52 protein-coding genes and 1 tRNA gene (1 of these 53 running past the window's edge) are annotated in these 57,671 nt (G+C 55.4%); 15 read left to right on the top strand and 38 right to left on the bottom strand.

What is annotated here, in order from left to right:
- Positions 1-370, top strand: the end of a protein-coding gene (locus tag GOX45_RS20555) for an SDR family oxidoreductase (RefSeq protein WP_171103614.1). The gene continues 458 nt to the left of window position 1, outside the view; the window shows 370 of its 828 coding nt (coding positions 459-828); the start codon falls outside the window, past its left edge; it ends in the stop codon at positions 368-370.
- Between the two features lie 28 nt (positions 371-398).
- Positions 399-827 (top strand): DUF4345 domain-containing protein, encoded by a 429-nt coding sequence (locus GOX45_RS20550; protein WP_171103612.1) that lies wholly within the window; start codon positions 399-401, stop codon positions 825-827.
- Between the two features lie 352 nt (positions 828-1,179).
- Here the strand turns inward: GOX45_RS20550 and GOX45_RS20545 are convergent, their stop codons facing one another.
- From GOX45_RS20545 to GOX45_RS20525, 5 genes are all read right to left on the bottom strand, one after another.
- Positions 1,180-2,031 carry an ABC transporter permease gene (locus GOX45_RS20545; RefSeq protein ID WP_171103639.1) on the bottom strand — a complete coding sequence of 284 codons (852 nt, stop codon included), beginning with the start codon at positions 2,029-2,031 and terminating at the stop codon, positions 1,180-1,182.
- Positions 2,032-2,035: 4 nt separating this feature from the next.
- Positions 2,036-3,289 carry an ABC transporter permease gene (locus GOX45_RS20540; protein ID WP_245223351.1) on the bottom strand — a complete coding sequence of 418 codons (1,254 nt, stop codon included), beginning with the start codon at positions 3,287-3,289 and terminating at the stop codon, positions 2,036-2,038.
- 60 nt (positions 3,290-3,349) lie between these two features.
- Positions 3,350-4,339 (bottom strand): ABC transporter substrate-binding protein, encoded by a 990-nt coding sequence (locus tag GOX45_RS20535; protein ID WP_245223352.1) that lies wholly within the window; start codon positions 4,337-4,339, stop codon positions 3,350-3,352.
- Between the two features lie 127 nt (positions 4,340-4,466).
- Positions 4,467-5,600, bottom strand: coding sequence for an ABC transporter ATP-binding protein (locus GOX45_RS20530; RefSeq protein WP_371809003.1), 1,134 nt, complete (start codon positions 5,598-5,600; stop codon positions 4,467-4,469).
- Between the two features lie 304 nt (positions 5,601-5,904).
- Positions 5,905-6,861, bottom strand: a complete 957-nt coding sequence (locus GOX45_RS20525; protein WP_171103610.1) for a LysR substrate-binding domain-containing protein — start codon at positions 6,859-6,861, stop codon at positions 5,905-5,907.
- A 131-nt stretch (positions 6,862-6,992) separates the two neighbouring features.
- Here GOX45_RS20525 and GOX45_RS20520 point away from each other — a divergent pair, with 131 nt between their 5' ends.
- Positions 6,993-7,664, top strand: a complete 672-nt coding sequence (locus tag GOX45_RS20520) for a glutathione S-transferase family protein (RefSeq protein ID WP_171103607.1) — start codon at positions 6,993-6,995, stop codon at positions 7,662-7,664.
- Between the two features lie 580 nt (positions 7,665-8,244).
- On the opposite strand, the gene GOX45_RS22375 is transcribed toward GOX45_RS20520, so the two are convergent.
- The gene (locus GOX45_RS22375; RefSeq protein WP_371809004.1) at positions 8,245-8,712 is read right to left on the bottom strand and encodes an SH3 domain-containing protein; all 468 of its coding nucleotides are present in this window, start codon (positions 8,710-8,712) and stop codon (positions 8,245-8,247) included.
- Positions 8,713-9,581: 869 nt separating this feature from the next.
- Complete coding sequence (locus GOX45_RS20510; RefSeq protein ID WP_171103603.1) at positions 9,582-9,977, bottom strand: hypothetical protein; 396 nt, start codon at positions 9,975-9,977, stop codon at positions 9,582-9,584.
- Positions 9,978-10,421: 444 nt separating this feature from the next.
- Here GOX45_RS20510 and GOX45_RS20505 point away from each other — a divergent pair, with 444 nt between their 5' ends.
- On the top strand, positions 10,422-11,333 hold the full coding sequence (locus GOX45_RS20505; protein ID WP_171103601.1) for a hypothetical protein: 912 nt from the start codon (positions 10,422-10,424) through the stop codon (positions 11,331-11,333).
- A gap of 89 nt (positions 11,334-11,422) precedes the next feature.
- On the opposite strand, the gene GOX45_RS20500 is transcribed toward GOX45_RS20505, so the two are convergent.
- Both GOX45_RS20500 and GOX45_RS20495 read right to left on the bottom strand, forming a co-directional pair.
- On the bottom strand, positions 11,423-12,655 hold the full coding sequence (locus tag GOX45_RS20500; RefSeq protein WP_171103599.1) for an HlyD family secretion protein: 1,233 nt from the start codon (positions 12,653-12,655) through the stop codon (positions 11,423-11,425).
- A gap of 3 nt (positions 12,656-12,658) precedes the next feature.
- Positions 12,659-13,078 carry a hypothetical protein gene (locus GOX45_RS20495; RefSeq protein WP_371809002.1) on the bottom strand — a complete coding sequence of 140 codons (420 nt, stop codon included), beginning with the start codon at positions 13,076-13,078 and terminating at the stop codon, positions 12,659-12,661.
- A 134-nt stretch (positions 13,079-13,212) separates the two neighbouring features.
- Between GOX45_RS20495 and GOX45_RS20490 the strand changes: the two genes are divergently transcribed.
- Together GOX45_RS20490 and GOX45_RS20485 are read left to right on the top strand one after the other, a co-directional pair.
- Positions 13,213-14,286: an FAD-binding oxidoreductase gene (locus GOX45_RS20490; protein ID WP_171103597.1), complete on the top strand. Its 1,074-nt coding sequence runs from the start codon at positions 13,213-13,215 to the stop codon at positions 14,284-14,286.
- Complete coding sequence (locus tag GOX45_RS20485) at positions 14,283-14,948, top strand: DUF938 domain-containing protein (protein ID WP_171103595.1); 666 nt, start codon at positions 14,283-14,285, stop codon at positions 14,946-14,948. The genes GOX45_RS20490 and GOX45_RS20485 overlap by 4 nt, the downstream gene beginning before the upstream one ends.
- Positions 14,949-15,208: 260 nt before the next feature.
- Here the strand turns inward: GOX45_RS20485 and GOX45_RS20480 are convergent, their stop codons facing one another.
- From GOX45_RS20480 to GOX45_RS20460, 5 genes are all read right to left on the bottom strand, one after another.
- Positions 15,209-17,716 (bottom strand): FAD-dependent oxidoreductase, encoded by a 2,508-nt coding sequence (locus tag GOX45_RS20480; protein ID WP_171103593.1) that lies wholly within the window; start codon positions 17,714-17,716, stop codon positions 15,209-15,211.
- 137 nt (positions 17,717-17,853) lie between these two features.
- Positions 17,854-19,164, bottom strand: a complete 1,311-nt coding sequence (locus GOX45_RS20475) for a hypothetical protein (RefSeq protein WP_171103591.1) — start codon at positions 19,162-19,164, stop codon at positions 17,854-17,856.
- 126 nt (positions 19,165-19,290) lie between these two features.
- Positions 19,291-20,691 (bottom strand): FAD-binding oxidoreductase, encoded by a 1,401-nt coding sequence (locus GOX45_RS20470; protein ID WP_171103589.1) that lies wholly within the window; start codon positions 20,689-20,691, stop codon positions 19,291-19,293.
- Positions 20,692-20,785: 94 nt separating this feature from the next.
- Positions 20,786-22,579, bottom strand: coding sequence for a gamma-glutamyltransferase (ggt, locus tag GOX45_RS20465; protein WP_171103587.1), 1,794 nt, complete (start codon positions 22,577-22,579; stop codon positions 20,786-20,788).
- 108 nt (positions 22,580-22,687) lie between these two features.
- Positions 22,688-23,674: a D-glycerate dehydrogenase gene (locus GOX45_RS20460; protein ID WP_171103585.1), complete on the bottom strand. Its 987-nt coding sequence runs from the start codon at positions 23,672-23,674 to the stop codon at positions 22,688-22,690.
- 196 nt (positions 23,675-23,870) lie between these two features.
- Between GOX45_RS20460 and GOX45_RS20455 the strand changes: the two genes are divergently transcribed.
- A complete protein-coding gene (locus tag GOX45_RS20455; protein ID WP_171103631.1) occupies positions 23,871-24,329 on the top strand; it encodes an SH3 domain-containing protein in 459 nt (152 codons plus the stop codon).
- A gap of 147 nt (positions 24,330-24,476) precedes the next feature.
- Positions 24,477-24,551: transfer RNA gene (locus tag GOX45_RS20450), tRNA-Gln, on the top strand.
- 183 nt (positions 24,552-24,734) lie between these two features.
- On the opposite strand, the gene GOX45_RS20445 is transcribed toward GOX45_RS20450, so the two are convergent.
- The 19 genes from GOX45_RS20445 to GOX45_RS20355 all read right to left on the bottom strand — a co-directional run bounded on the left by GOX45_RS20445 (position 24,735) and on the right by GOX45_RS20355 (position 42,312).
- Complete coding sequence (locus tag GOX45_RS20445; RefSeq protein WP_171103583.1) at positions 24,735-26,363, bottom strand: recombinase family protein; 1,629 nt, start codon at positions 26,361-26,363, stop codon at positions 24,735-24,737.
- Positions 26,363-26,779 (bottom strand): DUF2924 domain-containing protein, encoded by a 417-nt coding sequence (locus tag GOX45_RS20440; protein ID WP_171103582.1) that lies wholly within the window; start codon positions 26,777-26,779, stop codon positions 26,363-26,365. Before GOX45_RS20440 ends, GOX45_RS20445 begins: the two co-directional genes overlap by 1 nt.
- A gap of 5 nt (positions 26,780-26,784) precedes the next feature.
- Positions 26,785-27,039, bottom strand: a complete 255-nt coding sequence (locus GOX45_RS21980) for a DUF3489 domain-containing protein (protein ID WP_217350600.1) — start codon at positions 27,037-27,039, stop codon at positions 26,785-26,787.
- 361 nt (positions 27,040-27,400) lie between these two features.
- Positions 27,401-27,679, bottom strand: a complete 279-nt coding sequence (locus tag GOX45_RS20430) for a GFA family protein (RefSeq protein ID WP_174825542.1) — start codon at positions 27,677-27,679, stop codon at positions 27,401-27,403.
- A gap of 357 nt (positions 27,680-28,036) precedes the next feature.
- Entirely contained in the window at positions 28,037-28,207 is a 171-nt protein-coding gene (locus tag GOX45_RS20425) for a glycine betaine ABC transporter substrate-binding protein (protein ID WP_256415734.1), read from the bottom strand.
- A gap of 73 nt (positions 28,208-28,280) precedes the next feature.
- Entirely contained in the window at positions 28,281-28,976 is a 696-nt protein-coding gene (locus tag GOX45_RS20420) for an RraA family protein (protein WP_171103574.1), read from the bottom strand.
- On the bottom strand, positions 28,973-29,668 hold the full coding sequence (locus GOX45_RS20415) for an alpha/beta fold hydrolase (RefSeq protein ID WP_171103572.1): 696 nt from the start codon (positions 29,666-29,668) through the stop codon (positions 28,973-28,975). The genes GOX45_RS20420 and GOX45_RS20415 overlap by 4 nt, the downstream gene beginning before the upstream one ends.
- Positions 29,665-30,789: a cobalamin-independent methionine synthase II family protein gene (locus GOX45_RS20410; protein ID WP_171103570.1), complete on the bottom strand. Its 1,125-nt coding sequence runs from the start codon at positions 30,787-30,789 to the stop codon at positions 29,665-29,667. The genes GOX45_RS20415 and GOX45_RS20410 overlap by 4 nt, the downstream gene beginning before the upstream one ends.
- A gap of 102 nt (positions 30,790-30,891) precedes the next feature.
- Positions 30,892-31,854: a cupin gene (locus GOX45_RS20405; RefSeq protein WP_171103568.1), complete on the bottom strand. Its 963-nt coding sequence runs from the start codon at positions 31,852-31,854 to the stop codon at positions 30,892-30,894.
- Between the two features lie 153 nt (positions 31,855-32,007).
- Positions 32,008-32,982 carry an ester cyclase gene (locus GOX45_RS20400; protein WP_171103567.1) on the bottom strand — a complete coding sequence of 325 codons (975 nt, stop codon included), beginning with the start codon at positions 32,980-32,982 and terminating at the stop codon, positions 32,008-32,010.
- Positions 32,979-33,998, bottom strand: coding sequence for a LacI family DNA-binding transcriptional regulator (locus tag GOX45_RS20395; RefSeq protein ID WP_171103629.1), 1,020 nt, complete (start codon positions 33,996-33,998; stop codon positions 32,979-32,981). The genes GOX45_RS20400 and GOX45_RS20395 overlap by 4 nt, the downstream gene beginning before the upstream one ends.
- Complete coding sequence (locus tag GOX45_RS20390; protein WP_171103565.1) at positions 33,998-34,765, bottom strand: SDR family NAD(P)-dependent oxidoreductase; 768 nt, start codon at positions 34,763-34,765, stop codon at positions 33,998-34,000. Before GOX45_RS20390 ends, GOX45_RS20395 begins: the two co-directional genes overlap by 1 nt.
- A 1-nt stretch (position 34,766) precedes the next feature.
- Positions 34,767-35,816 carry an ester cyclase gene (locus GOX45_RS20385; RefSeq protein WP_171103563.1) on the bottom strand — a complete coding sequence of 350 codons (1,050 nt, stop codon included), beginning with the start codon at positions 35,814-35,816 and terminating at the stop codon, positions 34,767-34,769.
- A gap of 93 nt (positions 35,817-35,909) precedes the next feature.
- Positions 35,910-37,250: a histidinol dehydrogenase gene (gene hisD, locus GOX45_RS20380; protein ID WP_171103562.1), complete on the bottom strand. Its 1,341-nt coding sequence runs from the start codon at positions 37,248-37,250 to the stop codon at positions 35,910-35,912.
- An 11-nt stretch (positions 37,251-37,261) separates the two neighbouring features.
- On the bottom strand, positions 37,262-37,792 hold the full coding sequence (locus GOX45_RS20375; protein ID WP_170815426.1) for an ester cyclase: 531 nt from the start codon (positions 37,790-37,792) through the stop codon (positions 37,262-37,264).
- A gap of 135 nt (positions 37,793-37,927) precedes the next feature.
- Positions 37,928-38,809, bottom strand: coding sequence for a carbohydrate ABC transporter permease (locus GOX45_RS20370; RefSeq protein WP_170525366.1), 882 nt, complete (start codon positions 38,807-38,809; stop codon positions 37,928-37,930).
- Positions 38,810-38,818: 9 nt separating this feature from the next.
- Positions 38,819-39,850, bottom strand: coding sequence for a carbohydrate ABC transporter permease (locus tag GOX45_RS20365; protein ID WP_170815427.1), 1,032 nt, complete (start codon positions 39,848-39,850; stop codon positions 38,819-38,821).
- A 70-nt stretch (positions 39,851-39,920) separates the two neighbouring features.
- Complete coding sequence (locus GOX45_RS20360; RefSeq protein ID WP_171103560.1) at positions 39,921-41,165, bottom strand: ABC transporter substrate-binding protein; 1,245 nt, start codon at positions 41,163-41,165, stop codon at positions 39,921-39,923.
- Positions 41,166-41,265: 100 nt separating this feature from the next.
- The gene (locus GOX45_RS20355) at positions 41,266-42,312 is read right to left on the bottom strand and encodes an ABC transporter ATP-binding protein (RefSeq protein ID WP_170525360.1); all 1,047 of its coding nucleotides are present in this window, start codon (positions 42,310-42,312) and stop codon (positions 41,266-41,268) included.
- A gap of 84 nt (positions 42,313-42,396) precedes the next feature.
- Here GOX45_RS20355 and GOX45_RS20350 point away from each other — a divergent pair, with 84 nt between their 5' ends.
- The 3 genes from GOX45_RS20350 to GOX45_RS20340 all read left to right on the top strand — a co-directional run bounded on the left by GOX45_RS20350 (position 42,397) and on the right by GOX45_RS20340 (position 45,298).
- A complete protein-coding gene (locus GOX45_RS20350) occupies positions 42,397-43,326 on the top strand; it encodes a LysR family transcriptional regulator (RefSeq protein ID WP_171103553.1) in 930 nt (309 codons plus the stop codon).
- 266 nt (positions 43,327-43,592) lie between these two features.
- The gene (locus GOX45_RS20345; protein WP_371809001.1) at positions 43,593-44,498 is read left to right on the top strand and encodes an ester cyclase; all 906 of its coding nucleotides are present in this window, start codon (positions 43,593-43,595) and stop codon (positions 44,496-44,498) included.
- On the top strand, positions 44,495-45,298 hold the full coding sequence (locus GOX45_RS20340; RefSeq protein WP_171103549.1) for an amidohydrolase: 804 nt from the start codon (positions 44,495-44,497) through the stop codon (positions 45,296-45,298). The genes GOX45_RS20345 and GOX45_RS20340 overlap by 4 nt, the downstream gene beginning before the upstream one ends.
- 535 nt (positions 45,299-45,833) lie before the next feature.
- Here the strand turns inward: GOX45_RS20340 and GOX45_RS20335 are convergent.
- Complete coding sequence (locus tag GOX45_RS20335) at positions 45,834-46,952, bottom strand: pyridoxal phosphate-dependent aminotransferase (RefSeq protein WP_171103546.1); 1,119 nt, start codon at positions 46,950-46,952, stop codon at positions 45,834-45,836.
- A gap of 89 nt (positions 46,953-47,041) precedes the next feature.
- Here GOX45_RS20335 and GOX45_RS20330 point away from each other — a divergent pair, with 89 nt between their 5' ends.
- Entirely contained in the window at positions 47,042-47,749 is a 708-nt protein-coding gene (locus GOX45_RS20330) for an N-acyl homoserine lactonase family protein (RefSeq protein ID WP_174838952.1), read from the top strand.
- 48 nt (positions 47,750-47,797) lie between these two features.
- Here the strand turns inward: GOX45_RS20330 and GOX45_RS20325 are convergent, their stop codons facing one another.
- The 3 genes from GOX45_RS20325 to GOX45_RS20315 form a co-directional block, all read right to left on the bottom strand.
- Positions 47,798-48,526: an SDR family NAD(P)-dependent oxidoreductase gene (locus GOX45_RS20325; protein WP_171103542.1), complete on the bottom strand. Its 729-nt coding sequence runs from the start codon at positions 48,524-48,526 to the stop codon at positions 47,798-47,800.
- 299 nt (positions 48,527-48,825) lie between these two features.
- Positions 48,826-50,478 carry an adenylate/guanylate cyclase domain-containing protein gene (locus GOX45_RS20320; RefSeq protein ID WP_171103540.1) on the bottom strand — a complete coding sequence of 551 codons (1,653 nt, stop codon included), beginning with the start codon at positions 50,476-50,478 and terminating at the stop codon, positions 48,826-48,828.
- Between the two features lie 264 nt (positions 50,479-50,742).
- Positions 50,743-51,813 (bottom strand): GlxA family transcriptional regulator, encoded by a 1,071-nt coding sequence (locus GOX45_RS20315; RefSeq protein WP_171103537.1) that lies wholly within the window; start codon positions 51,811-51,813, stop codon positions 50,743-50,745.
- A 121-nt stretch (positions 51,814-51,934) separates the two neighbouring features.
- Between GOX45_RS20315 and GOX45_RS20310 the strand changes: the two genes are divergently transcribed.
- The 3 genes from GOX45_RS20310 to GOX45_RS20300 all read left to right on the top strand — a co-directional run bounded on the left by GOX45_RS20310 (position 51,935) and on the right by GOX45_RS20300 (position 55,568).
- Positions 51,935-53,332 carry an FAD-binding oxidoreductase gene (locus tag GOX45_RS20310; RefSeq protein ID WP_171103535.1) on the top strand — a complete coding sequence of 466 codons (1,398 nt, stop codon included), beginning with the start codon at positions 51,935-51,937 and terminating at the stop codon, positions 53,330-53,332.
- Positions 53,333-53,777: 445 nt separating this feature from the next.
- Entirely contained in the window at positions 53,778-54,644 is an 867-nt protein-coding gene (locus GOX45_RS20305; protein ID WP_171103533.1) for an FkbM family methyltransferase, read from the top strand.
- Positions 54,645-54,671: 27 nt separating this feature from the next.
- Positions 54,672-55,568, top strand: coding sequence for a glycosyltransferase family 2 protein (locus tag GOX45_RS20300; protein ID WP_171103531.1), 897 nt, complete (start codon positions 54,672-54,674; stop codon positions 55,566-55,568).
- Positions 55,569-56,066: 498 nt separating this feature from the next.
- Here GOX45_RS20300 and GOX45_RS20295 read toward each other — a convergent pair whose 3' ends face one another.
- Complete coding sequence (locus GOX45_RS20295) at positions 56,067-57,404, bottom strand: adenylate/guanylate cyclase domain-containing protein (protein ID WP_171103528.1); 1,338 nt, start codon at positions 57,402-57,404, stop codon at positions 56,067-56,069.
- Positions 57,405-57,671 lie beyond the last annotated feature (267 nt).

The raw sequence follows: 57,671 nt of genomic DNA, 5'->3' as shown, positions 1-57,671 counted from the left end.
TATTGATATCGATGATCTTGCTGATGTCATTGTCGAGGCACTAACGGGCGCTGGCCACTCCGGCCAGACTTATGAATGCACGGGTCCAAGGTTGCTGAGCTTCGCTGAGGTCGCCGACATACTGTCCGGTGCGATGGGGCGGCGTGTCGATTATCTGCCGATCTCTTTCGAGGATTTCCATGCCGAGCTTGAGGCGACGAGCGGAACCGTCTTCGCCGATATCGTCACAAGCATCGCGCGCGAAACCTTCGACGGTCGGAATGCCAAGATCGGCGACGGCGTGATGCGCGCCATCGGTCGGGCACCCCGCGACTTCACCGAATTCGCACAAGCCGCTGCAGCAGCGGGCAAATGGGCCAAGGCGGCCTAACGAAGTCAAACCAAAAGGAACAAGAAACATGCAACTTACACGTTTTCAGAAGATCACTCTCGGGATCAGCGGCCTCACGGCACTGGCTATCGGCACCTTGATCACTCTGGCGCCTCATGCCTTCTATGCCGGCTACGGCATTTCGCTTGGACAGGACCCCAACCTACTGAACGAGCTTCGCGCACCCGGCGCAGGACTGGCGGTATTTGGGGCACTTATGCTGGCAGGCGTCGTCAGCGTGGCCATGGCTCCAATCGCGCTTGCTGTCGCGCTCACGGTCTTCCTCGCCTTCCCCCTCGGGCGCATCGTGGGCATTGTCATGGATGGCATGCCGTCCGGCAGCGTGATCAGCGCTCTGGCGTTTGAGATCATCATCGCAGCCATTCTGCTCGCCGCGTTTAAGCCGATGCGCACAGCGGGCTCCAGCCGGGAGCGGCTTGTCGACCTGCCTGGCTAAACGGTCTGTCAACTCGTGGGCGGTTCCGGGATGCCGGGACCGCCAAATCCATGTTTTGCCGAAGAGGCAGCGAAGAAAGCCGCCATTGGCGCCCTGCGCGGCTAAGGCTGCTTCGGGCTCGAAGCGGTTGCTCATAGAGTTTTGGCGAATGCCTGCTGTGCGGACAAACGCGCCATTTGTGTCTGCTAACCGCACATCAGTGTTCAATCGCCCTTCGAGCGCCGGCTCGGAGGACAAATCACCAAGTTTTAGTGCATCAATTTTGGGTTAAAGAAAGCTCACTTTTTTGATGATGATGAATCGTCAACATTCTTCATGGCTGAAGTAATCCAGTTTCTTAAATCCGGTGCAGTTAGTCAGAAGTGCCTCTAAGACGCTCGGATCTACGTCGCAGCAATTCAAGTGTTGCTAAGAGAGCTATGGATAGAAGCACCAAAAGCGTTGCTACCGCGAGGATCGTTGGATTTATCTGCTCGCGTAGCCCTGAAAACATCTGGCGAGGGATTGTTCTTTGTTCTGGACCCGCCAAAAACAACACCAAGACTACTTCATCAAATGAAGTTACGAAAGCAAACAGTCCTCCAGAGATGACACCGGGCCGGATAATCGGAATAACCACATCGAAAAACACTTTAGTTGGCGAAGCTCCTAGACTAAGGCCAGCGCTGAATAGTGAACGATCAAAGCCAGTCAATGTTGCGGTGACAGTGATGATAACGAACGGTACGCCAAGGGCTGCATGAGCAATTATTAGGCCAGGGTAGGTGCTGACCAAATTAAAGCTTGTATAGAAAAAGAACATGCCAGCAGCGATGATGATTAATGGCACGATCATGGGCGAGAGAAGAAGCGCAGTGATCAAGCGCTTAAATGGCATCCAAGGCGACGCGAGACCAACCGCCGCAAGAGTTCCCAATCCTGTTGCTAAGATCGCAGCGGCGATGCCCACGACAAAACTATTCCAGATGGCAAGCGTCCATTTCTGATCCTGTGCGATGGCCTGGTACCAGCGCAGGGAAAAGGCATCCGGGTCTAGCGAAAGCATACCTTCAGTGAACGTAAAGAATGGTTCTGCATTGAAAGACAGGGGCACAATAACTAAAATTGGCAACATCAGAAAAACGAGTACCAGGTAGGCTGAGAAACGCAGACTATAATGTCCAGCTATGTGCCAAAAGGTAAAATACTCTGGGAACTTCCGCATCGCTCTAACCCAGTTTGATGTTGCCCGCGCCCACGAACCGGTCATAGAGCCAGTAGAGCGCAAGGATTAAGAACAACAGAAGCGAGCCAAGGGCGGCTGCAAGCTCCCAGTTGTTGGATTGCTGCATGTGAAAGGCGATGATGTTCGAGATCATCTGGCCATCGGTGCCCCCAACCAATGCCGGAGTGATGTAGTAGCCAACTGAAATTATGAAAACCAACAACGCGCCCGCTGACAGGCCCGGCAAGCTCATCGGAAGGTAAATGCGAAGGAAGGCCGGGATCGGTGGGCTGCCCATCGACATTGCCGCGCGCATGTAACTGGGATCAATGCCACGCATGACCGAATAAAGCGGCAGGATCATGAAGGGCAACAGGATATGCGTCATCGCAATGATGGTCGAGAATTGCGTATACAACATCTCAAGCGGCGCATCGGTCAGACCCAGGGCAAGCAGGGTGGAATTAACCACTCCGTTTGTTTGTAACAGTGCGATCCATGCGGTGGTTCGCACAAGAAGCGAGGTCCAGAAAGGCAACAGGACAAACACCATCAGGAGGTTCGCCGTTCCGCTGGAGCTGTTGGCCATGAAATAGGCTAGCGGGTAACCAAGAATAACAGTCAAAATCGTTATGATCAGCGCCATTCGAAGCGTCTTGCCATAGAGTTTGACGTAAATCTGCGTCTCGCGGCGTTGGATGCCGCCGTCTGGGTCGTTCTCGAGGTCGAGCGCAGTCAGGTAGTATCCGGCGGTATAGACCTGACCGGTCTTTTTTAGTGCTTGCCAGATCTCTGGTTCTGCCCATTTCGCGTTAGCATCGATCAGGATCGCGGCGCCATTATTGGCTAGCTCGCTGTCATCAACACGACGCAGCTTGCGCGCGGAGGATTTGATGACGCTGGAGGACCCGGGAAGGGCACGATTCACTTCTTCCGCCAGTTGACCCGAAGTGCGATCGTTGGCGAGCCTCTTTAGATCAAGGGCGAAGATGCTAAGAATCTCGTCGCTTGGACGTTCCTCGCCTTGCCAGCTTGGCAGTTTTTCGAGCGTCTCGGGTACGAGGCTGGCAACAGTCGGATTATAGACACCGCGGTACAGCATCGAGGCTATAGGTGCGACAAATGAGAACCCAATAAAAGCCAGAAGGGGCACAACGAACAGAAAAGCTCTCCAACGCCGTGACCGGTATTCACGCGCGGCGTTACGGGCGTCTTCGCGGCTCAACCCATCTGGGGTGACGCTGGTGGCTTCGGGCAATTGTTCGTCTCCGGTCGATGAACCTGCGCCGATTGAACGGCGCAGGTTGGTGCTCTTAGATTATTGAAGCAGCCACTCGTTGAACTTTTCCCCTAGTGACTCACCGTAGTCGGCCCAGAAGATGCCGTCTGCTTTGACACCTTCGTCAAGATGTGCTGTCGGCAGATCCTGCTTGACGTCATCCGGCAAAAGCGCCTGAGCAGACTTGCGCGTTGGGCCGTAAGCCACGTCTTGCATACCTGACAGAGGCACGGTTTGAGTTGCGAATTTGACGAACTCAAGCGCAGTATCGAGCTTATCAGTGCCTTTCATGACCGACCAAACATCAAGGTCATAGACATGGCTATCCCAAACCATTGTGAAGGGGGCGTTTTCTTCCTTGATGGCGGCGAAGATACGACCATTGGCGGACTGCACCATCTGGGCACCACCGTCGTTCAGAAGAACAGGTGCTTGTGACCAGCTATCATACCAAACGATATCGTCTTTGATTGTGTCGAGCTTCGCGAAGGCTCGTGCCTGACCTTCATCGGTGGATAGAACGTCATAGACCTCGTCTGGCGCCACGCCATCGGCCAGAAGGGCCCATTCCATGTTTACCTGCGGACGTTTGCGCAGGCCGCGCTTGCCGGGGAACGCTTCCGTATTGAAGAAGTCTTCGATCGTTGTAGGGCCGTCGGAATACGCATCGTTGTTGTATGCGAAAATAATGGTCCAAACGATGTTCCCGACGCCACATTCGTGCAATGCCTCGGGAATAAAGTCCTCGGCAGCGGGTGTGCCGTCGTCGCCCGGTGGCAAAATCGAATGATCGATGACTTCCAAATACCCTTCCGAGCAAGCACGCTCGAGGTCGATCACCTCGATATCAACAACATCCCATTGGATGTTGCCGGATTCGCTTTGCGCTTTCATTTCGGCGACGCCGCCGCCGTAGTCTTCAAACAAAACGTTGACGCCGCTGTCGGCCATATATGGGTCGATCATGTGTTTCTGTTGTGCCGCCCCGTAAGCGCCACCAAACGACGTCACGGTCAGATCTTGTGCCATGGCTCCCGATGAAACCATTGCCAGTGCAGCAGCATATGTAAGCAATCCAGAATTTTTAATCACATTCACCTCCTGTTGTCGCGAGAAGCTTTGGGTCCCGCTTTCCCTTTCATTACTTCGCGCAACCTCATACAGGGAACGCAATGCAATCCGAAGTCAGCCACATCAGACGCCCGTCCTGGCCTTCTGAAAACTCAGGGGCGGACAAATCGTTCAGGACTTTGACAATAATCTCTGAACCGTTTGCCAGCCTGAAATAATAACGGATGAAATCGCCCACATAGATGCGCGTTATGAACGCCGCGGTCACCTCGTTGTCGTGATCATGCGATGTCGGGTGTATGAACAGCTTCTCGGGTCGTACCGACACACGACAACCGGAATTCTCGGTCAACCCTTGGCCAGCCATCGCAACCACGATTTCGCCGCCCGGCGTAACGACTTTGGCCTGATCGCCTGAGATCGACTGAACGTGGCCATCGATAAAATTGTTCTCGCCAATGAACTCGGCCACGAACGCATTTGAGGGCCGCTCGTAGAGTTCCGCGGGCGGGGCGCATTGCTGTACGACGCCGTCGTTAAAAACAGCGATCCGGTTGGACATCGACAGCGCCTCGGATTGATCATGCGTCACGTATATGACCGTAACACCCAATTGCTCGTGCAGGCGCGAGATCTCATACTGCATTTGTTCGCGCAGCTTCTTGTCCAACGCACCCAGCGGCTCATCCATAAGGATAAGCGTCGGCTCAAAAATCATCGATCTTGCCAAGGCCACGCGTTGTCTTTGACCACCAGAGAGCTGGCCGGGATAACGTCCGCCAAACCCGTCCAACTCCACGAGCTTAAGCGAGGCAACCACTCTGGAATCTATTTCAGCCTTTGCCACTTTCCGAACCGAAAGCGGGTAGGCTAAGTTCTCCGCCACTGTCATATGCGGAAACAGCGCGTAGTTTTGAAACACCATCCCGATATTTCGACGATAGGGTGCAATACGATTGATCGACTGCCCCTTTATTGCGATGTCGCCTGAGGTAACGCTCTCAAAGCCTGCTAGCATCATCAGAACAGTTGTTTTGCCGGAGCCTGAGGGACCAAGAAGAGTGATGAACTCTCCTTCTTCGACTTGCATATCGAATCCCTTTACGACCAAGTTCTTCTGGTCGTAAGTTTTTTTCACGTTATCAAATACGAGAAACGGTTGTGATTTCCCAGCTTGTTGTTTGTGGGCATCCATGTTCTTCGCCATTACGTTGACCATTCATGTTTGCCGCCGCTATGGGGGCTGACAGCAAGTAAATCGTGTATTCCGGCAAACTGCAACTTATCGTTTTATATCTATAAAATGAGACTCTTGGGCAAAAAAGGTCCGCGTTGGGCTCTATGCCGACCTTGGAGCACGCGCGCCATCTCAAAACTTGCACCGCCAGGCTTCGTTGAGGGCGGCCCAAGGCGGACCTTGGTCGCATCATCGAGCGCCCGAATGCAGCGTCACCAAACCAGACATTCGTGCATCTCGCAGCATTCCGCTTCCCGCAATGACCGGGTCGCGGACAATGCGGCCACTACCCGGACGCTCTTGAGCCTTGGGAAGCGAGGTATGCGTCTAACTCACTGACGAAACGGTCTGATCTGTCTGTGATCCATTCGACGAATAACGCCCGTAGATTAGATTTCGCTCGGGATCGCGCCCATAGGAGACGATAGGCGTACTTTGTCTGGCACATCCTTGACGGTCCGAGTGGCAGAATGAGCGATCCTGCTTTCAACGCGTGAAATGCTTCTACAATCCCGCAAAGCGCCAGCCCCTGACCCGCTGCCGCCGCTTGAAGCCCTGAACCTGTTTTCGAGATGCGTACACCGTGTTTTAGATGATCGCGGTCAAACCCAAAGGCATCGCCCCATGCTTGGAAGTCAAGCCATCCCGGGTCCTTGGTGCGATTGGTGACGTGGATGAGCGGTACACCCTTTAGCGATCGCACATCCGGACCCAGCCCTTGCTGGTCTGCAAAAGCGGGCGAGCATACCGGGGCAACAAAATCGCCGAAAAGCACGCGTTCTTCCAATACAGTGTCACGGGTGGGTCCGTATCTGATCGCAAGATCATAGTCCTCTCTCACCAAGTCAATATCGCGATTGGATGGGTCCAAGTATAAGTCCGCATCCGGGTATTGATGTTGGAATTCCGCAAGCATTGGTGCCAACCAGTTTTCCGAAAAGGACTCCGGCAGGGTAATGCGTATACGGCCAGCCGCGTCGTTCGGCTTCAGTTGCTCAAATGCCTCGGCAAGCCTTGCAAAGCCGCCTTCCAACAATTCCCGAATCCGCAATGCATCCTCAGTTGGCTCGATGCCCGAGCTGGAGCGAATGAACAGACTTTTTCCGAGGTAAAGTTCTAGAGACCGAACCCTTTGCCCAACTGCAGCCGGAGTAATTCCAAGTTCGTTGGCGGCCAGTGAAAAGCTCCCATGTCGCAATGTAGCCTCCAGCGCGCGCAACGCGTTCAAATGAGAAAGATGCATGTCGACACCCTAAAGATTTCCTTTAGTGGGGCCAAATGAAATCACGCGTGCAAAGTAATCGAACCCACCCATACTGAGCATTGGCGCACAGGATGTCGCCATGAAAAACAGAAACATGGGGAAGACGGGGTATGTTCACGCTCTATTGGGAATATCTGGCAGGCTCGATTGTGGTGCAGTCAGTCCTTGAAGAAATCGGTGCAGAATATCGACTGATCTACGTGGACATGGGCGCAGACGCACATCGGACCCCAGATTTCCTGCGTCTAAACCCAACCGGCCGGATACCAGCGCTCGGCTACGCAGATGGCAAAACGATTGGAGAGACTGCCGCGATTGTGACGCTATTAGGCGAGATGTACCCTAAATCCGGGATCACTCCAGTGCCCGGCGATGATAATCGTGGAGAAATTCTGTTTTGGTTGAATGTCATGACGACCTCAGGCTACATGACGGCAGCGCGCCTCGGGCACCCTGAGCGCTATGCGGAGAGCAGCAAAGCGATCGAGGAGGTCGGCGCAAAAGCAGCTGTTGATTACGACGCCTTTTTCGATGTGATGGAAGATGCAATTGCGGGCGATCCGTACTTCATGACGCGCGGTCTGACCGCACTGGATTTTTACGTCACAATGCTGACCGAGTGGCACGCCAACAAACAGTCTCTCTTTGGCTCACGACCCAAGCTCAGCGCGCTGTGTGAGTCTGTGAATGAAAGCCGCTCCTACAAGGCCGCAATGCAGACACATGCACTTCCACAGACCCGAATATTCAAGCGGTCAGCCAAAATCTGCACTCTGGACTAGCTTCTGCGCAGGTGGAGCAATGCGGTCCCTACTTTCAGCGTTTTGATGCTAAACTACTTGGGCTTGAAGCAGATTATCTGCACGGGGCGGGTTCGGCGTTCTTCGATCTTTCGTGCAGCGTTTCGCACAATCTGCGGAGCCAATTTACCCAACAGGATAACTGAAAGACTGATCTTTCCATTGTTGTTAGCCCTGGGACCGTGCCATTCCAGTTTAAGCCAAGGATAGAGTGCTTGAGCAGTAGCTGGTAGTGCTCGCCATGCTGGCATCTGCATCATTGTCCTCGTTAATTTGGTCCAGTGCTCACCGCGCTGCTCATTCTTTTTTTCGCGTCCCACTGGCTAACCCCGAGCATTGGAGCACCCATACCTTTGGGATAAGGTGTGGTTGCTCAAGAAAGATCGATTATCGCCTCTGTCCGCGCCGAAACCGCGGCGGAGACGTTTTTCTTTGGACGATGACATTGCGTTGCTCGCTTGTTGACGGCGGCGGTTAACCTTCCATAAAACTGGAAAGAGAAAGCAACCGACATCCGGCTTCGTTCTTTCCAGCAAAACAAAAAGCGCGTCAGCGCGTTCCATTAATGGTGATGGTGGTGCCCGTTCCCGTGATGGTGACCGCCAGGGTGCGGGTTACCGTGAGAATGGTGTTGAGGAACAGGCTGATAAAGTGGGTGAGGGTAGTATGGACGATAGTGGCAGGCTGGGTCCTGCGGCGCGTGATAGCAGTATGGACCCGGCACGGGGTGGTAAGGGTGATAGTAGCGATTCCAATAAGCAAACCATGGGTAAGCCTGATAGTGGTTCTCCCAATAGGCTTGGCTAAACTCAACAATTGCTATTCCCAGCGCGGCTGCGACGACAGGGTTCATCACCTTTTTCTGGCCATCGCTCTCTGTGAGAATGTAGTTAGATGAAATCCAACCACGGGCGCTATTCCAAGACGTATCGCACCAGGAATAACCTGTTTGGCACCCGTAGATCTCGATTGTCGCGTCTTGTGGAAGCGTCGCCACGACAGGATAATTTGTACCAGGGCCGGCCCGCATATGGACTGAAGTGGTTGTAAAGCCTGCGGTCTGTGAAATGGCCGATGACGCCCAAAAGGGTAATACTACTAATGCTAGCGCAGCGAGTAGAACGTGTCTCATCGTGGATCCAATCTTTGTCTGAAAATCAATCTGATAGTACAACTGCGAGCAACGAGTTGGTCAAGACATGCCAGCGCTCTTTTGTCTGCCCGACTGGCAACAGAACAGAGATTTCACATGAAACCCCACGCCAACTTAGGGTAATGGCGTGGGGTTTGCCCCGGATATTTCGACTTTCGAACACAGGCCACTTTCACATAGGCTTGCGTCCTCTCTCCTAAAACGTCGAACTCCGAATTGCGTTACCCGAGACACAAAACTCGTAAAGAACACTTGTATCTGAGATTAGCACTTTCTGGTAAGACCAAAAGAACGAGCTGCTGAATGGGCACAGATCGCGCCTTATTGTTAGGTGCATCGGCAGCAGTGAGTTCACTTGGATTTATTGATGACAATTAGAAAAAAGTGTCGCGGTTTTCCGAAACGGGTTCTCTTCACTAGCGCCGCCCGAAACTCAAGAGAAATCAAAACTCCCTTGCTCGAGTGCCACCTCAATCAAACGACATCTTGGGGCGCGCCTCATTTTCGCCGCATTCTGGTGCTTTTCATGCCTTGTTTCGCAGTGTGTGTTGAGGGTGCGTATATGTATCGAAATGAACAGCCGAACGATGACCAGAAGAAATGGTCAGAGTGGTCAATGAAACCCCAAAAGCGGCCTAGAAAGCCTTCGCACTATGCCTCGGGATTTGTCATGTTGCTGTCTGCTGCCATCCTTTTCGGAGCTCCAGAGCTACTATCCGGCCTCGTCTAATCGCTTTCGCGCTGCCTTACTTAAACCAGCTAGAAGGCTTCATCTTCTTAACTTCGATAAGGTTGGACCTAAGAGCAGCCAACTGTTTCTCGAATTCGAAGATTTGCTTCTCAAGTTTCTTTATCTCGGCAGCTTGCCATTGCATCATAGCTTTCTCGGCTTCTTTTCTTAGCCTATCGGCATCACCTTTTCCCAGTTTAGGTTTTTCTGAAAGCGCTTTTAGGACTTGAGCCCAAAAGCGGCTGGAAATCTCGTTTTCTTTCTGCATTACATTTGCGAGACCTTGGAGATGATTTGAAGCTGCTCTTGTATTTTCTTGTGCCTTGGTCAGCTTTCTAATCTCGGCATTTGCCTTCTTGCCTTTCTCCGAATTCATGACTCGCATGAACTCTACGATCATGGTCGTTCCCATGGTTTTCCCCCCGCGAATTGCACCCCAGCCTTTTTGATACCGTCAAAACGGCAGGCTATTGGCATCTCATAGTGAGATTATCACTCAGCTCGTGACCATTGGACAAGTCTGGCCTCTAATCCAGTATCGTTTAAGCGCCCGACACACACCCAGGGGTAACCTTAGGGTCGTTCGGCCGCACCGGCCTGACAGCCATAGGTAGATCAAAGCCTTTTTTATAGGCCTGAAATTCGCTTGCACCCGTCGATGGGTCTTTGCGTCACTGAGCATGACGCGCCGCCGGCCTCGCTTACGATCAAGAATTTGTGGCGCCCAATCTCCAGCAGAAAGGTCTGGGTTTGAACAACCGGCAACAACTAGGGCTTGCAATCCCTCACAAGACAAATAGAAAACGGGTCCGTCTCACATCACGCATGAAATCAAACAAGCATTGGCGCAGACTCTATGGCAAATGCAGTAATCCTATACACCGGGAACGTCTGTTCCACCCCGATGATAGAGTATGCGCGGGAATCCAAAAATGTGTTTGTGCCGTTTCGTGAGCAGTTCGACTATTATCGGATTTCAGAACAATTCCCGAATGAAGACACAGTTTGCGAGGAATTCGCAGTTCTTCTACGAGACCTCTTTGAGCGGCGAAACAATCCGTTCTTTGATGACCCCGGCCTAATAGACTTCAGAGGCCAGCGCGCGCTCCCGACCAAATTTGAAAAGGCCAACATCCTTTTTAAGTGGCGATGTTGGAACCCCAGTCTCAAAGGTGTCGAGAGTATTGCCCGTGTCTTTCAGGACCACGGTGCCAAACCGATCATCATGCTGCGAAGGTCATTGATTGAGCAGGTCACCAAAATCCACCTGTCCGAAAAAGTCTATGGTGGACGCCACCAACAGTTTGCAGCAGCAGCAATGTCTGCAGAAGAATACCAAGACTATCTCGAACAGCAGAACCGGCTAAGAGTCAGGCTTTCCGAAGATGACATCGCAGCTCTTAGTGCGACCGCAACAAAGTTTATCAAGCGGACCAGGTTGTTGATCGACGCACAAGCGACCTTCTTCGGCAAAAAGCCTCTGCAGGTCATCGTTGCCGAAGATATTTTCAAGCCGATGATCGACTACGATGCCTATAATCGAGTTCTGAATAGGGTTTTCCCACCGCGCTCGGTCTTCAAACGTTTGACCGGTTTGCTCTCCGGGCCTGAAACCCTTGTTGAACCCGGATCGGAATCCGCTGTCCGAAAGGGCGGATTGGAATTGTCCCATTGTGAGAATATCGAAGACGTTTGGGCCAATGCAGAACTTGCCGAGCTGGAGGCCCAATACAAGGATATGATTTCAGGGCACACTAAACTGTCTTGAAGGTCACAAGCAGTCCGTACAGCCGATCTTTCTGACTTTTTAGCCCAAGGGTCGAGCGCGATGCGATCTACCTGAGACGACGAGTATTCTCAGTGTCCACTCAGAACCAATGTGTTCACTGGCATCAGGATCAAGCGCAACCGCAAACCTGCCGCGTGAACGACACCAATCGTGTCCACGACATGCAAGAACGCCGCGTCCCAAAAGCCGAGGTCGTCATGTTCCAGCCGCGCGTGATTATCCGTGTAGACATTTGCCAGGCAGTTGCTGCCCGGAGGAATGTCGTCTGCCATACCTTTGTACAAAGGTTCCATATAGACTAGGATCGAACCCGGCACGGTATTGGTTTGAACATCGCGCAATACATCTGACGGGCGGATCTGGCCGGACGGGATGACGTCCTGAACCTCGACCACCACCATAGGGATCACCGTGAAGGGTTTTGTCATACAGCCCAATTCGCCGATCATACCCGGCTTTATCACCTGAGCCGACAGCTGATTGAACGCAGCCTCGAACCGATCATGGCCCGAATGGGAGGGGACGAGAATACCCGCAGGACGCAGCAGCGGGCTGACATAGTCCCCGACTTGCAGACCGAATTGTTCAATCCGGCCTGTGACGCCTGCGTTGATGACGGTTTTATCCAGCTCTGTCAGCGCTGCATCCAGCTGAGCGTTCGCACTGGCCAATTGCGCCGGGATCAGGTCCTGTATCTCCTGTTCCACTGCGGCGCGCCGGGACTGAGCCGCCAGCAATTGCGCTTCGCGCTCGGCCACAAGGTTCTCTAGCCGTTCTATCTCGGCCAATCGCACTGCGCTTGATCCCTGATCACGCAGGGTCGTGTTGCGCTCCAGGTCTTCCAGCGACTGTGCAAGCGCGGCTTGAGCACCGGCAATCCCAGCATCCGCCTCGGCCAGATCTGTTTGGGCCACGTTCAACGACGCCTGAACCTGCGCAATTTGCGCGTGTGCCGATTCGACCTGAGCCCGCTGCGTGAAGTCTTCGATACGAAAGATCGGCTGACCGGCTGTCACCTGTTCATTGTTGCGCACATAGACTTCGGACACACGACCGCCCAGTTGAGGCAAGATCGTGACTGTCCGGAAATACGAGGCCGCCGCGCTGCTGGACGGATGAAAATAGAACAGAGTCGTGATCACGGTCAGCGCCAGAATGGCGCAGGTAGTCAAGCCCCAACGCAGCTCGTACCACATGGTAAACAGCGTGATTTCATGTCCGATCCGTTTGCCCTGTACAAAGCGGCGAAACAGGTAATCAGGCAAGACGGTCACAAGCGCGCACATCAGAGTTTCAAGCATCGCCTATTGCTCCTGCGCTGCAGCTGCGGAAGGTGTGGGATCAACCGGAGGCTCTTCGATCACAGAGTCCGTTTTGCGTTGCGTCCCAAGCGAACGAATGGCGTCGGCGATACTGCGCAAGGGGGCTGCAAAATCAGGAAATTGGAAGCCCGCAACCAGAATGGCCGCCACCCAGAACAGGCCGTTATGGGTAAAAAGAGCCAACAAGGCCAGTATACCCACCAACTGGAACTGCGGGTGGTTGGACTTATGCGCCAGTTTCTCGGGGATCGCGTGCAAGGTAAAATAGGCGACGCCGATCAGAACAATAACAATGACAGTAAAGACCAGCATGAAGGTGAACAGGAAATCACTTCCATCCGCCTGCGTGACATAGGAGGGAATATGTCCCGTCGCCATGGGATGTAAATCCGCTGTGCTCACCCTGCTCTCCTGTCTGTTGTTTGGTCTTTCTTGACGAGGTTGCAATGCGATTTCAAGGTTGATCTGCCCGTACAAATGGATTTGATCAGTGTCAGACTTCGTCGCAACGTCCTGAAAACGCAGGCAGAGGCAGAATGATTGACTTTCTTGTTATTGGCGGTGGTATCGCGGGGCTGAGCGCAGGTGCGCGGTTATCTGCTTTGGGTCGCGTCACGGTACTCGAGGCCGAAGAAGCGCTGGGCTATCACGCGTCGGGCCGGTCGGCGGCATTGTTCGAAGAAAACTATGGCCCGCCTTCAGTAGTGGCTTTGAACCGGGCCGGTGCCGCGTTTTTTCATGACAAGACATCCAACTATCTGACACCCCGAGGACTGATGCTACTGGGGAAAAAGGATGAAGCAGAGGCTTTTGCCCAAGACGCCGATGATCTTGGCATGACGCCGATCAATGTGCAGGACGCCATTGCACGTGTCCCGATCCTGAACCCTGAAACCGTTGGTTTTGCTGGGGAAAGTTCTAGCGCTTTTGACATAGACACGGATCGGCTGTTGCAGGATTTCGCCAAGATCGTCCGTGCCAATGGCGGTGACGTCCTCACGAAATCCCGTGTCTCTGCGATCCGAAAAGATCGGTATTGGATTGTCGAGGCAGGTCGCGCCTTTGAAGCCCGCACCCTGGTGAATGCCGCCGGTGCTTGGGCGGATCAAATCGCCGCACTTGCCGGGATCAAACCGATTGGCATAGTGCCAAAACGCCGCTCGATGGGTCGCATTCCTGCACCCGGAGGGCATGACGTTCGTAGCTGGCCGATGATGTTGGGCGTGAATGAGGCTTGGTATGCCAAGCCAGACGCGGGAAAGCTGCTGGTGTCGCCATCAGAGGCTGATCCGGTCGCTCCGCATGATGCTTTTGCTGACGATATGGTGCTGGCCGAGGGTATTGCGCGGTATGAAGAGATGGTGACAGAACCCGTCATGCGGCTTGAGGCCAATTGGGCAGGACTGCGCAGCTTTGCCCCTGATGGGACGCTCGTGCTGGGGCCGGACCCATTTGATCCCAGCTTTGTCTGGTCTGCTGGCCAGGGTGGCTATGGCTTTCAAACCGCACCAGCCGCTTCGCAACTGATTGCTGATCTGATTGCCGGAAAGCCGTCGGAGCTGGACGACAAGACCGTCGCCGCACTGCGCCCCGAACGGCTGCACCGATGACAGAGCGCGCCACCCCGCCAAGCACGCCAATGTCTGGCCAAAGGACAAACAACCGCCTCGTCGCGCCTGCAGCGGCTCGCAATGCGGACGCTCTGTGTAACGTGCTAAAGCGCCTCGCACCGCAATCCGGGAAAGCTCTGGAATTGGCAAGCGGTACAGGGCAGCATGTTGCTGCCTTTGCGCAGCACCTGCCGGGCTTGAACTGGCAACCCACAGAAATCGATCCAAACCGGCGTGCCAGCATCGATGCCTATTCACACGGCCTGAGCAACGTCGCGACGGCACGCCACCTCGACGCAACAGTCTCGGGCTGGGCGTTTGACTTTGGTGAAAAGGACCTGATTGTTCTGATCAACCTCCTGCACCTGATATCCTGGTCCAAAACAGAGATTTTGATCGCAGAAACCGCTGCGGCGCTCGCGCCTGGTGGGCAATTTGTTCTTTACGGCCCGTTCATGCGAAACGGGCAGCTAACCAGCGCGGGGGACCAACGCTTCCACACGGCGTTGATCCAACAAGATCCAAAAATCGGCTACAAGAACGACGCTGATATCCTCGGTTTGCTGAAAGAAAGCGGGCTCAATCTGTCGGAGATCGTGGACATGCCCGCCAACAACCCGGCTTTTGTCACACAAAAACCGTCAGGCGAGCCCCGGCCCTGAAAAAGCCTGCAGTGGCAGGCTTGCCTCCGGCGGAGGTATTTATAAACAGAAGAAGTAACGGATCATTAATCTTGATCAGCGACAGTCGCCAGGCGGTACAGGCGGAGGCGCCGATGACCGCAACAGGAGAAGGCCCCCTGTCCAAAAGCAGGGGGCTGGATCTTTTCAAGTCACCTGCTTCTTCTGTTCAAAAAATACCTCCGCCGGAGGCATGTGCCGCGCAAGCGGTGCATTTTACATCACCGGCCACCCGTCACGACTCAACCATCCTTTCGGATGGTATCGTTGTTAGGATCGTAAGGACTGTCGCACGTCACCACAGCATCCCAAAGCTTGTCCTGCATCTTGACCTTCAGCTTGGTGCCTTCGACCGCCAACTCGGGTCTTACATAGCCCATGCCGATAGATTTCTCGAACGCGACCGAATAACCGCCCGAGGTCAAACGCCCCACACGTTCGCCTTCTGGCGTATAAAGTGCCTCGCGTCCCCACGGGTCCGCATCATCCGGCCCGTCAATCAGCAAAGTGCAGCATTTCACGCGCACACCGGTCTCTTCCAGCTTGGCCTTGCCGTGAAAGTCCTTGGACAGGTCGACAAAACGCGGCAGGTCAGCCTCGAGCGGAGTCGCATCGCGACCGAGTTCAGTGCCAAAGGCGCGATAGGATTTCTCCTGGCGCAGCCAGTTTTGCGCGCGAGCCCCGACCAGCTTCATGCCGTGTTTCTCTCCGGCCTGTTCCAGCAGATCGAACAGATAGTTCTGCATCTCGATCGGGTGATGCAGTTCCCAGCCAAGTTCACCAGTATAGGCCACACGGATCGCGTTCACCGGACACATGCCCAGCTCAATCTGATGAGCCGACAACCATGGAAAGCGCTTGTTGGACAGTGCGGTTTCGGGATCGGCGTCCTTGATGACCCCTTTCAGAACGTCGCGCGATTTGGGTCCGGCGATGGCAAAAACGCCCCATTGGGTGGTCACATCCTGGATTTCGATATAGCCGAACTCCTCCATCTTGTCCTCGGCGGCCTTGCGCAGATAGTCAGCGTCATACTCTGTCCAGGCTCCGGCGGAGACGAGGTAATAGCTGTTCTCGCCAGTGCGGACGATGGTGTACTCGGTGCGGGTAGTGCCGTGCGAGGTCAGCGCATAGGTCAGGTTGATGCGCCCGACCTTGGGCAGTTTGTTGCAGGTGAACCAATCCAGAAATTGGGTGGCACCGGGGCCTTTGACGACATGTTTGGTGAAGGCTGAGGCGTCGATCAGGCCGACGCCATTGCGGATCGCCTTGGCTTCTTCGACGGCATATTCCCACCAACCGCCACGACGGAACGAACGGCTTTCCTTGTCGAAATTGTCCGGCGCGTCCAGCGGGCCATAATAATTCGGACGTTCCCAGCCATTGACCCAGCCGAACTGCGCGCCGCGGGCCTTCTGGCGGTCATAGGCTGGAACGGTCCGCAGCGGACGGCAGGCTTCGCGTTCTTCATCCGGATGGTGCAGAATATAGACATGCTCATAGCATTCTTCGTTCTTGCGCGCCGCAAATTCGGTGGTCATCCAGTTCGAGGAATAGCGTTTGGGGTCCAATGAGGCCATGTCGATCTCGGCCTCACCCTCGACCATCATTTGCGCAAGGTAGTAGCCGGTACCACCTGCGGCGGTGATGCCAAAGGAAAAGCCTTCGGCCAGCCACATATTGCGCAGGCCCGGAGCCGGTCCAACCAGCGGGTTGCCGTCTGGCGTATAGCAGATCGGGCCGTTGAAATCGTCTTTCAGGCCCGAATCCGCACAGGATGGCACGCGTTCGGCCATCGCCATGTATTGATCGGCAATTCGGTCGATATCCAGCGGGAACAGGTCGGCGCGGAAACTGTCCGGCACGCCATACTCAAAGCGCGCAGGCGCACCGTGTTCGTAGATGCCCAGGATCCAGCCCCCACGCTCTTCACGCGCATAGGATTCGTTGTCGGCATCGCGCACAACCGGGTGTTCTGGGTTACCTGCCGCGCGCCACTTGACCAGCTCGGGGTCTTTGTCCATGACGATGAACGTGTGCTCGACCGGGATGGCGGGCATCTTGATGCCCAGCATCTTGGCGGTGCGCTGCGCGTGGTTGCCCGATGCGGTCACCACATGCTCGGCTGTAATCACCACTTGCTCGTCTGACGGAACAAGGTTGCCGCCCTGCTCGACCATTTTGGTACAGGTCACCTCCCAATGGGTACCGGTCCAATGGAACGCGTCGGCCTGCATCTTGCGGACGATGTCAACGCCGCGCTGGCGCGCGCCTTTGGCCATCGCCTGGGTGACATCGGCAGGGTTAATATAGCCGTCTTCAGTGTGGTAGATCGCGCCTTTCAGATCGCCGGTTTCGATCAGTGGCCAACGTTCCTTGATCTGCTCAGGCGTCAGCCATTCATATTTGACGTCACAAGTCTCGGCTGTGGACGCGTAGAGCATGTATTCGTCCATGCGGTCCTGCGTCTGCGCCATGCGCAGGTTCCCAACCACGGCAAAGCCCGCATTCAGGCCGGTTTCTTCCTCGAGCGTCTTGTAGAAGTCGACCGAGTATTTGTGGATATGCGTCGTCGCGTAAGACATGTTGAAAAGCGGCAGCAGGCCCGCCGCGTGCCAGGTGGACCCCGATGTCAGCTCATCCCGCTCGATCAGCATCACGTCATCCCAGCATGCCTTGGCCAGGTGATAGGCAATTGATGTCCCAATGGCGCCACCGCCAACAACCAATGCTTTGACTTGGGTTTTCATAACCGGCGTCTCCCTAGAATTCAGCTGACACCATATGGCGCATTTGCGGGTCAAAACGCGACAGTCATCCGACCCCTGATCAATAAAAAACGACCCGCTTTAGGGGCGGGCCGCAAAATTTGAACATCGATGTTGTTTTAGTTGCCGACAGCACAGCGCTTGTTCGCGCCCCACATCGAGCAAGACTTGGTATCCAAACTTCCTTTACGCACCTTGACCTCGGCAGACTGAGAACGGCTTCCTGATCCGTTGAAGATCGAAGTCAATCCGCTGAGCAATCCGCCGCCCGAAGACGCCTGCGTGGGAACGGGCTGCTGAGTTGGGTCGGCCTGTTCAGCACTGCCACCGGTCACCTTGGCGAAAAGACGGCCGAACATGCCTTGTTCCTGATTGGTGCTTGCTAGATCGGGCTGATCATACATCAGATCGTTCAAGCCTTTACGATACCCCAATTGCATCAACTCTTGCGGTGAAGAGATTTTGTTCGCAGTCAGGTCGAACGTATCACCCGGCAACCCGTAGCTACCGGCAAGTGTGTTCGCCACCAGCGACAGGTTGTCCAGATTGTTTATCCGCATCTGGGCCAGTTCACCGCGCAGTTTGACGAATTCGGTGCGCAGTTTGGCCATATCGACTGCAAGCTCAGGCTCGACTGCCTTATCGATCACCCGATCATTGCTGACCCCCGGCACAGGCAGGCTAAGCAACGCATTCAGTCCGTCATAGTCGACCTGTTGAAGGAACGCATAAACCTCGTCGCGGGGCGCATCCGACATGACCTTCAGGCGAATTTCCTGCCCCAGACCCAGCGTACCAACATAGGTTTTGAAACTGACCTGTTTTCCGGTTTCAGCTATTTTCTTCTTCATCAAAGCCCAATTTGTGCGGGTTCCCTTCGACACATCGTAAAAGTCGCCCGCGACCTCTTCGAAATAGGCGACGCCCCCGATGACACCGAGCGCGGCGTAATCGGTGCCTTTGAAGTTCATTCCGGCCAACGATGCTTCTATGTTGCCGACAATGGTATTCTGGTTTGGGCTGCTGACCAAGCGCGCTTGTAACCAGATGGTTTTTTCGCCGTTCTCATAAAGCCACCCGATGCGATCCAGCTTGTCGGCGCGGACCTTGGCCTCTTGCACTGCAACTTCGATCGCCAGGGGCCGGGCTGCTGCACTTGCCTTGGCTTGTTCGGCGCCAAGGCGGGCATCCACGGTATAGTCGTGATCGGTTATCGCGCGGCGCACCCATTCTTCGCTGCTTGGGGGCAAATAGGGCTTGGCACCTTGCCGCCAGCGCTTCTGCCGGTCTTGTTCGACCTCTTCAGCAAGCCGTTCCTCTTGGTAGAGGTTAAAACGGCTGGCAACCGTGTCGAAATACCCTTCAAGCGTCAGGGTTTCTTCGTGCTTTTTGTCCTGCTGATAATAATCCAGCCCAACCACAACTGCCAACGCGACTATTGCGAATCCTAAGAACCGCAGGAAATCCATTTGAGACCTCAAAACACTTTCTGCTCCGAGGTCTCGGATCTCATAACATTGAGGCAAGGTTATGGCCCGAAATGGCCCACGAAAGGGTCAATCCAGGATCTTGCCGGGGTTCATGATGTTGTCAGGGTCAAGCGCTGCCTTTATCGCCGACATATAGCCGGTCGCGGCCCCTAACTCTTTGATCAGATAGGGACGTTTCCCTTGTCCGATGCCATGCTCACCGGTGCAGGTGCCGTCCATTGAAATCGCAAGCTCGTTCAGCCAATCCACAAACTCCTCGGCGTTGGCCACCTCCTCCGGGCTGTCCATATCCAGCAGGACCAGCGTGTGGAAGTTCCCATCGCCGACATGACCAACAATCGGGGCCAAAAGGTCCAGTTCTTCGGCTTTTTTCTGTGTCAGACCAACGCATTCGGCCAAACGCGAAATCGGTACGCAGACATCCGTGGAAATCCCGCGGGCACCCGGGCGCAATTGCAGGCTGGCCCAGTACATATCGTGCCGCGCCTGCCAAAGCTTGGTGCGCTCTTCGCTGGTGGAGGTTGCGGCAAAGTCCCTGCCCTCGAACTCTTCGGCAATTCCTCCAAAGGTTTCCGCCTGCTCTTTTGCACCGTTCTCCGACCCGTGAAATTCAAGCAGCAAGAGCGGCGTTTCCGGCAGATTCAGGCCAGAATAAGCGTTGGCTGCTTTGACGGACATTTCATCCAGCAATTCAATTCGCGCCACTGGGATACCGTATTGGATCGTCATCATAACGGCCTGACAGGCCGCATCCACCGTTGGAAACGAACACCGAGCCGATGTGATGGCCTCGGGGATCCCCTGCAAACGCAATGTGATTTCAGTGATAATGCCCAGCGTACCCTCGGCGCCGATCAGCAAGCGGGTTAGATCATACCCGGCCGAAGACTTTTTCGCCCGATGGCCAGTGCGAATGATCTGCCCGTCCGGCATTACCGCCTCAAGGCTGAGGATATTGTCTTTCATCGTCCCATAGCGCACTGCGTTTGTGCCCGACGCCCGCGTCGCCGCCATGCCGCCCAATGAGGCATTGGCCCCCGGATCGATTGGAAAAAACAAACCCTGATCGCGCAGATAGGTGTTCAAGTCTTCGCGGGTAACGCCGGGTTGCACAACACAATCCAGATCGCTGGCATGCACCGCCAGAACCTTATTCATCTGCATCAAGTCAACCGAAATACCCCCGGCGGGCGCGTTCACATGCCCTTCGAGCGAGGTTCCCGTGCCAAACGGGATCACCGGAACTTTGTGCGCCGCGCAGGTCTTGACGATCTCGGCAACCTCTTCGGTCGAGTGTGGAAAGACCACGGCATCGGGGTTTTGATTGTCGATCCAAGTGGTCGTATGCCCATGCTGTTCGCGGATGGCCGCGCCTGTTTGCAGACGATCACCGAAACGTTGTTTAAGAACCCCAATCGCGGTTTCGATCCCCTGTTCGTTGCGGGGCAAGGCCATTGCCTGAACCATTCTGTTCCTCCCTTGGCCCAAAGACAAAGCGGGCCTTTCAGCACTATGACTAAAAGGCCCGCCGATGGCGCGCAATGATTTTGAGGATCAGAGCTTATTCGCCCAACGCGATCCCTTCGCGACGCGGATCGGCTCCACCACTCAGGCCCTCACCGATCTCGATAGCATGCAGGCCCGAGGTTAGGTCGCGGGCGTTTACCTCGTACCCAAGCTCTGCCAGCGCGTCGGAATACCCTTCGGCGGCGGTGCCAGCTTCGACATCATAGGTGCCGAAACGGTTTACCAGATGGGGCAACATCACGGCCTGCTGGACATCCATATCCCAATCGGCCCAGGCGATGATCGATTTGGCCACATATCCGATGATCCGACTGCCACCGGGCGACCCGATAGCCAGAACCGGCGCACCGTCTTCAAGAACGATCGTGGGGCTCATGGATGAACGCGGGCGTTTGCCCGGTTCAAGCCGATTTGCGATGGGCACGCCATCGGAATGAGTGCGGAACGAGAAATCGGTCAGCTCGTTGTTCAGAAGGAACCCGTTGGTCATCAGGCGCGACCCAAAACCGTTCTCGATGGTGGTCGTCATCGACAAGACGTTGCCATAGGCATCGACGATCGAGATATGAGAGGTCGACGGCAATTCGATCGAGACATCATCAGCCCAGTTGAGCGCATGGTCAAATTCGGGATTGCCGGGCGCAACATCTTCCAGCGCTGTGGTTCCAGACATCAGCCCCGCGCGTTCAGCCAGATAGGCCGGATCGACCAAACCCTGCGTCGGGACGGGCACAAAATCGCTATCCGCCATGTATCGGCCCCGATCAGCAAATGCCAGGCGCGAGGCCTCACCGATCAGACGCCAGGCCTCGGCGCTTTCGGGACCCATTGCACCCAGATCATAACTGTCCAGCATACCCAGAATCTGCCCCACCGTCAGCGCACCGGACGATGGTGGCCCCATGCCGCAGACCTCGTAAGACCGGTAGTTGGCACAGACCGGTTCGCGCTCGATCACCTGATACAGCGCAAGGTCAATGCCAGACAAAACGCCGGGGTTGCCGGGGGCATTGCGCACTGTGTTCACGATCCCGGTGGCAACGTCACCACCATAGAACCCGGCAGCCCCCTGAGACGCCAGCGCCTTTAGCGTATCTGCATAAGCCTGATTGGTCAGCCGCTGCCCCTGTGCCAAAGGCTCACCACCGGGCAGGAAATAGTCAGCAGTGGCAGGAAAGCGTGCCAGTCGTTCCGCATCCGCTTCTACCAGCGATGCCAATCGCGGCGACACAAGAAACCCGTCTTCGGCCAGAGCAATGCCATCGTCAAACAAGGACGGCCACGGGCTGCGGCCCCAACGACGATGTGCTTCTGCCATCAAGGCAGGGGTGCCGGGGGTTCCCACCGACAACCCACCGACTACCGCATCAAAGAATTTCAACGGCTCACCATTTTCGTCCTGAAACAGCGTGGGCCGCGCCGCGAGCGGAGCGGTTTCCCGCCCGTCCAACGTAGTCAGTGATCCGCTGGTCGCATCATACCAAACCAAAAAGGCACCGCCGCCCAAACCGGAAGATTGAGGCTCGACCAGGCCCAGAACAACTTGCACCGCAACCATCGCATCTGCTGCTGTTCCACCCGCACGCAGCACCCGTGCGCCAGCCTCAACGGCCAATGGGTTCGCCGCTGCAACCATCCAATTCTCGGATTCGACCGGCACACCGGCCAGCTTAGCTTCAAGCGCCGCAATGACCTGCTCGGTCAGGGCCTGAGCTTCGCCTTCGGTTGCCGCCTCGGGCGCAACGGCGTCAGCGGTTTCCTGCGCCCATAGCGGGCCGGCAATAAAAGTCGCCGATAACAGCAACCCCGATATCAAACTCGCACGCATGTGGATCTCCCTTTTGGTCAAAATCAATAGCGTTTGCTCGCGCCGGATAAACCGCGCAACACGATGTTCAAATCAAGACAGCAGGCCCGGCCCAAAAAGGGGCAAAAATCACAGCATCGACGGAACAACCTGATCCGGTGGCCGGTGACCATCTTCGAAGGTCTTGATATTAATAATAACTTTCTCACCCATCTCGATCCGGCCCTCAAGCGTCGCCGAGCCCATATGGGGTAGAAGAACGACATTGGGCAATTGCCGCAAACGGGGATTGGCGTCGGTGCCATGTTCGTAGACATCCAGCCCCGCGCCCGCGATTTCACCGGCACGCAGCATCCGGGTCAATGCGTTTTCGTCGATAACCTCGCCGCGCGACGTATTCACGACCACTGCTGTGGGTTTCATAAGCTTTAGCCGCCGCGCATTCATCAGATGGAAAGTCGAAGGCGTCGATGGGCAATTGATCGAGATCACGTCCATCCGCGCAACCATCTGGTCAAGGCTATCCCAATAGGTCGCCTCCAACTCTTGCTCGATCTCGGGGCGCAGCTTGCGCCGGTTGTGATAATGCACCTGCATACCAAAGGCGCGCGCGCGCCGCGCAACCGCTTGCCCGATCCGGCCCATGCCCAAAATGCCAAGCCTCCGCCCGCCGACCCGACCGCCAAGCAAAGCGGTCGGAGCCCAACCGGCCCAATCGCCTTTTTGCATGACGCTCAGCCCCTCGGGGATCCGGCGCGTTACCGCAAGGATCAACCCCATGGTCATGTCAGCGGTGTCATCGGTCAACACACCCGGTGTATTCGAAACCAGAATCCCGCGCTGGCGTGCCGTGGCCACATCAATATTGTCGACGCCAGCCCCATAGTTTGCAATCAGACGCAACTGCTCGCCCGCCTGCCCCAGAACACCTCCGTCAATGGTGTCCGTGATCGTTGGCACCAAGACATCAGCCGTCTTGACTGCAGCGACCAATTCATCCCGGCTCATGGGGTTGTCGGTGTCGCGCAACGTGACATCGAACAGCTCGCTCAACCGGGTTTCAACAGCCTCGGGCAATCGTCGCGTAACAACAACACTCAGACGTTCTCTTGGCACCTTGGCCCTCCTATTGTTTTGCAAACGGTCACGCGCCATGGCATCGTGGCGCAGGATCAGGCGGGGCACAAGAACCCTTGGGCACAGACCCACCCTTTTTTGAGAGCGCAGAAGACAAACATAAGAGCAGGCAGTGAGTGCTATTTTTTCGCTAGATCGTCGTGTGTTGGCGTTTGCTTTGGTTTTCCTCGCATTTATGGGACCGGTGGCGGCCCTAGCGCAGGATGCGCGTGGCTCGGTCACGAATCTGCCGCTGCCACGTTTTGTGTCGATGAAAGCCGCCGAGGGCAATGTGCGGCGCGGCCCTTCACTGACCCATCGCATCGATTGGGTCTTCAAGCGCCGCGGGATGCCTTTGCAGATCACGGCCGAATACGGAAACTGGAGGAAAGTTCAGGATCGCGACGGCGCTGGCGGTTGGGTCCACTATGCGCTTTTATCGGGAGTCCGCACGGTGTTGATCGAGTCCGATCTGCTGCCGGTTTATGCCTCTGCGGATCCGCAATCTCAGGTCAACGCGCAATTCGAGTCGGGCGTTGTCGCACGATTGGGTAGCTGCACGCTCGACTGGTGTCAGATCTCGGCTGGCGGATATCGTGGGTGGACGATGAAAGAGAATCTCTGGGGTGTTGGTCCAGAGGAAATAAGAGAGTGACGGCAAAAACCATGTCGATTCCGCAGGGTTATTCGTTGTCAAACAGCACGGCCCAGCGCGCATAGATATTTTTTCCGAGACTCGCTGAAATTTTGCGCCAACCCTCTTGAACCCGGTCAGCAACAGTCGTAGATAGCCGCTCACCGTTGGGGTGTAGCCAAGTGGTAAGGCAGCGGTTTTTGGTACCGTGTATCGTAGGTTCGAATCCTACCACCCCAGCCATAATTTTCCCTAAAATCACACACTGAATATTTGGCCACCTATTACCGCTTGTTTTCAGCAGGTTATCATCCGGCTATTCCAGCTGAGACCCGAGTTTATGAACAACAATGGTCGATTTCTGGCCGCAGTCTCCGTTCGCGATTCCGGCGGTACGAGTTTGGTAACTTTGGGAGAGTCTGCAGATCAGAGCGCAGCGAACTGTTTGTGCTGATCTGACCAGATAGCAGGGAAGCCGGACTTGATCAGGTAATCCGTGGTCAGGCCGTCAGGTTGTTCGCCTGCAGCGATGGCCTCCAGGACGTCAGGCGCCAGCGTGGCCAGATCGACCACATCCTGAACTCGTCGTTTGGAAGTGCCCTCTGTCTCCGCAATTTCTGAGAACGTTCTGCCATCAATAATCATCGCCAACCACCGGCGCGCCTTAACGACGTTGCGGACAAGTGTTTGATCGATCTCAGGCGGTGAATCGCCAAGATGCAGCTTCAGCTCCACGCCTCTGCGGCGCATCCGGAATGGCGCTTCGATCGTTAGCTCCCCGGCATCGACCTGATCTACCCTGCACTCAATCATCTGTGCCAGTGCCTGGAGATCCAGTTGTACCCTCAGAGAGCCCTGTTGCAAATCTGCCCGCAAAATCAGACCGAGGTATTTCCTGACGGACTGGCAATCTCTGAGAAGCTCCGTTGCTGAAGCAATCTCGGCCGCTGACATATCCCGCGCCATTGATGTCACGGCGTTCGGTCGCTTCAGATATTGCCTGATCACTTCGGCCAGGAGGCTCTTGAGCTGTTCTGCCGGCAACCGCCACGCATCAGAATGCTTCTGACTGCGATCCGTCACCAGCCGGCCGGAGATATAGTAACGCAAACGCTTCCCATTTTTGCGACTATGGCTGGGCGTCAGCCGATCTCCGGTTTCATCAAAAAGCTTTCCGGCGAGCAGTGATCGCTTCGCTTTCTGCTTTACTCCACGCTCCCTTGCCGCTCCATCCGTCAACAGCTGCTGCACCCGCTCCCACACTGCCGGGTCAATGATGGCAGGGTGCTGCCCCTCATAAACCTGACCCTTGTGTCGGATGCGGCCAGAATAGATAGGATTGCTGAGCAAATGATGGATGTGTCCGCGGTCAAAGCCCTTACCGCCTGCCACGCGTCCGCCCGGGCGCTCTCGACGGCGCGAACGGAGTCCCAGTGCCTCAGCCTGCTCTTTCACATCAAGAATGCTCCGATGCTCAAGATAGAGATCGTAGAGCGCCCTGATGATCTCAGCTTCTTTTTCATCGATTTTCAACGTTCGGCCATCCGCCTGATACCCGAGTGGAACATTCCCGCCCATCCACAGACCCTTGCTTTTCGAGGCTGCGATCTTGTCCCGGATGCGTTCAGCGGTGACTTCCCGTTCGAACTGGGCGAAGCTGAGCAAAACGTTGAGTGTCAGGCGGCCCATGCTGGTAGACGTATTGAAGGACTGAGTAACGGACACAAACGATGCGTCGGCTGCGTCGAGACGTTCGACCAGTTTCGCGAAGTCCGCCAGCGAACGAGTCAGCCGATCGATCTTGTAGACAACTATCTGATCAACACGATTATCATCTACAGCCTGCATCAGCCGCCGTAGCGCCGGGCGGTCAAGATGACCGCCCGAGATACCGCCATCGTCATAACAATCCAGCAGAAGCTCCCAGCCCTCATGTTTCTGGCTGGCGATGTAAGCTTCGCAGGCTTCCCGCTGGGCATCGAGTGAGTTGAAATCCTGCTCCAGCCCCTCCTCCGAGCTTTTCCTTGTGTAAATGGCGCAGCGGATACGTCGCATCATTGAACCCCGAAGAAGCGCGGGCCTGACCAATGCGCTCCGGTAATGTGCTTTGCGATGGCTGACAGGGAACGCCACGTTTTGCCATCCATGACGTACCCGCGATCAACCACTTCAACCTGATAGGTGCGACCGTTCCATTCCCGCACCAGATGTGATCCCGGTTTCAGAGCAGTTGGTGGTGCTTTTCCCAACGCGATGTTCTGCAGTCGACGTTCTGTCTTCACAGACAACCCACCCAGTTCCCGGTTCTGATGCTCCCAAATCAGTACCCGTTTCATAAATTGTGGGGACAGGTATTTTGGCGGGGGTCGACCAAACACTTCCCGCCACTGATCAAGGCAGCCGGCGCGGTCCAGATTTTCGATGTCGGCGAGTATTTGCGTAAGGTCGCTAATGGTGAGGCTTGCATTCATAGTGCTCACGCCTCCTTCACAATCCGATAGACCGTGCCTTTGTCAGATCCAGATCGTTCAACAGTATGCCCCGCCTTCCGCATCATCGAAATTGCCGCGCGCGCAGAATGTGGTTGCCAGCCAAACACACTCTGAATCTGCGCAATCGTGGCACCACACTTGCGGGACAGCAGTTTGTGTAATTGTTGCTGACGCGTCAGGTTGTATCGGGCCGTTTTGGCGGGTGTTGATTTGATTTCCAGGTTGGATGCATTGGTCATTTTTTTCTCCACTCTACGGGCACAGGATAAATCCGCGCCCTGTACTGAGCGGAGCCCGGGCACCCCGGGCGAATCTTGACTGTTGTCATTACTGCGTCCGAACAGCCCAAAGTCCAGTTGTTTACGGAAAAACGGGCGTATTTCTTTGAAAAACTCTGGCTTGACCGATTGGTAAGTCGCTGATTCAATTTTGCCAACAAACGGGAGGGTCAGATATGATAAAACTGAGATAGCGGACCCCGTCGCAACGACCCTTGAGTCCACACATAACCATCCTTATCAGTACCGCAGGTGGTGAGCGAGCGCTTGGCCATGTCATTGCATTTCAGATGTTCTGACCACAAGAGGCACCTTGGTCGCGTCAGAGATTTCTTCCGTCATAGATTACTTCAGGTAGGCGAAGAGCGTCCAACTCATCGATGCATCCGAGGTTAACTCGATAGTGGCCCGGGTTCAGCCGCGTCTCGACGAATGTATGAATTCCACAGCGATTGCAAAAATAGTGCCGCGCCGTTTCTGTGCCAAATTGGTAAGTTGAGAGAACACCCTGCTCACACCTGATTTTAATATCTTCAGGCGGTACTACTGTTGCACTCATCACCATGCCTTTACGAGAACATAATGAACAATCGCATCGCATTGCATGATCGATGTCCGGTACCGAAAATGTGAACTTTACAGAACCGCAATGACAGCTGCCTTGAAATTGTTTCACCTTTCACTCCACCGATTGAATGCGGAAAGAGCGCCCACAAACGATCTGTAGGCACTCAATGACTATTCAAACTTTATTCGGCCACCATTGGGTCCGCATCCGAAACTGTTGAGGTAACGCCAACTGCGTTCCGGCGGCTATCGTTGATGATTGCCTTGATCAGAGCAAACCCGATCAGCACTATTGCCAGCCTCCCGGTCTTCTGGACCGGAAGGCGTAAGGTTATCAAACACTCTAGTGGAATTCGTTACCGCCCGAAGCATTTTTAGGTAACGTATGTCACTAACGGAACCAACTGTCGACAACAGCCGAGTTGTCTTCAACCCATTGCTTTGCAAATGCCTCGGGGTCCTTTTTCTCGACCGCCAAGGCAAAGGACATTTCCGAGAGCATCTCGGTCTCCAAATTGACATTGCTTAGCATTGCGACGGCATCGGGCTGCGCGCTTTCCAGGCTGGTCGCATAACCGCCTCCAGGATATCTCGGCTCGACCGGTCTCCTTTTTCCAGTTAACGGCCTAGCGCTCCTAAGTCCTCGAGGCTTCGAACGCCGCCCATGCTTTTTCGAAGGCGTCGAAATTGAACCCTGATGCGCGGGCGGGATCCAGGATCAGTTTTTCGGTTTCAAGCAGCTTGATGATCGCCCGTTCAAGCTCGTCCACCACCTCGGGCGGGATCACCAGAGCGCCATGCCGGTCGGCATGAACAAGGTCACCGTCCTTGATCGACAGGCCGAAGATCGTAACCGGCGTTCCAACCTCTTTCACGTGCACGAACCCGTGGCTTGGCCCGACAGACCCGGCAACCACCGGAAATCCATCCGGCAGGTCGCCGAGGTCCCGCATCACGCCGTTGGTCAGCGTACCGCTGATGCCAAAACCCTTGTGGACGGTCGTATTGATCTCACCCCAGTAGGCGCCAATGCAGTCGGGGTAATCCAAGTCTTCCACCACGGTCACGGCGGGACCGGTGCCTGCGGCCATGTGACGGTAGTAATCCATACGACGCGCGCGGATCACGTCAGGTGCCTCGGCCGGTGGGTTCACGGCGGCAATCTTCGCGGTACGGGCATATCCCACCATCGCGCCCGCTTCGGGATCAGAGCATAACATTGTGCCCCGGGTAAAATCATTGAAACCGCGCTTGCCCTGAGCCACTTCGATAGCGTTGCAAACGGTTGGCGTGTCGACCTTTTTCAGCAGGTCCAGCAGGGATTGGTTCATATCATCTCCAGCCAGCGGGTCAGGGCCGCCGTGGTTTGTTGCGGTTGTTCCAGAGTCGGCAGATGGCCGGCGTTTTCGATGATCTCCAACCGGCTCTGCGGCATCAGATCGTGCATCAACTCATGCCTTGAGACGGGGCACAGGGCATCGTCGCGCCCACAGAGAACCAGCGCTGCGCCGGTGAAGTCCCTCAGGGTATTGCTCTGTTCAGGGCGATCACGCAGGGCTTTGGATTGATTGATGAAAACGTCCGACCCAAGATCCATGGCCATATCCATGCACAAATCCAGAATGGCGGCGCGGCGCGGGCCGTCGGTCAGGTAGTTCGGCTTCATCTCTTCGGCCATCACCTTGCGCAGATTGCCGCGTTCGACGGCGTCGATCTGAGGGCCGCGTCTGGCCTTGACCTCGCCCAACTCTGCCAGTGGATTGGTGTCCATCAATGCCAACCCGGCCACACGGTCTGGGGCCTGCCGCAGGATTTCCATCGCCACGATGCCACCCATGGAGAGCCCGGCCATAGCAAAGCGTTCAGGCGCGCAGGTCAACACATCGGCGGCCAGCGCCAGCATTGTGTCCTGTCCACCGATGGGCGCAGACAGGATCGGGTATTTGCCTGACAGAGCGTCAATCTGCGGGGTGAACAACCGCGCATCGCACATCATTCCGGGCAGGAGGATAAGCGGTGTCATTTGACCAGGGAAGCCCCTTCGGCCAGCGCGCCCAGCTTGGCATAAGCGATATCCGGGTCGACCGCGCCAAAGCCTGCAAAGGTGCCAAAGCCGCAATCCGATCCGGCAATCACCCGTTCGGCGCCTACGATGTTCGCAAACCGCTCAACGCGCTGCGCGATCAGTTCCGGGTGTTCGACAAAGTTGGTCGTGGTGTCAACCACACCGGGCACCAGAACCTTGTCATCCGGAATCTCATCCTTGCGGTCACGGAAAACCGTCCATTCATGCGCATGTCGTGGGTTCGAAGTTTCGAACAGCACATAACGAGACTTGGTGGACATCAGCGTCGAAAAAACCTTGTCCATACCGATGTCACAGCAGTGCGGGCCCTCGTAATTGCCCCAGCAAATATGGACACGTACTTTTTCTGAAGGGACGTTTTGCAACGCGTGGTTCAGAGCCTCGACATGCATGTCGGCGATTTTCACGAACTCGTCGTCGGACAGATCGGTGAACAGCATATGGCGTGACAGGGCCAGATCCGGGCAATCCAGTTGCAAATCCAGACCCGCACCAACGATGGTTTCATATTCTTCTTTCATCGCATCGGCCAGCGCGGCCAGATAGGCCTCGCGCGTCGGATAGAAATCATTTTGCAGAAACAGGGAAATCACCCCGGGGCTGGCGGCATTCATAAAACCGCGCTCGACCCGGTGTTCGACCATCGCCGCCTTCAGATTGTCTATGTCCTTCTGTAACTCGCCCTGCCCTTTCGAGCGTACTTCGCCCACACACATGGGCCGCGCATATTGCGGCGTTCCGCCGTCATCCGCCAAACGTTGCAGAAAGCCCGGAAACATTTTGAGGTCCGCCGGCGCGTTACGCGGGCTGTCACCGGCAAAGCCGGTATAGCGGTCCTTCACATAAGTGGCATAGGAGATTTTTGAGGTCTCACCGTCCGAGACGATATTAACCCCGGCCTCGGTCTGTTTTCGCACTGTCTCAGACACGGCAGCGGTCATGCAGGCATCAAATGCAGCTTGATCGAACGGCTCCTCCCGCTCGCGCGCGAAGATGAAGTCAACGACCTTCTGACTGCGCGGCAGGCTTCCCACATGGGTGGTTGAAATGCGGGTCATGTCTTCATCTGCCTCCAAATCTTGTTCCTGCGCCGGGCTGGAATCCCGGTGCAGGATGTGCTGAGCATGCCGCGATTGAAATCGGGACACGCAATTTTGGCGCTATGCACCTGTCCAGGTCGCTCCAGCCGGATCGTCGGTGGCAGTGATACGATACAGACCCGCTTCGCCGGTCATCGACGGCTCTGCGCTGTAGCTTTCGCCGGGCAGAACCAGTGCGGTATCGCCGTTGGACAGGGTTACTTCGACCTCATTGATCCTGATACGCCAATGGCCGCTGGCCGGCATCAGAACCACGGGTTTGTCCGCCTTGACCTGTTCAGCCACGGCCGATCCGCGTGTCAGGAAATCCACCTCGAAACCGGGCTTGTCCTTGATCAGGCCATTTTCACCAATCACAACTGCAGGCTTGTACGCCGACAGCGCCATCAGGTCCCAGTACCGGGCGACATATTTTCCGATCACCGCATCAACGGGAACCTCGGGATACGCCTTCAGCTCCTCCTCGGTAAGCAACGGCATGGGCTGCACGTTGTGCGGCAGTTCTTCGCCCTTTTTGCTGTCGTATAACACGCCATTATTACCCAGCACCAAGCCATGGGCCTGCGCGTCCTGAATGACTTGCGGTGCCCAGGTCACACCGCCACCGGCGTCGTCGCCACCCAGCATCGACATGATCATGCCGTAGTCCTGGCCTACATTCTCGAACCCGCGGAAGATGCCGGTCGGGATGTTGAAGATGTCACCTTCTTCGGCGATGAACTCACCTGCAGCGCCGTAACGACCCCAGAAGAACCGCCAGCGGCCCTTGGCGACAAAGAAGACCTCGGCGGTGGTGTGACTGTGCAGTGAGTTGCGGCATTTAGGCGGTTGCCCCGCCGCGCCGATGTTGAACCCGATCTTGTCGGTGATGTGGACGTGCTGGTCGGGGCTTTCGCTGACGCCACCGCCAATGATGGTAAAGTTCTCCTTCTGGTCAGACCCCGGTGTGTGCGCGTCGATGAACGCGGTTTTGCAGGGCTTCAGCTCGCCATAACGGACGATGCGGCTTTGAATTGTGCTCATTTCTTTCTTCCTTTTGCTTTGAGGTTTGATCGGCCCAACCCCCAAGGCCCGGCGGGCGATTGTTCAGCCGCCGGGCGCGCAGGCTGGCGCGATAGGCGTGGAACCGCCGCAACGCCTGCCCGGCATCCAGATTTGAGACACGGAGCGACATTCTCAGAGATCGCCGGTTTTCAACAGTATCTGTTTCCAGATCGAGGTTTCGTCAAACAAAGTGTATTCCTTGCGCAGACCCCAGGGACCGAACTCGGCTTGGCTGATGCCCAGCACAAACACCTCGGCCCCGGTCGGCACGCCGAACACACCCCAGCCGTCATGCTTGCCGTGCAGCGTCCAGCGGATCGCGGCGCGGGGTGGCATCATGGGATCGTCCCGTCCGATCTGATGGTGGATTTTGAACTCGGCATTTGGGAAAGAAGCGCGCAAACCCATCCAGAGCCGATCCACCGGGCCCCAGCTATGTCCTGTGGTGCCACCGGGATACTCCGACAGGACGGCGCGGTCATACTCTTCCTCAATCACACCCATATCGGCATTCATGATCCGGGTCAGAATGTCGGCATATTTTTGGCCCCATTCGTTGTCGTTGCCATGGCCTTTATAAGGGCCAGGCTGATCGTTTGCGGGCGTGTAGGGCTGAATACAGGCGTCAGGTCCGCCCTCGCGGGCGATCAGGTCGCGGGCGTATTCCTTGGGATCCCAGCCCATCTGTTGGACAATCGCGCTTTGGTCGCGGATCAGCCATTCATCGTTGATCTGATCATTGATGGCGTGGCAATCAGCCAGGATGCGATAGGTCAGCTTCTTGCCAGTCGCCTTGCCATAAACGCCGTCGCCCAAATGCGTTGCCGTGGACAGCAGGCGGTGCGAGGACAGCATGCCCTCTTCCGGTGTGCCCGACCAGATCACATCCTCGCCCAGAAGGGTGCGGTCGGGGAATTCGGCCAAGGTCGCCATGGTTGCAGCGATCACGTCCTGGTTGCCGACGACCACAGACGCGGGTGAGCGCACGACGATGTCCGGGGAATAATAGTGATGCAGCGTGGCAATCCCACGATCTTCCCAGATTTCCTTGGTGATCCCGATGATATAGTCGGGAAAATCTTTGAACTTGGGATCAAATCCCTTCATGTCTTCCATCCTTCAGGTATGCGTGCAGAGCCGCGAACAATTAGAGGCCCGTCAAACTCGACGCGGCGCGGTTCAGCGTCGGATTCTTCGATCTTGCGGAGCAGAATATCGACGGTTTCAGCGACCATGCGATTGGCGGGTTGGCGCACAGTTGTCAGATCGTAGGCCGGCCACGCGGCCACGGCCACGTCGTCATACCCAACCACCGAAACGTCTTCGGGGATATTCAGGCCCAACTCGAACCGGAGCGAGTCCATCACCGCAATCGCCATATGATCATTGGCGACGAAGACAGCATCCGGCGGGTCCGAGGCAAACATCCTGCGGGTTGCGCCCCGAGCATCTTCCGCCCCAAAGTTGCCAACCTCGCGGCTGTGTAGCATCACGCCAGCTTGGTGCAGGGCCGCGACAAAACCGGCCTCGCGGTCGCGCTGGGTCGAGGCGCCTTCCCAACCGGCAATATAGCCGATTTTCCGATGCCCCCCGGCCAGCAGAAACTCGGCCGCCTTGCGCCCGCCGGCAATGTTGTCAGAAGTAACTGCCGACATGTCTCGATCATCCTGAGCCCTGTTGAATAGAACCATCGGGATACCGGCCGCACGACAGCGATTGGACAGGTCCGAAGACAATGCAACCGAGGCGGCAATGATGCCGTCAACCTGAAAATCCAGGATTTCCTCGACGACTTTGTCGACATTTCCGGCCGATCGCGCAGCCATGAAAATCAGCACGTGGTATCCACGCTCCTGCAGCGTGTTTGTCAGCTTTTCAAGCGCCTCGGGGTAAAACTGGTTGTTCAAATATGCGACCACCAGCCCGATGATGCCGCTTTTGCCCGACACCATGGCCCGCGCCAGAACATTGGGACGATACCCCAGCTCTTTCGCGGCTTTGCGCACTTTTTCGATGGTCTTGGCAGAGGCCGAGGCACCGGGCGTGAACACCCGGCTGACCGCCGACTGGCTTACACCAGCAAGGCGGGCAACTTCTGCCGATGTGACTTTCTGCGCAACCATCAGTCTGCTGTCCATCCTCCATCCACCATCATCGCCGTGCCGGTCACCAGCGCCGAGGCATCCGAGGCCAGGTAGACCACCGCGCCCATGATGTCCTCGATCTCACCTGGGCGGCCAAGCTTGATCTTTTCGAGAATCCAGGCGCGTTTGTCCGGATCGTCGAAGGTGGTCTTGGTCAGCTCGGTCAGGATGAAGGTCGGGCAGATCGTGTTAACCCGGATCTTTCCTGGTCCGAACTCAAGCGCCATGGCCTTGGTAAAGCCCTCGACCGCGAATTTCGACGCACAATAGACAGCGCGCTCGCGACCGCCGACATGGCCCATCTGACTTGAGATATTGATCAGCGATCCAGGACGACCGGCATCGAGCAGGCCCTTGGCAACGGCCTGCGTCAGGAAATAGGCGCCCCGGACATTCACCCCCATCACCGCATCGAAATCTTTGGGCGTGGTATCAATCGCCCTGCTGTGCCGGGCCAGCCCTGCCGAATTCAGCAATACATCAAACGGTCCGTTCTGCGCCACAGCCTCAGCCGTTGTCGCCACGTCCGAGACATCCAGTTCAAGCACATGGGCAGACCATCCCTGCGCCGACATATCCTGTGCAATATCCTGCAGCGCGCCAGTACGGCGCGCCGCCAAAGTGACCTCAGCACCATGTTCCGCCAGCGCCACGGCGCAGGCCATGCCGATGCCCGAAGAAGCTCCGGCGACAAGTGCGCGCTTGCCGCTGAGGCTGAAACTGGGGGTGCTGGGGAATTGGGGCATATCAGACCTCGCCAACCGGGAACGGAATCGTGCCCTGAACGCGAACCTTGTTGAACTCGCGCAGGCGGGCAAAGACATCTACGCCCAGTTGGCGGTAGGCATCCAGCAGGTCGACCATGACCCAGTTCTCGCGGATCAGACCATTTTCCAGCCGCCAGAAATCCAGCGATCTCATGGTGATCTTCTTGCCCGACGGCGCAATGCCCATCCAGCCGTCATGGGTGACAGTCTGGATCATGTTCGGCCACCCGGTGACGGCGGCATAGTCGCCGTCGCCAAAGAAATGGTAGGTGATATCTTCGATGTATTTACCGCGGTCAGGCATGCCGTTCAGGAAAGGTATCTGGTGCCAGTTGCGGAACCCCGCGATGCCACGCCCGGTGCCGATCCCGGCGGGGCCGTACCAGTTCATGCGCGGATGCCAGAATTTCTCCATCTCCATCACTTCGGGTCCACCCTGGCTGGGGTGTTTCTTCAGATGGTTCAGCATGTCGACGATATGATTGCACGAGGCCTGAGATTTCGCCTCATCCCACGGACCGGGCACGATGCCGTCCAGCGTTGCCGGGCCGGGAATGCAGAACTCCAGCCCCAGCGACGGGGCCATCGGCCAGGCTTTCGCCTGCATCATGACCTCGGGAATGTCCCATAGTGTCTGGATCTCGACAACCTTGCCATTTTCGAAGCGGTAGAATTCGTGGAACCGCATATGGGTAAGATGCCCCGTCGGCGGGATGTCCAGCCAGGGGGCGACGAATGTACCAACATAGTGGCCGCCGCAGCCGATCCAATCATCGCCATGTTCCGTTGGCCCGCCCATCACGATCCAATCCCGTCGTTCCAGATCAGGCATGGATGTCAGCAGCGGCGCATAGCAAGTGTCGTAAAGTTCCTGCGGCCCGGTCAAGTCGCCTAATGGATGCGGCATGTGAATGACGGCATCGGGTGCAATCACCGACTGCAGCGCGGCGCGGACGCCAGCTTCGTCAAAGTTGTACATGGCCTCGCGCAAGGGTGCGATCAGGGCCTTGTGGGTAGAATGTGTGTCCATTGCGAAATCTCGCATTGTGTTATCTGCTTCTTTCTCAAAATCCGTGACGACCGGGCGATCCCGGGCGCAAGTTCTGTGGTGGTTGCCTGACAGTCACGTGGGCACCTCGGCAGTCTCGCGATAACCCGCGCCTTCCCCGTAGGGCACGTTAACGCCCCCATAACGCCGGACGCGGATATTGCATTGCTCGGCATGGCCAACAAAACCTTCCAGCATGCACAGTCGCGAGCCGTATTCGCCGATCATCGCTGCGGCCTCATCAGTGACGACCTTCTGATAGCTGTGGGTTTTCATGAACTTGCCCACCCAGAGACCGCCTGTATAGCGACCGGCCTTCTTGGTCGGCAGAGTGTGGTTGGTACCAATCACCTTGTCGCCGTTTGCCACATTGGTCCGTGGCCCAAGGAACAGCGCGCCGTAGCAGGTCATGTTTTCCAGGAACCAATCGTCGCGGTCGGTCATGACCTGAACGTGCTCGGACGCTATGTCATCTGCCACTTTCAGCATCTCGTCATAGGTATCGCAGACGATGATCTCGCCATATTCCTCCCAGCTGACCTTCGCGGTGCCGGCAGTGGGTAGGATGCCCAAGATACGGTCAATCTCGCTCAGTGTGTCTTCGGCCAATTTGCGTGAGTTGGTGACCAGTACGCAGGGGCTGTTATAGCCATGTTCCGCCTGACCCAGCAAATCAGTCGCACAGAGCTCGGCATCGGCGGTGGTTTCATCGGCGATTACCATAGTCTCGGTCGGACCCGCGAAAAGGTCGATACCGACACGACCAAAAAGCTGGCGCTTGGCTTCGGCCACAAAGGCATTGCCCGGTCCCACCAGCATGTGAACCGGATCGATGGTTTCCGTACCAATCGCCATGGCACCGATCGCCTGAATGCCGCCCATAACGTAAATCTCGTGCGCGCCCCCCAGATGCATAGCCGCAATCACGGCAGCATTCGGTTTGCCCTGAAACGGCGGGGTGCAAGCAATGATACGCGGAACACCGGCCACCTTGGCCGTCGCCACCGACATATGCGCCGAAGCCACCATCGGGAACTTGCCGCCCGGCACGTAGCAACCAACCGACTGCACCGGGATGTTCTTGTGACCCAGAATCACGCCTGGCAGGGTTTCAACCTCGATATCCAACATCGAGTCGCGCTGCGCCTGCGCGAAGTTCATTACCTGATTCTGTGCAAACTCGATGTCGGCCAGTTCGCGCTCAGACAGCGAGGCGATCAGCTCGTCAATCTGTTCCTGGCTCAGGCGGAAGCTTTCCGGCGAGTAATTGTCGAACTTCTCCGACAATTCGCGCACAGCCGCATCACCGCGGGTTTCGATGTCTTTCAGCGTCGCCTCAACGACGGCGCGGGTTTTGGCATCGTCCTCGGCCCGGTCTGCCTCGGGTTTGCCGCGTTTCAAATATTCGATAGCCATTGTCCTAATCCTCAATTGTCGGGCCGAGGCGGAGTCTTTTCTCCCCGGTCGAATGTTTCCCAGCCTTCGCCGTTAAATAGGTCCACGCCCAGTTGAGCGGCGACATGGGCGAAATCGACATTCACCCAGTTGTCGACAATCTTGCCGTCGACGACTTTCCAGAAATCCATATAGCGGATCTCGACCCGCTTGCCGGTGGGCGCAATGCCCAGAAATTCACCGGAATGGGTTGCCTCTTGCCGGCCAAAGGCCGCAGCCCATTCACCCATGTAAAGCCGGGCCTCGTCGATGCAGGTCTTGTCGGAAAACGCAGCCTGGAATGGGCGCTGCCAGTTTTCCTGAAATTCCTTGAGCCCGGTCTTGGTGCCGCAGCCCTGGTTGCCCATCCAGCGAAACCCTTCCGTGAAGAACTCGCCAATGTCGTCAATGCGGTGGTCGTTCAGCCCATCGACCATCCCTTCGATCACCGCGCGGGTCTGGTCGGTTTTGCTCATGTCCGTGTCGCGTGTCAGCACGGCCTGTTCGGGGCGGGAACCCTTCATGTCTCTATTCCTTATCCGGTTGCCAAGAGTTTTTCTGTGTGGACGGGGAGGGTTAATCGGCCGTCAGAAAATCCCTTGGCATCCGGTTGAGCGCCGGGTGGCGCCCAACTGCGTTATGTCTTGCAGATGCACTCATCAGCCCTTGACCGCCCCTGCCGTCAGACCGCTGACGATCTGGCGCTGGAAGAACAGGATCAGGACAAACAGTGGTGCGGTGGCCGAAACCACGGCCGCGACCGCGTACATGACCTTGCCTTCAACCTGGGTGGTGCCCATGAAGCTGTTGATGGCGGGAATGATGGTCTCGTTCTCTTCACTCAGAAGCATCACGGCCACGGTAAAGTCGTTGTAGGCCAGCAGGAAACTGAACAGACCGGTGGTAATCACGCCGGGCCACATGACCGGGACGATTACATGCCGGAAGGCCTGGAACCGGGTGCAGCCATCGACCATGGCACTTTCGTCCATGTCCTTGGGGATGTTCTTGAAGAACGAGTGAAGCATCCACAGGGTAAAGGGTTGATTGATAGCCACAAGCACGATGATGGTTGTCGGCAGGATGCCCCAAACATTCCATTCAAAGAACCACAGCAAATAGCCCGAGACCAGTGTCATATGCGGCATAGCGCGGAACACAAGTGCGGCCATCAGGATCCAGAACGCATAGCGGAAACCGGACCGCGCCAACGCATAACCGCCGAGCGTTCCGAAGGTCAGCGAGATGAGCACGGTGAAGAAAACCACGATGCCGGTGTTCTTGAAGTTGAACCAGAAATCTTCCAGAACCCATGCCCCGTGATAGCCGGCACCGGTAAAGGCACTGCCGGTTTGCTCAATCGTGTTGGCACCGGTCAGGGCGTTCATCCAGTCGGCCTTGGACAAGAAGTCGGCCTGTACCTTGAAGCTGCCCCAGAAGGTCCAGAAGAACGGGAAGGCGGCAATTATCAGCCAGAGGGCCACGAAGCCGTAAGAGAACAGCTTTAGCGGGGTCATGCGGGATTGTGCTTTGGTCGCCATGTCGTGTCCTCAGTGAGATTTACGGGTGAAGTCGCGCCAGGTGCGAACAAGCACCGGTGACATCAGGATCAACGCAAGGATGATGGTAATCAGCGAGGTTGCACCTGCTGACGCATAGAGCGGATTGCCGCTTTCGCGCAGGTCGTTGAAGATGATCCAGCTAAGCGACTGTGCATGGGCTTCGGCCTTGAAGCTGACGATCGGCTCAAAAACCCGAAAGTTATCCATGATCAGCATGAGCGTCACAAACGAAACCAGCGGCATTAGGTGCGGCACGATCACGTGGATCAGGCGTTGCCACTTCGTCGCGCCATCGATCTGTGCCGCTTCCATCGTATCATCGGGGACGGTTTGCAGACCTGCGTAGAAGGTGATGAAACTGAACGGCAGGGTATGCCACACGCCGTAGACCATCAGCATTGTCCATGTCAGCGCCGTCGAGGCCTTCAGGCTCAGAGACGGGTCATTGAATATGCGCTGAATGGTGGCTCCGATAACGCCGTCGCCATCGACCATCCAGAACAGGATCAACGAGCCAACCAGCGGCGTAACGAGAAACGGCAGAAGCGAAATGAAGATCGCAACCCCTTTGAGCGCACGCGGCAGGTTGTTGACACCTACAGCAATTGCCAACCCAAGGGCCAAAACCAGCGGCGTGACAATAAAGGTGTACGCCAATGTGAATGTTAGGGCGCTGTAGAATGGCAGGTTGTACACCTTAGCCCAGAAATCACCGAAACTGTCAGAATTCGCCCACGCCTCTCCGATCTCTGCAAAGGCCAGGTGCGAACGGTTGGTGTATGTGCCCAGACCATTGAACCGGCCTAGCGGTTGTTCTTCCTGCAGCTTGGCAGTGGCCTCGGTATCGACCGACGTGGTTGGCGTGCATCCAAATGGACCACAGCTTTCGGAAACCACCAGAACCTGCTCGTGTTCGACGAAAAGCGATTGAACAAAGACCGAGACGATCGGCAGCGCAATGAACAAGATCATTGCGGAAAGCGTCGGCAGAATGAACCAGAAAAAGGTGCGGTGCTTCATAGCGTGCGTCCCAGTCTAAAGTCCGGAAAAAGATGAGGGGGCCAAGTAAGCCCCCTCCAGTCGGGGAGTGTTATTCGAGGAAGCCGGCTTCTTTGGCCGAGGTCCGGTAGGCGGATTCGACATCCGCCAGCGCCTGTTCAGCGCTCTCGTCACCCTTCAGGAAATCCGTCAGTTCCGAGCCGAGCGCCGCATGCAGCAGACCCATCTGCGGAATCATCGGATATGGCTTCGCCCCACCCTGTACGGTTGCGGCAACACCCGCCGCCGCCGGTCCGGGCTTGAACCCTTCAAGCAGCCAGACGGCATCATCGTTGTTTGCGGCAACCATTTCCGGGGTCAGGCCGCTGATCAGTGCAGCAAAGGTTGCCTCTGCCTCTTCGTCCGACACGTTGGATGCTATGGTGATACCGTCCCACCACAATGTGGCTGCGGGGATCGATCCGCCACCAACTGTTGGCGCAGCAGACAAAACCGTGTTCGAGGTCACTTCTTCGGTAGACCCTTCGTCATCCAGAATCGGTGCACCACGCGAACCCCACATGACGGCCAGAGCCGCCTGACCGGATTCCCACAGGCCCTGCGTTTCGTTCGACGCGTGGGTCAAGTGGTCAGGGTGGGCGTATTCCACCAGGGCCTTCATAGTTTCCAGCGCAGCCACGCCTTTTTCGTTATTGATCGAAGGTTCAGCAGAGCCTGGCTCGAAGAAGTCGCCACCATGACCCAGATAGATCATGTTGAACACTTCGCCCACGTTCCAGCCGGTCTGAAGGTTCATCGCGATCGGATGCTCCATGATACCGGCGGCGCGGATTTTCTCGGCGGCTTCGATAACTTCTTCATAAGTCGCCGGAATGCCGTCTACACCGGCCTGTTCCAGGATATCCTTGCGCGAGAACAGGTGCTGCGAGTTGGCCATGAAGGCCACGGCCATAACGTTGCCATCAATGGTGATCAGCAGGTTCGGCGGGATGCTGTCCTTGTATTTCTCAACCAGATCGTTCAGCGGACGCACCAGACCGTCGTTCATCAGCTGGGTCAGCGTCGAGTTGGCCAGGATCACCGATGTATATTCCGACGGGTTCGGTGTCAGAGCGGCGTTCATGATTGAGCGCGCTTCGGTGGTGTGGTTGGTGTTGAATTCAGCTGCAGCCCCACCGCAATTGGCTTCGGCGGCTCCCGCGACTGCGTGGATTGCCGGGAAGTCGCTGGCGAGAATTCGAATGGATTGACCTTCCGGCCCACAGTCGGCGGCGTAGGCTGCCGAACCCATCAGGCCCACAAAGGCGGTTGCAGTAGCGATTTTTCTCAGGAACATTTCTGTCTCCTTGTTTTTCTGAGTTTTTTGAGTGCGTGGCCCGTTCACGCATGAGTTTCTAACGCCGGGGTTTGTCCCCGATCATAAAGCGGGGCCGTGTTCAGATCCGGGCACCGGTCTTGCCGTCAAACAGATGGCAGATTTCAGCTGGAACCGAGATTGAAACCATGTCGTCGATCTCTGCTCGGAAATTCTTGTCCGCTTTCACCGATACCAGGGCACCACCGACGCGAACCGAAATCATTGTGGCGTCGCCCAGCAATTCCTGCGTGTAGATAGGCGCGTTGATCTGCCCCTGCCCTTCCACGGCAAGATCGGCATCTTCGGCACGGAAACCCAATGTCATCGCACCATCCGGTGCGCTCAGACCAGAGATTTCGACGTTCTTAGCCGTGAAAACACCGTTCCGAACCTCACCTTCCATCAGGTTCATGGCCGGGTTACCAATAAAGCTGGCCACAAAGGTGTTAGCCGGGGTGTCGTAAATCTCGGTCGGGCTGCCAACCTGCTGCACAACACCACTCTTCATTACCACCACACGGTCGGCCAGCGTCATCGCCTCAATCTGGTCGTGCGTCACGTAGATCGTGGTCACCGCCAGTTCATGGCTGAGGTTCTTGATCTGCGCACGGGTCGACACGCGCAGCTTTGCGTCGAGGTTCGACAGCGGCTCATCCATCAGGAATACATTCGGTTCCCGCACGATGGCACGGGCCAACGCAACACGTTGGCGCTGACCGCCCGACAATTCTGCGGGCTTGCGGTGCAGGAAGTCGTCCAGTTCGACCATAGCGGATGCACGTCGCACTTTTTCGTCATGCGTGGCGGGGTCGATGCCGCGAACCTTCAACGGGAACCGGATGTTCTCGTAAACGTTCATGTTCGGATACAGAGCGTAAGATTGGAACACCATCGCGACGTCACGATCCTTGGGCTCCATATCGTTGACACGGGCGCCGTCGATCAGAATATCACCCTCACTGGCATCTTCCAGACCCGCGATCATACGCATCGTCGTGGTTTTGCCGCAGCCTGATGGACCAAGAAGAACCAGAAACTCTTTGTCGGAAATCGTCAGGTCGAAATTGTCGACCCCGACAAACGAACCCCAACGCTTTCCAACGTTGCGAAGTTGAATCTCGGCCATTGAGTCCCTCCCTGATGGGTCGCCGTGCATACGTATGCAAAGAGACTAGACGAAGCACGATATTCAGTATAATGAAATCGTTCTATGGTAGATATAAACAAAATTAATTTGAGATTGATCGACACAACGGTGCTGTTGATCTTCCTCAGCCTTATGCGGCATCGCAAAGCAACAGAGGTTGCACGCGAGATGGGATTGACCCAACCGGCTGTCAGCCATGCCCTGAAACGACTTCGCATGCTCTATGAGGATCCGCTTTTTCTGCGCCGCGCGCACGGGCTCGAACCGACATCTCTGGCGCAGGAATTGGAACCCAAAATTCGCAGGATTGTACGGCTGCTTTCAGAAACGCTCGAAGACCCGGAAAAATTCGACCCACTTTCCACTGCGACCGACCTCAGGATCGGCGCGTTCGATTACGAACTGACGAGTGTGATACCAAAGCTTGTTGCCGAAATGCGCAATCTCAGCCCAAACATTGATGTACAGGCTTATCCACTCGTCTATAGCGAGGCACTCGACGCTCTTGTGCAGGGACGGATCGACCTCGCCATTGGATACTTTGATATTCCACAAAAAAGCGAGGCGTCTTTTGTTGTCGAGGACCTCTATACAGAGCACTACGTTCTGGCTGGTCGCCGCGACCACCCTCTGTTGACTGCAAACCCGACACTCGATGACATGGCGCAAGTGGACCACCTGCTTGTGTCGCCCCACGGTCTGATCAGAAACAGGGTGGACGAAGCGTTGCAAATTCAAGGCTACAAAAGAAATATTCGCACGGTCGTTCCTTCGCTTTTTTCGGCGCTCTCGATCATCGAAAAATCGGATCTTGTCGTAACTCTGCCCAAGCGTGTCGCCCAAGCTAATGGACAACGTTTCGATATCGTCCACAGACCATTGCCGATTGAGGACGGCGGTTTTCAACTGCAAGCTGTTCGACACGCACGCAATGCCAACAGTCCGCTCCACTTTTGGCTGCTCGAAAACTTGCGCCGGGTTGCGTCCCTTTAGGTGTTCGGGACTGCGACCAGAACAGCCCTGTCCTACCGCCTGAACATGCGTGGTTCGACTGTACCTGAATTCACAAGTGCGTGGCCTTCGTCTGCGAATGTACTGGACATGCAAGGTTTGGATCGACAAGTACACATGCTGCAAACAGGCGAAAAACTCGGGAAAAAGCTGTGAGCTTTCAGGAAGAAAAACAAGTCGTTCGAGACCTTTATACTATATTGGACGGTACTTCTCCGGATCGAATCGGATCGATACTTTCCGAAGTAATGACACCCGATGCGCTTTGGCGCGGGTTCCATCCGTTTGGCGAATTGACCGGACCGGACGCACCGGCTGAAAAATTCTGGACGCCGCTGCGCCTTTCACTGACACGGATGCAACGGCGGCAGGACATCTTCTTTGCAGGGCGCAACGAGTTGGACGGGTTCACAGGCACCTGGGTAGTATCGATGGGTCACTTGATGGGCCTCTTTGATCGGCCCTGGCTGGGCATCGCGCCTACCGGAAAGATGACTTTTCTGCGGTACTGCGAGTTCAACAAGGTCGAAAATGGCCGCATCGTGGAAACCGCGATGTATTTCGACATTCCGCACCTGATGATGCAGGCAGGGCTCAACCCCTTCCCGCCACAGACAGCGGCGCATCTGGTACAGCCCGGCCCGCTGACCCACGATGGATTGCTCTACGATGATGCACCTGAGGCTGAGGGTCAGGCCACGCTTGCCGCCATAAATGCCATGATCGGCGATTTGGGTACCTGGCAGTCGGGTCTTTCGATCGAAGATGAACTCACCCAAACCTGGCATGACGACATGATCTGGTGGGGCCCTGCCGGGATCGGTGCGACCTATACGATCGAGCGCTATGCAAAGCAGCACTCAGGCCCGTTCCGCGCATCCTTCACGGACCGTTCAAAGACCAAACACATCTGCCGCATGGCTGAAGGCCACTATGGCGGCTTTTTTGGCTGGCCAAATTTCACGGCGCGGCCCACCGGCGGGTTCATGGGCATGCCCGCCACCGACAAGGCCGGTGAATTCCGCGTGATCGACATCTATCGTCGCGAGGGCGACAAGCTGGTCGAAAACTGGATCTTTATCGACCTGCTGCATTTCTGGAAACAACAGGGCGTAGATATTCTTGGGCGCATGGCGGAAGCACCGCGGACATGACCGACTGGATCGACGCGCATCACCACCTTTGGGACCTTGAGGCGGTGCACTATCCGTGGCTGATGGCACGCGGAGTGGAAAGGTTCTTTGGCGACCCGACGCTGATTCAGCGAGACTATATGCTGCGCGAGTTCCGATCCGAAGCCGTACCATACGGAGTCGGTGCTTCGATCCATATCCAGGTAGGAGCCGAAAACGGTCTGGACGAAGCCCGGTGGGTCCAAACCGTCGCTGATACCAATCCAGACTGGCCGATGGCGCAGGTTGTGTTCTGCGACCTGACCTCGACCGACCTGCCCAATCAGCTTGACACGTGTCAGGACCTTCCAACTGTGCGTGGCGTGCGCCAGATCGTTGGCCGGGCACCCGGAGAGGACGTGCAGACAGGTACCAATCTTTTGCTGGACGATCCGCGATTTCTGGTCGGGCTGCAGGAGGCCGGACGGCGCGGTCTCAGCTTTGATCTGCAGCTCATTCCTGAGTTGTTGGAGAAAACGGCAGGGGTTTTGGCGCAGGCTCCGGATACAAAAATTGCCCTGTGCCACGCAGGCTCACCGCATGACCGCAGCCCGGCGGGCCTGAACGACTGGGCTCAGAGACTGTGCGCGCTGTCCGATCTACTGCATGTCTCGTGCAAGCTCTCCGGTCTGGGCATGCTCGATCACAAATGGACGCCAGACAGTATTTGCCCGATCATCGAAGTCTGTCTTGAACAATTCGGACCTGAGAGGGTCATGTTTGGCTCAAACTTCCCGGTCGACAAGCTCTACAGCGATTACGCCTCTCTGATGCAGGCTTAACCCGGCACACACATGGCGATGGGTCGGTGGGGTCAGGAAATGTGGTTGAGTGATCGGGACTTTCTAAGCGGAATGCGCGCCGCAATAGATGCCAAGGATATTTCCTTCGCAGCCCTAAACCTAATGTCAGATAACCCGGGGATGCGCTGGAATATCAACGAAACACGGCAAGCGATTGGCTACTCTCCAATGGATGGAAGCCCCGCGAAAATAACAGTGGGCATTGTACTGAGATCCACGCTGAAACGGCTGTTTTCAGTCTGGCTCCCCAGCTACGTCACGACACGTTTTCCAGATTGGTAAAGTACAAGGTCCGGGCATTGTTGTTGCGTTGCGCAATCATTTTCCGAAACCTCGCATCGAAGTAAGCGCAAAAGGTCAGCGTTGTCCGCTTCGCAGTCGACGGAGAGTGACAGAAAGCTGTCAGCACATGGCGGGTGAACTTGCACCATCAAGACGCTCAATGTCAGCTTTGATCGGGTAGCATTTTTTGACCGGCGTTGCAGGCCGAGAAGTCGAAATGAGTGTCCTAAATCTACCAGTTCGCCAACAGTTCGCCCATGCGCTCTAGGCCAAGGTCAAGGTTGGCAGCAGCACCTCCCCCCACACCCAGTCGGATGTGGTTCCGCATCCCATAAGACGAGCCCGGTAAGAGAAACGTCCGATAGGGATCTGCTAGTAAGCGTTTGGCGAAAACATCGCCATCTATCCCATCGAGCCTTGCCAAACCAATCAATCCAGCCTGAGGTTTGACCCAATCGAGGCCGGGTTGATCGGCAACAAACCGATCCAAGCGTTCCAGCGTTTTCATCCCGGCTGCCCGCGCAGTTTTCAAAGCCTGGCTATATCGGTCAGGCCTTAAGGCGATTTCGGCGATGACTTCGCCGAGAATATTCATAATCTCGCTAGAGTTTTCCCGCAGAATGATGGCATCCCAAATCAAATCGGGATCACGGCAAACCATCCAGCCGGTTCGCAGCCCTTGGAGCCCCAATGCCTTAGAAACGCTGCCTGTCGTGATACCCCTAGGATACAAACCAGCAATCGAAGGGGCACGGGATCCGACCCACTCCAATCCTGCATAAACCTCATCAACAACCAGCCATGCGCCGACGCGATCTGCAATTTGAATAAGCCTTTCAAGCTCTGCTTGCGTCGTCAACTGCCCGGTGGGATTATTGGGGTTGGTTATAAAGATCAGTCGAGTGCGTTCTGTTACTGCGGCCTCAACTTTGTCGAGCGGCAATACCCAACCAGCACTCTCTTCCCGGTCGACAACTTTTAGCGTCGCGCCAACTGCCTCTGCCAATACGCCCGCTTGTGGCCAGCCCGGGCGTTCCGTTACGACTTCGTCGCCCGGTTGGACCAATTGCATGAATGCAAGATAATTGGCTTCCGCGGCGCCGGCGGTGATCAGAACGTCGTCTGGCTTGCAAACATCAGACAAGCCGGCGCGATCCAAGACATGTCGTCGTAAAGCAGGCAGACCCCGAAAACTCTTTTGGTTCCAATCCAACGGCAGCGCTGGATCCAGCGCATCCATGAACTCACCCAAACGCGGCGACTCTGACAAGGAAAACCCGACGAACGCATCTGGATCCGCTTCCGTAGTATCCAATAGGTATTGAAAAAGTGTGTGTATCTTGACTTTCATGCTCTACTCAAAATCCTTGTAGTCAATCCGGGAGAGATTCTGTGCAAGCAGAGGGATTTGTCAAAGGGCGACCGATTGACCTTGCGGTTTTGGACTACGGGCTGTTCAAGGTCCATTCCACTGGCCGCATAATTGGTATCTGCGGGTTTCTGATCCGGACAGATTTGGGAGAAGCAATACTCATCGATACCGGGTTCCCCGAAAAATATGCCACCGCCACTGACGCCGCAGTCAAAGAAGATCGATTGTTCGAGTTTGGCGAGGTTCTGAAGTGCGAACCAGACAATCTTCCATGCGCACAGCTGGCAAAACTTGGGCTTATTCCTTCAAACATTACACTACAGATTTGTACGCACACCCATATCGACCATATCGGTGCATTGGGCGACTTTCCAAGCAGTCCAATTCTTATCTCTGCTGCGGAGCGAGCCTTACCCCGCCCGTTGTACTGGGGCGATATGCGGCCTTTGGAATGGCCCGATCAGGATTACCTGGTTGTTGATAACGACGTAGAGATTGGGCCAGGTATCTTCGTTTTGATGGCACCCGGTCATGCGCCTGGTCAGATCGCGGTAATGGTCGATCTCCCGTCGGGGACGGTTTTACTAACCAGTGATGCGATTTCCCGACCAGCAGAAATCGACGAGAAGTTTGCCGGGTCTTGGGACGAGGATGCAGCGATTGCCAGCGCAGACAGGTTGATGCGTCTGGCATCCGAGCGAGATGCGTTCGTAATCTATGGGCATTGTCCAAAGCAATGGCCTGTCCTGAAAAAAGCACCAGAAGTCTACAGCTGATCCCACCCCATGGACCATTTTCCATAAAGGCAACGGTGCGCCTAGGAGTTATCTGACGTCGCGCCCTTGATTCAGGACAATCACATTCCCACTGGAGACATCACCAGCCGGCGAAATTAGAAAACCGACCCAAGCGGCGATTTGCTCGGGCAGCATCGCGCGGCCATGCGGCATAGCATTAATGGCTTTCTCCAAGACGTCCTTGGTTAAGACATTGAACAACGGTGTCTCAGTCATGGCAGGTGCCAGAGAATTTACACAGATTTTTTCCTGCGCGTATCGACGGGCAAGGTCTTTCGTAAGTGTATCCATCGCCGCTTTTGACGCCCGGTAATGGGGAGGGTCGAACACATCGAAATTGTAAGCTCCATTCGATGAGATATTTACAATCTTTTTGATGCCTTCGCGTTCCAACATCAACTGAACCGCCTGCTGGCAACAGTGGAATGCAGAGTTAAAGTTTATCGCCATCTGCTTTTCGAGTTCCTCGGGCGGAATGTGCGGAAAGTCAGACATGAAGCAGGTGCCCGCGTTGTTTACCAAAGCATCCAGACTGCCATGGGCTGTCTTAATGCGCTCAAACGTTTGAGCCACGGACAAAGGATCTGTTAGATCAACGGAAATAGGCGTGAAGTCCGAACTTAATTTTGATGCCAGCTCGACGAGGCCCTCTTCTTTGAGGTCCAGACCAATCACATGCAACCCGTTCGTCTGCAATTGGCGACAGATGGCCTGCCCCATCCCTCCCGCGGCGCCAGTCACAACCGCTGTTTTCATAACAAATCCTCCCACCTTGGTATGTTTTGGGATACTCCGAGTTAAAGCAGAAAACTCACAACCCTTTTTTCTGAAAACCGGGAAAGTCAATTCCGTTTGAATTCAGCGCACGTTCGTTTTGGGCTCAAGCTAGACTTTGCAAAGTCCGCTTTCTGCGCGTAACAGTCGTTGGCCCGGACTGCAGCATTCGGCGTTTTGTGCTCAGAGCCGTCGTTCGCTGCGGGTTTTCTGATTGACTGCTCAGCGGACGAAGGGGACATTTATAAAAGCTGAATTTCTGCTTTCTTGAGACTTACCTTCTAGTAAAAAACTCCAGGTTTGAGTTGCTTCGACATCCAATGAAAGTCAGGCGGCATAACCGGTAATTTGGTCGTTACCATTGGGTCTGTCGAAAGCTCCCGCGCTCTTTGAAGGCATTCCTCGGCTTGGTCCTCGAGCCTCATCTCTCTCAAAGCCATGGCACGTAGTTTCAGGTGACCCGCTTCATTGGGTCGCAAATCCGAGGCGGTTGAAGCGTCTTGCGCTGCACCTTCGTAGTTTCCTCCGCAAAAACGGGCCACGCCTCGCATAAACAATCGATAGGGCTGAAGAGGGTTCTGCGCGCCGCGCTCAATCAAACGGGAAAAGGCAGCATCCGCGCCATCAAAGTCGCCTTCCCGCATCGCAATCTGTCCCTCCAGTTCGTAGTTTTCTAGATACGCAGGGTTTAGTTCAGCGCTACGCTTCAAATCCGCACGCGCTCCTTCAACATCGTCCAAGACTACAAGGCGAAAGACCGCTCTCGTCCAAAACACGTAGTCACTTTGCGGCGATTGAATAACCGCCGTATCGAGATCCTCTTTGTAGGCCGCTTGAAGCTCGATTGGTAATGGCTGATACCGCGCACCGAAGAGCATAATTTGCGCCTCAACCCGCATGCACAGAGACACTCCGTCCAAGGGATTCAGAGAAATGGCCCTTTCCATCAAGGCAAGCCCATATGACCAGCTTTCCATGGTGGTTTTGTAGTATTCATTGGCCGCCCGGGCCCGGAGCTCCGAGACACTCAATTCCTCAAGCGGAATGTCGACCAGTCGGTCTCCATCGAAAGCGTTGGTTTGTAAGCGCAGGTCCCCTTCCGCTAATTCGAGCACTTCATCGCAGAAGGCAAACACATCATCGGTTGGAGCTTCGTAGGTTTGCGACCAAACCGGCCGGGCATCTTCTCGAGAAGTCATGGTGATTGTGAAGCGTCCACGCCCCCCAGCCATCCGCACTCGACCGCGTAAATCATAGGTTGCTTTGTCAACGGCTTTGCTCAAAGCGTCAAAAACTAAGACGCCTTTGCGCCGTGACACCCGGACGATCAATTGATCCCGCAGATCGCCCGCTATGGCCTCGGTTTCCGCGTCGACTGGGGCAAACTCAAAGGCTTGAACCGCGATGGATGGAACGTCATCCAGTTTGCGTTGAGATCCAGGAGCCGGACGCCACTGGTAGAGTCTTACTGGTTGTGAGATGTTCTTTAAGTTGAACGTGCCAGCTTCGTTTAGTAGCTTCGCACGGTCGTCAGACAATTGCCGAAAAAGGTCTTCCGAAACCATCACGCCACCTGGAGGCGCTTCCGTCTGGATGCGCTGGGTAATGTTTACCCCAGCACCGTAAAAGTCGTCTTCGTCTTCAACAATCTCGCCCAAATGACAGCCAATCCTGAGCTTTAGTTTTCGATGGCCGTAGAGATTTGTCTGAACTTGAATGGCGCTGTCCAAAGCAGCGCTTATCGAGGAAAACGCGATGATCCAACCATCACCCATTCTTTTGAGGATTTCGCCTCCAAAATCTGAGAGGACGGGTTCAAGCTGATGGTTCTTTAACTCCCGCACCGCTTGAATTGTGGCGTCTTGGTCAGCGTTCATCATGGCGGAATATCCGACCATATCTACAAACATCAGAGTAGTAATCCGTGAACGCATCGCGACCCTCCGACTAAGAGCTTAGCAAATCCAAGCGCTGCAACAAGCAAAACGAATATTGATTAGTCTGGAACACTCAACCTTTCGAAGCCGCGACCACGGGTGGCGCTTCCGAATGACTTTCTGCGCAAGCGACTCTGTTGTTCAAAAAAGATTGACGTCGGCGCGGTATCTTCCAGCAGTAACCGCGCAGACTTACAGGATGCGTGAATATGGATATGTCTTTGATGATAGAGCACGGTTCTAATACGCACTGTGTCGACTTTAGATTGCACCTGCCGCACCAATAGGCGAAAGCCCTTGAAACTTCTTCCGGTACGCACTTGGAGTGAGGCCGACGCGCTTCTTAAAAAGCCGTCGAAATGAGGCGGGATCCTCGTAGCCAACAGAAATCGCAATATCCTCAACCGGGCGCTGGTCACGTTCGAGCGACTGTTTCGCTTCTTCCACCCTAAGCGCTTGGACATAGTCCATCGGCGCGTAACCGGTCGCTGAACGAAACCGCCTTGCGAAGGTTCTCGCTCCCAAACCGGATCGATTGACCATATTCTCGACCGGGTTCGGGGCATCATAGTTTTCGGCTATCCACGACTGGCAATCGGCTATTGCCGCGTCCTTGGCATCCATCGAACGGGTCATGACCAGATAAGGCGATTGACCATTGAGGTGTTCGCTCATCAGAAACACTTTCGCCGTGTCTATCGCGTGACGGTACCCACAATATCGGGCGATCAGATAGAAGGCGAGGTCGTGCCAGGCGAAAACTGCACCGGCGGTAATCACACCATAATCTTGATCTTTCAAACAAAGCGCATCGGATTCTCTAAATGTGACCTTCGGATAATAGCGGTGAAACATGTCTCGATAGGCCCAATGGGCAGTCGCCTCGCACCCATCCAACACCCCCGCATCTGCAAGCACGAGCGCGCCAGAGCAAACTGATGTCAGAAGCACACCTGCTTCATGCAAACTGCGAAGCCACGCACATTCGATCGGATACCGACCGGTTGGGTTACCCTTAATCGAAATATATGTGTCACTGACGATGACCGCGTCTGGTACCGTGTTCGACGACTGGATTTCGGCGATAGATGCATGCGGACGAACTGGAACATCACCCACACAGCTGAAGGGACGACCATCTGAGGAGATAACTCTGACATCCAGTAATTCGGCTTCGGGTTCGCCCTTGACCATGTCGGGGAATACGGCACCAACCGACGACAAGACGTCGTAGAGACCATAAAGAACCGAGGCCGAGGTTTCCGGCGTCGCTAAGAGCAAAATCAGCGGCTTTCGCTTGGGTAGGTCTGATGCGTTGGTCAAATTCTGCATCGTTTTGTCCAATAATACCCTGTCTGCTGGCAAGTTTGGCACGAGTTGGTCCAATTTGCCACTCCCGCGCGCTCTACCTTTCGGCGATGCTTGAGCAGTAGATCGCGAATGGGAGAGCCAAATGGACGTCCGGAACACATCAATCGAAGAGCTTAAGGGCAAACTCACCGGGACAGTCATGTCCGTAGGCGATCCCCAATATGACGATGCACGCGGGGTCTGGAACGCAATGATCGACCGCAAACCCGCCGTGATCGCCAGATGCCGGAATACCGAGGACGTGTGCCGCGCGGTAAGGTTTGCAGGTGAGCAGGGTCTTCCGATTGCAATTCGCGGGGGCGGCCACAACGTAGCGGGTCATGCGGTCTGCGATGATGGCGTAATGATTGATCTCTCCGAAATGCGCGGCGTGACGGTCGACCCGGATCAAAAGCGGGCCATCGTGCAAGGCGGAGCTTTGTGGAGAGATGTCGATAGCGAAACCCAGAAACACGGGCTGGCCACTCCGGGTGGTTTGATTTCTGACACAGGCGTCGCGGGCCTGACGCTTTCAGGCGGAATCGGATGGCTAAGAGCCAAGCATGGACTTTCAATCGATTGCCTGAAAGCCGCGGAGGTCGTAACGGCGGATGGCTCTGTGGTTCGCACAAACGCCGAAGAAAACCCCGATCTTCTTTGGGCTCTGAAAGGCGGAGGCGGCAACTTCGGCGTCGTTGTAACCTTTGAGTTCGAGCTTTTCCCCATTGGGCCGGAGGTCATGTTCGCGGCCCCCATCTATCCGCTTTCAGCCGGCCCTGAGCCAATCCGCTTCTGGCGCGACTTCGTCTCAGAACATGAAGGTGTGATCGGGTCGTTGTGCGAGTTTTCGACAGCGGCAGAAGGAGAGGACTTTCCCGAAGAGTATTGGGGGCAAAAAGTCTTTACCCTGGCGTGCGTCTACAACGGCGACGCCACAGAGGGTGATAAATTGCTCCAACCTTTGCGAGAGCTTGGACCGATGGCCGCCGATTTCTCAGGCCGGATGAATTATGTCGACGTGCAGCAACTGTTTGATGAACTGATGCCAGCGGGAGATTTCCGCTGTTACTGGAAGGCACGTTATCTTTCGGAATTGCCCGATGAGATGATCGACCATGCAATGGCGGATGCCGGAGCGGCGCCCTCAGCAAACTCACTTTCGTCACTTTGGAACTTTGGCGGAGCTGTCTCTCGCGTGCCATCCGATGCAACGGCCTTCGGCGACCGATCAATGGGGTGGATGTATTCGCTCGATGCCGTCTGGTTGGACTCCAAGGAAGATGCCGCGAACATTGCGTGGTCACGAGCGGGTTGGGAAGAATCGGCCAAATGGGATCACGAAGGACGCATTTATCTGAATTTTCCTGGGCATGGAGAAGACAACCTGGAATTAACCAAAAGAGCTTTCGGTCCGAACTATGCTAAGCTAGCGCAGATCAAAGCCCAATACGATCCGAACAACGTCTTTTGCTTCAACCAAAACATTAGTCCGGCAGCATAGCTGCCAAGGTCCCAAATCTCTGGTGTTTTTTTACAAGAAGGATGCCTGCTCCGGGCTCAAAGCGGTCGCTCAGCCAAATTCATTGAACGACTGCATTGCGGACAAAGTGAGATTTCGCTGCAGTTCCGCCAAAGTCCGCTTAAACGAGTTAGCAGTGTCAAGTACTATCGTTATCGCCCGTGACAAAAACGTATGAGTTTTGGCTATCACACCCCCGCTGAGGTCCTTGAATGCAACCTGATGAAAATCCAGAACCGGTTGGAATAAAACGACATATCAGAATTTGTAATTCAGAGTGAACACAAACGGCAAGGAATTGCTGTCTTTAGGCCACGCCTCGGCGGCTTGGGCGCTGTCCCTGGTCAGTTCCTGTTGCAACAAGAAACTTGGCGCGTAAGATGTGCTAAATTCTAAGGGCGTATTGCCGTAAACAGAAAACTCGAACGTGACGCCAGACACAATCAAAACGTTCGTCGAGCTTGTCGATCCGATGTTACAGACAACGGTGGTCGATGTCGGTGCGAGTCCGATCACTGAGACGCCACCCTATGACGGATTGGTCAAGAGCGGGTGCGCACAGTTAATCGGTTTCGAACCCGACCGCCAGTCGCTTGACACGTTAAACGCCAATAAGGGCCCGAACGAGACATATTTCCCAAATGCGGTCGGAGATGGCAGGCCCAAAACGCTCTATGCGACACCAGCTACCGGTTTGTCTTCCACAAAGAAGCTCTGCCCGTGGGTCGGCTCTTATTTCGGACCGTGGTGGGGAAAACAAGCAGTGCGCGCAACGGAAATACCTGTCTCGACCGTAAGGCTTGACGCCTTTGACGCAGTGGATCGAATGGACTTCCTGAAGATCGACATTCAGGGGGGTGAGCTTGAGGTTTTTGAGAACGCAGGTCGATTGCTGTCTCAGACAGCGATGCTACAAACCGAAGTCGCTCTCATGTCGTTTTATGAGGAGCAACCAAGCTTCGCCGACATCCAAAATGAACTGACGAAATTTGACCTTATTCCATTCCGGTTTGCGACCGTGAACCGCCGTCGGATTTTCTCGCGATTTACCCGAAAGCTCAGCGGGAAGATTCGTCCCAGCCAAATCCTGGATCTGGATGTTGTATTTGTGAAAAACCCGGTCCGCCTTGATCAATTTGACACCGAATTGGTCAAACAAATGGCCATTTTGGCATTTAGCGTGTTGGGCGCGGTCGATCTGGCCTGCAAATGCTTGGACCGGCTTACGGAAGACGATCCAGAGGCCTTCGAGGCTTTTGCCGAGTTTCTTAACGTTGATGTGCTAAAAACCTGATCGAACGACACTCTAGCGGACTCAGAGATGCCAACATACCCCCTTCTAGGCCTCAGCGTCGTCAAAAACGAGGCAGATATCATCGAAGCGATGGTACGACACAACCTGCAATATCTCGACCACATGGTCATATTTGACAATGGAAGCTTGGACGGTACGGTCGATATCCTTCGCGCGCTCGCAGCCGAAACAGGGCGCGTCGAGGTACGGATTGACACCCGCGGGCGCCATATCCAGCGCAGCATTATCAATGGCTTCCTGAGAGCCCATGCCCTTGAATACGACCCTGTACAGGTCGTCCTTCTGGACGGTGACGAACTGATTAGTGCCGAGATCGATGTGTTTCGCGGGACACTGCTTGGTTGCAGTGATCCCATCTCACTCGAATGGACAACCTTTGTTCCAACAGTGCACGACGATCTATCGATGTCGAACCCCGCTTTGCGCATCCAGCACCGGCGCATAAAAGAACGACCACCTTTCAGAAAAACAACCGTGCCCGCACCGAACATCGGATACAGCCGTGTCACCGCTGGATCGCATGCGCTCAAACGTGATGGGGTCGCAATTCAGCCAGCATCCTTCGATGATATCAAAATTGCGCATTACCCGGTCAGGTCAAAAAACCAGATTCTGACCAAAGCCCTACTTGGGCACTGGAGCATCAGGCGCCGGACGGATAGCGAGAGCGAAGGCTGGCAGTGGCACCATATCGCTGCGCAATATCTTGAAAACGGCCAGTTGAATGACGCTGATTTTTTTGAAGTCGCGGAAATGTATGCGGCGAAACGAAAAACCGGACTGACCCACCAGCCACTTGGCTATAGCCCCAGTCTCAGCCTCAAATACCTTGACCTGGGCAAAAGCGACCCGCTTTTCGCCTTGGCTCACTTCACTGAAGATATGATCCTCGGGAAGAAATAATGCGCTTTTGCTCCGCTTAGCGGGAGCAAAAGCGCTGTTCAAAACATAGCACGAAAACAGTGACGATGTTTCGACCGATGCCTTTAAGCAGTACCAGAGCGCACTTCAGGGTAGCGCGCTCCCATCACTTTGCACTTTGGGCAATTACCCCCTGCTAATACTTAAGCGCCAAAAACGGGTGGCTTTTGTCACTGTGAACGATCAAACCGGAACCGTTGAATATTCTTGTGCCACAAACCCTTGGCAAAAAAGCCTCTAATTTTGTCACGTTTTGGTCCGCTCATAGAAAGCGGCCGTTGGCTCACACTGCAGCATTTGTCAAAATGGGCTCGGTGCCCTCGTTCGCTGCATCTGGCGTTAACGACTGCTATGCGGACTTTTCTGTCATACAGAGCGTGTTGCACAAGGTCAGCTTTACCCAGGAAAGCCGCTAGGGGTTGAAAGTAACCAACTCAACCTAGCGCTCGGCAATCCATCAATTAGTCTTCGCGATCAGCTTCAATGAAGTTCCTGTTGGGCTTCATACAATGACCACTCTCCTGGCAAACCTTTGAGTGGTTGCTTTTCGATGAATGCAAGCTCGAGTTTGGAGCCAACGACCAGATCTTTCACTGTGCCTGAAACCCGTATCTGGCTCGGTAATGCAGTGTCCAAAATTCGCGCGGCAATGTGAACTGCCAAGCCCCCAATATCACCGCCACGTCGCTCACATTCTCCAGTGTGGATACCGGCCTTCACTTTTAACTTGGTCTTGGCCAAGTCAGAGTTTATTGCGTGAGCACATTGAATGGCACGCGTCGGTCCTTTGAAAGCGGTGATGAACCCATCCCCCGTAGTGTTGATTTCAGAACCATCGTAGATTTCCAGCTGTCGACGCACGATCTCATCATGTTGGTCTAACAAGGCACGCCATTGGTCGTCACCCAAACTGGCGGCCAGTTCTGTGGAACCTGCGATATCTGTCATCAATATCGTCAGTAGCACCCGCTCGCTCGGAGTGACGGTTTTTTGCCCCGTCGCAAACTCTTCGATTTCGTTTATCACCCGGTCCTGATCTCCATACCAGACCAGGTGATCAACGCCGGGAACGAATTTCAAAACTGAATTGGGAATAAGGTCGGCCACAAATCGCGCCTCATCTTTTGGGTGCCAGATATCATTTTCGCGATTAACTATGAGCGTGGGAGCATCGATAAGTGGTAAGACTTCTCGAATGTCGAGCTCCGCGTTTAATCGTGTTATCAGCTCGGCAGTCTTTGGACTTGCTGAATTGCGCATGTAGCCGCCCCACCACTCACATGCCTCAGCATCTTTTGCCATACTTGGCGCGGCTTCATCGAGCCCAAATGCACTTCCCCAGTTTTCGCGTAGATAGCTGATCGTATTTTCGGTAGCCTGCAGCGTCGGCGCCCAAGGGTAGTCAGGTGCCCAACTACCTTTGGCTGATGTTCCACTCAGAATGACAGCTCGTGTGCGCTCAGGGTAAGTAGCTGCGAATAGTGCACTTATGTTGGCGCCTTCTGATACACCAAGTAATACTGCCTGATCTGAACCAATGGCATCGAGCACAGCGGTGATGTCCTCAATGCGTTGCTCCAGCGTCGGAAAGCCAACATTGCGCTCAGAAAGACCGGTCCCTCGCTTGTCATAGAAAATTAATCGGCAAAACCGGCTGAGTTTGGACAGAAAATTCGCATAGTGCGAGCTTTGCCAAGCATATTCGATGTTAGTAAGCCAACCTTGGCTATACACGACATCTATAGGTCCATCGCCAATCACCTGATACGCGATGGCAATGTCGTCTGCGAATGCGTACTGAGTTTGCGGTTGCTTCATTGTCCGATAAAATGGGCTCTCTGGGCTCATACCAACGTCCGAGCCCACCAGCTCAATTCATGCCAGACAAAACCAATCGGATCAACTTCCTGCTTCGGCCGCCCTGCTTTGTTCGACTGATAGCGGACTTTTGGTTCAGTTTGCAGCACCCGTAACTTTGGGCTCGAAGCGGTCATCCGCGTGTTTTTGTCAGATGACCGCTCTGCGCTCTCAGAAGGCATTTGCGAGCTGTTTGGCCTCGTTATCACTCCAACGCAGGTTGCTCGA

Origin of the sequence: Ruegeria sp. HKCCD7255, assembly GCF_013031565.1 — a bacterium.
Classification (GTDB): Bacteria; Pseudomonadota; Alphaproteobacteria; order Rhodobacterales; family Rhodobacteraceae; genus Ruegeria.
The sequence above is the reverse complement of the archived record's forward strand: the minus strand, read 5'-3'. Positions and strand labels throughout refer to the sequence as shown.

Excerpts from the sequence above, each read along its gene's own strand:
- GOX45_RS20445 (WP_171103583.1), bottom strand. The coding sequence starts at position 26,363 with ATGCGACGTATCCGCTGCGCCATTTACACAAGGAAAAGCTCGGAGGAG.
- GOX45_RS20470 (WP_171103589.1), bottom strand. The coding sequence starts at position 20,691 with ATGGTTCAGGCAATGGCCTTGCCCCGCAACGAACAGGGGATCGAAACC.
- GOX45_RS22375 (WP_371809004.1), bottom strand. The coding sequence starts at position 8,712 with ATGCGGGCCGGCCCTGGTACAAATTATCCTGTCGTGGCGACGCTTCCA.
- GOX45_RS20500 (WP_171103599.1), bottom strand. The coding sequence starts at position 12,655 with ATGCTTGAAACTCTGATGTGCGCGCTTGTGACCGTCTTGCCTGATTAC.
- GOX45_RS20365 (WP_170815427.1), bottom strand. The coding sequence starts at position 39,850 with ATGAAGCACCGCACCTTTTTCTGGTTCATTCTGCCGACGCTTTCCGCA.
- GOX45_RS20510 (WP_171103603.1), bottom strand. The coding sequence starts at position 9,977 with ATGGGAACGACCATGATCGTAGAGTTCATGCGAGTCATGAATTCGGAG.
- GOX45_RS20420 (WP_171103574.1), bottom strand. The coding sequence starts at position 28,976 with ATGAACCAATCCCTGCTGGACCTGCTGAAAAAGGTCGACACGCCAACC.
- GOX45_RS20340 (WP_171103549.1), top strand. The coding sequence starts at position 44,495 with ATGACCGACTGGATCGACGCGCATCACCACCTTTGGGACCTTGAGGCG.
- GOX45_RS20405 (WP_171103568.1), bottom strand. The coding sequence starts at position 31,854 with ATGAGCACAATTCAAAGCCGCATCGTCCGTTATGGCGAGCTGAAGCCC.
- GOX45_RS20485 (WP_171103595.1), top strand. The coding sequence starts at position 14,283 with ATGACAGAGCGCGCCACCCCGCCAAGCACGCCAATGTCTGGCCAAAGG.
- GOX45_RS20550 (WP_171103612.1), top strand. The coding sequence starts at position 399 with ATGCAACTTACACGTTTTCAGAAGATCACTCTCGGGATCAGCGGCCTC.
- GOX45_RS20395 (WP_171103629.1), bottom strand. The coding sequence starts at position 33,998 with ATGGTTGCGCAGAAAGTCACATCGGCAGAAGTTGCCCGCCTTGCTGGT.
- GOX45_RS20345 (WP_371809001.1), top strand. The coding sequence starts at position 43,593 with ATGACACCCGATGCGCTTTGGCGCGGGTTCCATCCGTTTGGCGAATTG.
- GOX45_RS20520 (WP_171103607.1), top strand. The coding sequence starts at position 6,993 with ATGTTCACGCTCTATTGGGAATATCTGGCAGGCTCGATTGTGGTGCAG.
- GOX45_RS20350 (WP_171103553.1), top strand. The coding sequence starts at position 42,397 with ATGGTAGATATAAACAAAATTAATTTGAGATTGATCGACACAACGGTG.
- ggt (WP_171103587.1), bottom strand. The coding sequence starts at position 22,579 with ATGCGTGCGAGTTTGATATCGGGGTTGCTGTTATCGGCGACTTTTATT.
- GOX45_RS20530 (WP_371809003.1), bottom strand. The coding sequence starts at position 5,600 with ATGGTCAACGTAATGGCGAAGAACATGGATGCCCACAAACAACAAGCT.
- GOX45_RS20410 (WP_171103570.1), bottom strand. The coding sequence starts at position 30,789 with ATGACCCGCATTTCAACCACCCATGTGGGAAGCCTGCCGCGCAGTCAG.
- GOX45_RS20430 (WP_174825542.1), bottom strand. The coding sequence starts at position 27,679 with ATGCGATGCGATTGTTCATTATGTTCTCGTAAAGGCATGGTGATGAGT.
- GOX45_RS20480 (WP_171103593.1), bottom strand. The coding sequence starts at position 17,716 with ATGAAAACCCAAGTCAAAGCATTGGTTGTTGGCGGTGGCGCCATTGGG.
- GOX45_RS20440 (WP_171103582.1), bottom strand. The coding sequence starts at position 26,779 with ATGAATGCAAGCCTCACCATTAGCGACCTTACGCAAATACTCGCCGAC.
- GOX45_RS20525 (WP_171103610.1), bottom strand. The coding sequence starts at position 6,861 with ATGCATCTTTCTCATTTGAACGCGTTGCGCGCGCTGGAGGCTACATTG.
- GOX45_RS20360 (WP_171103560.1), bottom strand. The coding sequence starts at position 41,165 with ATGTTCCTGAGAAAAATCGCTACTGCAACCGCCTTTGTGGGCCTGATG.
- GOX45_RS20455 (WP_171103631.1), top strand. The coding sequence starts at position 23,871 with ATGGGACCGGTGGCGGCCCTAGCGCAGGATGCGCGTGGCTCGGTCACG.
- GOX45_RS20310 (WP_171103535.1), top strand. The coding sequence starts at position 51,935 with ATGGACGTCCGGAACACATCAATCGAAGAGCTTAAGGGCAAACTCACC.
- GOX45_RS20300 (WP_171103531.1), top strand. The coding sequence starts at position 54,672 with ATGCCAACATACCCCCTTCTAGGCCTCAGCGTCGTCAAAAACGAGGCA.
- GOX45_RS20545 (WP_171103639.1), bottom strand. The coding sequence starts at position 2,031 with ATGCGGAAGTTCCCAGAGTATTTTACCTTTTGGCACATAGCTGGACAT.
- GOX45_RS20370 (WP_170525366.1), bottom strand. The coding sequence starts at position 38,809 with ATGGCGACCAAAGCACAATCCCGCATGACCCCGCTAAAGCTGTTCTCT.
- GOX45_RS20335 (WP_171103546.1), bottom strand. The coding sequence starts at position 46,952 with ATGAAAGTCAAGATACACACACTTTTTCAATACCTATTGGATACTACG.
- GOX45_RS20415 (WP_171103572.1), bottom strand. The coding sequence starts at position 29,668 with ATGACACCGCTTATCCTCCTGCCCGGAATGATGTGCGATGCGCGGTTG.
- GOX45_RS20375 (WP_170815426.1), bottom strand. The coding sequence starts at position 37,792 with ATGAAGGGTTCCCGCCCCGAACAGGCCGTGCTGACACGCGACACGGAC.
- GOX45_RS20320 (WP_171103540.1), bottom strand. The coding sequence starts at position 50,478 with ATGCGTTCACGGATTACTACTCTGATGTTTGTAGATATGGTCGGATAT.
- GOX45_RS20390 (WP_171103565.1), bottom strand. The coding sequence starts at position 34,765 with ATGCCCCAATTCCCCAGCACCCCCAGTTTCAGCCTCAGCGGCAAGCGC.
- GOX45_RS20505 (WP_171103601.1), top strand. The coding sequence starts at position 10,422 with ATGGCAAATGCAGTAATCCTATACACCGGGAACGTCTGTTCCACCCCG.
- GOX45_RS20535 (WP_245223352.1), bottom strand. The coding sequence starts at position 4,339 with ATGGCACAAGATCTGACCGTGACGTCGTTTGGTGGCGCTTACGGGGCG.
- GOX45_RS20325 (WP_171103542.1), bottom strand. The coding sequence starts at position 48,526 with ATGAAAACAGCGGTTGTGACTGGCGCCGCGGGAGGGATGGGGCAGGCC.
- GOX45_RS20295 (WP_171103528.1), bottom strand. The coding sequence starts at position 57,404 with ATGAAGCAACCGCAAACTCAGTACGCATTCGCAGACGACATTGCCATC.
- GOX45_RS20385 (WP_171103563.1), bottom strand. The coding sequence starts at position 35,816 with ATGGACACACATTCTACCCACAAGGCCCTGATCGCACCCTTGCGCGAG.
- GOX45_RS20315 (WP_171103537.1), bottom strand. The coding sequence starts at position 51,813 with ATGCAGAATTTGACCAACGCATCAGACCTACCCAAGCGAAAGCCGCTG.
- GOX45_RS21980 (WP_217350600.1), bottom strand. The coding sequence starts at position 27,039 with ATGACCAATGCATCCAACCTGGAAATCAAATCAACACCCGCCAAAACG.
- GOX45_RS20355 (WP_170525360.1), bottom strand. The coding sequence starts at position 42,312 with ATGGCCGAGATTCAACTTCGCAACGTTGGAAAGCGTTGGGGTTCGTTT.
- hisD (WP_171103562.1), bottom strand. The coding sequence starts at position 37,250 with ATGGCTATCGAATATTTGAAACGCGGCAAACCCGAGGCAGACCGGGCC.
- GOX45_RS20490 (WP_171103597.1), top strand. The coding sequence starts at position 13,213 with ATGATTGACTTTCTTGTTATTGGCGGTGGTATCGCGGGGCTGAGCGCA.
- GOX45_RS20400 (WP_171103567.1), bottom strand. The coding sequence starts at position 32,982 with ATGAAGGGATTTGATCCCAAGTTCAAAGATTTTCCCGACTATATCATC.